At 44.6% G+C, this 46,071-nt stretch carries 29 protein-coding genes, 1 tRNA gene and 1 pseudogene; 17 read left to right on the forward strand and 14 right to left on the reverse strand.

What is annotated here, in order from left to right:
* Positions 1-109 precede the first annotated feature (109 nt).
* Complete coding sequence (gene yidC, locus E5342_RS11175; RefSeq protein WP_121735031.1) at positions 110-2,011, reverse strand: membrane protein insertase YidC; 1,902 nt, start codon at positions 2,009-2,011, stop codon at positions 110-112.
* A 10-nt stretch (positions 2,012-2,021) separates the two neighbouring features.
* A complete protein-coding gene (locus E5342_RS11180; protein ID WP_135959386.1) occupies positions 2,022-3,629 on the reverse strand; it encodes a CTP synthase in 1,608 nt (535 codons plus the stop codon).
* Between the two features lie 428 nt (positions 3,630-4,057).
* Here E5342_RS11180 and E5342_RS11185 point away from each other — a divergent pair, with 428 nt between their 5' ends.
* The 12 genes from E5342_RS11185 to E5342_RS11240 all read left to right on the forward strand — a co-directional run bounded on the left by E5342_RS11185 (position 4,058) and on the right by E5342_RS11240 (position 14,051).
* Positions 4,058-5,602, forward strand: coding sequence for a DUF3078 domain-containing protein (locus E5342_RS11185; RefSeq protein WP_135959387.1), 1,545 nt, complete (start codon positions 4,058-4,060; stop codon positions 5,600-5,602).
* Positions 5,603-5,703: 101 nt separating this feature from the next.
* On the forward strand, positions 5,704-6,120 hold the full coding sequence (locus tag E5342_RS11190; RefSeq protein ID WP_121735034.1) for a SoxR reducing system RseC family protein: 417 nt from the start codon (positions 5,704-5,706) through the stop codon (positions 6,118-6,120).
* Positions 6,121-6,129: 9 nt separating this feature from the next.
* Positions 6,130-6,999: a Fe-S cluster domain-containing protein gene (locus E5342_RS11195; protein WP_121735035.1), complete on the forward strand. Its 870-nt coding sequence runs from the start codon at positions 6,130-6,132 to the stop codon at positions 6,997-6,999.
* 11 nt (positions 7,000-7,010) lie between these two features.
* On the forward strand, positions 7,011-8,342 hold the full coding sequence (rsxC, locus tag E5342_RS11200) for an electron transport complex subunit RsxC (protein WP_121735036.1): 1,332 nt from the start codon (positions 7,011-7,013) through the stop codon (positions 8,340-8,342).
* A gap of 12 nt (positions 8,343-8,354) precedes the next feature.
* Complete coding sequence (locus tag E5342_RS11205; RefSeq protein ID WP_005855664.1) at positions 8,355-9,323, forward strand: RnfABCDGE type electron transport complex subunit D; 969 nt, start codon at positions 8,355-8,357, stop codon at positions 9,321-9,323.
* A 2-nt stretch (positions 9,324-9,325) separates the two neighbouring features.
* Entirely contained in the window at positions 9,326-9,940 is a 615-nt protein-coding gene (locus tag E5342_RS11210; RefSeq protein ID WP_121735037.1) for an RnfABCDGE type electron transport complex subunit G, read from the forward strand.
* 17 nt (positions 9,941-9,957) lie between these two features.
* Positions 9,958-10,542: an RnfABCDGE type electron transport complex subunit E gene (locus E5342_RS11215; protein WP_005865370.1), complete on the forward strand. Its 585-nt coding sequence runs from the start codon at positions 9,958-9,960 to the stop codon at positions 10,540-10,542.
* Positions 10,543-10,554: 12 nt separating this feature from the next.
* Positions 10,555-11,127, forward strand: coding sequence for an electron transport complex subunit RsxA (gene rsxA / locus E5342_RS11220; RefSeq protein WP_005855659.1), 573 nt, complete (start codon positions 10,555-10,557; stop codon positions 11,125-11,127).
* 25 nt (positions 11,128-11,152) lie between these two features.
* A complete protein-coding gene (gene galE, locus E5342_RS11225; RefSeq protein ID WP_121735038.1) occupies positions 11,153-12,193 on the forward strand; it encodes a UDP-glucose 4-epimerase GalE in 1,041 nt (346 codons plus the stop codon).
* Between the two features lie 285 nt (positions 12,194-12,478).
* Positions 12,479-12,877, forward strand: coding sequence for a hypothetical protein (locus E5342_RS11230; protein WP_135959388.1), 399 nt, complete (start codon positions 12,479-12,481; stop codon positions 12,875-12,877).
* 97 nt (positions 12,878-12,974) lie between these two features.
* Positions 12,975-13,607 carry a C10 family peptidase gene (locus E5342_RS11235; RefSeq protein WP_160217481.1) on the forward strand — a complete coding sequence of 211 codons (633 nt, stop codon included), beginning with the start codon at positions 12,975-12,977 and terminating at the stop codon, positions 13,605-13,607.
* 24 nt (positions 13,608-13,631) lie between these two features.
* A complete protein-coding gene (locus E5342_RS11240; protein WP_135959389.1) occupies positions 13,632-14,051 on the forward strand; it encodes a hypothetical protein in 420 nt (139 codons plus the stop codon).
* Between the two features lie 141 nt (positions 14,052-14,192).
* On the opposite strand, the gene E5342_RS11245 is transcribed toward E5342_RS11240, so the two are convergent.
* The 6 genes and pseudogenes from E5342_RS11245 to E5342_RS11270 form a co-directional block, all read right to left on the reverse strand.
* Positions 14,193-15,440, reverse strand: a complete 1,248-nt coding sequence (locus E5342_RS11245; protein ID WP_121735042.1) for a DUF1015 domain-containing protein — start codon at positions 15,438-15,440, stop codon at positions 14,193-14,195.
* Between the two features lie 72 nt (positions 15,441-15,512).
* On the reverse strand, positions 15,513-16,436 hold the full coding sequence (locus E5342_RS11250; RefSeq protein ID WP_005855649.1) for an NAD(P)-dependent oxidoreductase: 924 nt from the start codon (positions 16,434-16,436) through the stop codon (positions 15,513-15,515).
* Between the two features lie 17 nt (positions 16,437-16,453).
* A complete protein-coding gene (gene serC / locus E5342_RS11255; protein WP_121735043.1) occupies positions 16,454-17,521 on the reverse strand; it encodes a 3-phosphoserine/phosphohydroxythreonine transaminase in 1,068 nt (355 codons plus the stop codon).
* A 132-nt stretch (positions 17,522-17,653) separates the two neighbouring features.
* Positions 17,654-18,925 carry a replication-associated recombination protein A gene (locus E5342_RS11260; protein ID WP_135959390.1) on the reverse strand — a complete coding sequence of 424 codons (1,272 nt, stop codon included), beginning with the start codon at positions 18,923-18,925 and terminating at the stop codon, positions 17,654-17,656.
* Between the two features lie 481 nt (positions 18,926-19,406).
* Positions 19,407-20,975 carry a SusD/RagB family nutrient-binding outer membrane lipoprotein gene (locus tag E5342_RS11265; protein WP_135959391.1) on the reverse strand — a complete coding sequence of 523 codons (1,569 nt, stop codon included), beginning with the start codon at positions 20,973-20,975 and terminating at the stop codon, positions 19,407-19,409.
* Positions 20,976-20,997: 22 nt separating this feature from the next.
* Positions 20,998-24,194 (reverse strand): annotated as a pseudogene (locus E5342_RS11270) (SusC/RagA family TonB-linked outer membrane protein).
* Positions 24,195-24,885: 691 nt separating this feature from the next.
* Here E5342_RS11270 and E5342_RS11280 point away from each other — a divergent pair.
* Both E5342_RS11280 and E5342_RS11285 read left to right on the forward strand, forming a co-directional pair.
* A complete protein-coding gene (locus tag E5342_RS11280) occupies positions 24,886-28,059 on the forward strand; it encodes a SusC/RagA family TonB-linked outer membrane protein (RefSeq protein ID WP_044545143.1) in 3,174 nt (1,057 codons plus the stop codon).
* A gap of 15 nt (positions 28,060-28,074) precedes the next feature.
* On the forward strand, positions 28,075-29,604 hold the full coding sequence (locus tag E5342_RS11285; protein ID WP_048928381.1) for a SusD/RagB family nutrient-binding outer membrane lipoprotein: 1,530 nt from the start codon (positions 28,075-28,077) through the stop codon (positions 29,602-29,604).
* A gap of 90 nt (positions 29,605-29,694) precedes the next feature.
* Here the strand turns inward: E5342_RS11285 and E5342_RS11290 are convergent, their stop codons facing one another.
* The 6 genes from E5342_RS11290 to E5342_RS11315 all read right to left on the reverse strand — a co-directional run bounded on the left by E5342_RS11290 (position 29,695) and on the right by E5342_RS11315 (position 39,069).
* A complete protein-coding gene (locus E5342_RS11290; RefSeq protein ID WP_122144498.1) occupies positions 29,695-30,873 on the reverse strand; it encodes a site-specific integrase in 1,179 nt (392 codons plus the stop codon).
* Between the two features lie 182 nt (positions 30,874-31,055).
* Positions 31,056-32,534: an ATP-binding cassette domain-containing protein gene (locus E5342_RS11295; protein WP_135959392.1), complete on the reverse strand. Its 1,479-nt coding sequence runs from the start codon at positions 32,532-32,534 to the stop codon at positions 31,056-31,058.
* A 134-nt stretch (positions 32,535-32,668) separates the two neighbouring features.
* Entirely contained in the window at positions 32,669-34,189 is a 1,521-nt protein-coding gene (locus E5342_RS11300) for a SusD/RagB family nutrient-binding outer membrane lipoprotein (RefSeq protein WP_121735048.1), read from the reverse strand.
* Positions 34,190-34,219: 30 nt separating this feature from the next.
* Entirely contained in the window at positions 34,220-37,420 is a 3,201-nt protein-coding gene (locus E5342_RS11305; protein WP_121735049.1) for a SusC/RagA family TonB-linked outer membrane protein, read from the reverse strand.
* Positions 37,421-38,091: 671 nt separating this feature from the next.
* The gene (gene argB / locus E5342_RS11310) at positions 38,092-38,859 is read right to left on the reverse strand and encodes an acetylglutamate kinase (RefSeq protein WP_121735050.1); all 768 of its coding nucleotides are present in this window, start codon (positions 38,857-38,859) and stop codon (positions 38,092-38,094) included.
* A gap of 137 nt (positions 38,860-38,996) precedes the next feature.
* Positions 38,997-39,069 (reverse strand) — tRNA-Gly (locus E5342_RS11315).
* A 653-nt stretch (positions 39,070-39,722) separates the two neighbouring features.
* Here E5342_RS11315 and E5342_RS11320 point away from each other — a divergent pair.
* The 3 genes from E5342_RS11320 to secA all read left to right on the forward strand — a co-directional run bounded on the left by E5342_RS11320 (position 39,723) and on the right by secA (position 46,008).
* Positions 39,723-40,910, forward strand: coding sequence for an Lnb N-terminal periplasmic domain-containing protein (locus tag E5342_RS11320; RefSeq protein ID WP_121735081.1), 1,188 nt, complete (start codon positions 39,723-39,725; stop codon positions 40,908-40,910).
* Positions 40,907-42,493 (forward strand): alkaline phosphatase family protein, encoded by a 1,587-nt coding sequence (locus E5342_RS11325; protein WP_135959393.1) that lies wholly within the window; start codon positions 40,907-40,909, stop codon positions 42,491-42,493. The genes E5342_RS11320 and E5342_RS11325 overlap by 4 nt, the downstream gene beginning before the upstream one ends.
* A gap of 134 nt (positions 42,494-42,627) precedes the next feature.
* Positions 42,628-46,008: a preprotein translocase subunit SecA gene (secA, locus tag E5342_RS11330; protein WP_121735052.1), complete on the forward strand. Its 3,381-nt coding sequence runs from the start codon at positions 42,628-42,630 to the stop codon at positions 46,006-46,008.
* The last annotated feature ends 63 nt before the right edge of the window (positions 46,009-46,071 follow it).

Raw genomic sequence — 46,071 nt, forward strand, 5'->3', positions numbered from 1 at the left:
ACTCTTTCAATTACTGGATAATGTTTAACCCGTCCAACTTTTGGGGGTCACTTCACTACCAATAAGCAGATAAAGGGACCTTTTTTCAAGGAAAACAATTGCTATTATCCTATCGTTTTTTCTTAGCCTCTTGTTGTTTACGCAACGTCTCCTGCTGTGCTCGTTGAGCCTCTTCCAGACGTTTCATGAAACCGGATTTTTTCATCGGCTTACGCTTGTTTGCCTCCAACTTAGCTAACAATTTATCCTCATCGATCGTATAGCGGAAGATCAATGTCTGCGCAATCGTGATCAACGTAGAGATGAAATAGTAATAGGTCAGACCGGAAGCATACTGGTTGAAGAATACCAAGAACATCAACGGCATCATGTACATCATAGCCTTCATACCCGGCATCTGCTGCTGCCCGGTATTCGTCATCTCCATATTATACTTGGTATAAAAAATATTCGTGATCGTCATCAATAAACAGAACAAACTGATGTGATTTCCGAAATACGGAGTGACAATCGGAATATATTGATTCCAGCTAAAGATAGCGTCGTAAGTAGACAAGTCGTGCGCCCAAAGGAAACTTTGGTGACGTAACTCGATCGCCGACGGGAAGAACATGAATAAAGCGATCAAGATCGGCATCTGCAGCAACATCGGCAAGCAACCGCTCATCGGGCTCGCCCCCGCACGGCTATATAGCTCCATCGTCGCTTTTTGCCGTTCCATAGCCTTATCCTGTCCGGGATACTTAGCGTTGATCTCCTCCACTTGCGGACGCAATACACGCATCTTAGCGGACGAGATATAAGACTTATATGTCAACGGGAAAAGGATGGTCTTCACGATGATCGTCATCAGAAGAATCAAGATACCATAATTATGGATAAACTTACCCAAGAAGTCGAACAAAGGGATCACGAAATATTGGTTCACCCAACGGAAGATCCCCCAACCTAGCGGAACCAACTTCTCCAAATCCAGTTGCTGCTCGGCAACGACTCCTTTATCGAAGGATTTCAACAGGGCGAACTTATTCGGTCCGAAATAAAAGGACAGGTTCGTAGCCTCCTTACCCTGCAAGTCGAAAGGCACGGAAGTGGTCGTCTTAAATCGTTTCAATATGTCTCCTTCGGGAATCGCTTTCGAATCCAAGGTCGTGGCCTCAAAACCTTCTTGCGAGATCAATACGGAGGAGAAGAACATATCCTTATAACCGATCCATTTCAAGCGGTTCGGAATCTGCTTGCTATCGCTCTTCGACTCGCTCATATGTTCCACATCGTCCGCCATGAACTTATAGCTCAAGGTTACGTAACGGTCCTCAAACTTACGTCCTTTTTCCTGTTGGCGGATATCCTGCTCCCACAATAAATCCAAGGCATTCGTGCTCGGTGCCAAGACACCGTTCAATCCCGTACCCAGAATCTGGTATAGCACCATATAATCATCCGGTTTCAAGGTATAGGTAAAATCCAGATGACTACCCTCGCCGGTGTTCAAGCGCATGATCACGGAATTCGGATCATTGCCTTTAACCGGGGTAAAATACAAATCGCTCGTATTCACGACACGGTTCGTAGCCGTGACCAACGTAAAATTAAAATTAGACTCTTTCTCATCGAACAAAACGAGAGGCTCGTCATTATACGTATCATACTCCTTCAATCGTGCGTAACAAATACGTCCACCCTTATTGCTGATACGAAGCTCAACCACGTCATTTTGCAGGGTCGTGTAATCTTCCGTGCCCACCATAGCGTCGCCGAATACACCGAAGCTCTGCCGCAAACGTTGCGCCCGTACCGAATCCGGCAGGTTCTCCAACGAATCCTCCACTAAAGCACTTTTGTTCTCTTGTTTCTGCAATTCCAGTTGCTGGGCATACTCAATCTTCGCGATTGAATCTTGGTAACGACGTTGCGCCTCCAACTGCTCAGGCGTTGGCCGGTTGAACCAGCTAAACGCAAATAATACGACACCGATCAGCAGAAAACCTATTAATGTGTTTTTATCCATTTATCACCAATTATTTTTTATTTTCGATAGCAGCTTTCACGAAGCTGAGGAAAAGAGGATTCGGATTCACCACGGTACTGTTGTACTCCGGATGATATTGAACGCCCACGAACCATTTCAAGGCGGGGATCTCTACCACCTCTACCAGATTTGTCTCCGGATTCTTACCCGTGCACATCATACCGGCAGCCTCGTATTGCTTCTTATACTCGTTGTTGAACTCGAAACGATGGCGATGGCGCTCTTGGATATGCTCCTTGCCATACGCCTCTAATACCTTGGAGCCCTCTTTCAGCGTACAATCGTAAGCACCCAGACGCATGGAACCTCCCATATTGGTGACGTTCTTCTGCTCCTCCATCAAATCGATCACCTTATGTGTCGTGTTCGGCTCCATCTCCGTAGAGTTGGCATCCGCCAAACCTAATACGTCACGAGCAAACTCGATCACCATGCACTGCATACCCAAGCAGATACCCAAGCAAGGGACATCATGCTCACGAGCGTATTTGATAGCGGCAAACTTGCCCTCGATACCTCTCTGCCCGAACCCGGGAGCGATCAAGATACCGTCCATATCCTTCAATTGCTCGGCCGCGTTCTCGTTATTCAATCTCTCAGAATGGAACAAATGCAGATCCAGTTTATGATGATTGTAAATAGCGGCTTGCAACAAAGACTCGTCGATCGACTTATAAGCGTCCTGCAATTCCACGTATTTACCTACCAAACCGATCTTCACCGTATCCGTAGCCGTGCTCTTCAAGGCAAGGAATTCCTTCCAAGGCTTCAACTCGGGGGTCGGACCGACTTCCATACCGACCTTACGCAAGACCACCTCGTCCATCTTCTGGCGTTGCAATACCAAAGGAACCTCGTAGATCGTCGGCACGTCGATCGACTGGATCACGGAATCCTCGGCCACGTTACAGAACAACGCCACCTTACGTAATAAGTTCGCGTTCAACTCACGCTCCGTACGTAAAACCAACACGTCCGGCTGGATGCCTAACTCCTGCAATTGCTTCACGGAATGTTGCGTAGGCTTCGTCTTATACTCTTTCGCCGCTGCGATATAAGGCACGTAAGTAAGATGCACGCAAAGGCAGTTCTTACCCAGCTCCCATTTCAACTGACGAACGCTCTCTATGAAAGGCAGAGACTCGATATCACCCACCGTACCACCGATCTCGGTGATCACGAAGTCAAATTTATACTTGCTACCCAATAATTTCACGTTACGCTTGATCTCATCCGTGATATGAGGCACCACCTGTACCGTCTTACCCAGATAATCCCCTCTACGCTCCTTGTTGATCACGCTTTGATAGATACGTCCGGTAGTGATATTATTCGCACGGGTAGTCTGGACATTCAGGAAACGCTCGTAATGGCCCAAGTCCAAGTCAGCCTCATGTCCATCGACGGTCACGTAACATTCCCCATGCTCATAAGGGTTCAACGTACCCGGGTCGATGTTGATGTAAGGATCAAATTTTTGGATAGTAACCTTGTAACCTCTTGCTTGAAGGAGCTTACCTAAAGAAGCGGAAATAATTCCCTTACCTAAGGAAGAGACCACGCCGCCTGTAACGAAAATGTACTTTGTATCTGCCACGATAGTAATATTTTAGTTATCTTTTTAATTGCACACCTGCATTTCGAAATCGCGAAGTTAGCGATTTTCATCGAGACATGCCAAATTTAATGTTTTTATTTCTTGCGGAATATCTCCGGAACCTACTCGTTTTTTGACAGGACTATTCTGATTCCCGATTCGAAGCACGACATTAAAGGCAGTACTTCTACCAGAATTACTTCAATACTCTGCGGGAAGTACCGGAGTACTTCAAGGGAAATACCTCAGTACTTCCTATGGAGTACTGAGACAAGTCGTATAAGTCTTGCAAGACACACCTTCGGTCTTCGTTTCTTCACCTCGGTGATCGTAACTTTTACCCAGATAAATATCAAATCGTATGTTGTATATCATTCTTTTTAGCTAATTTTGCAACCACTACAATTAATAGATGTAAATAAGGTATTATGATGATGAAGAGGCATGGTGTGTATGCGCTATTATTACTTTCACTAATTGGCAGCTCGGCATACAGCCAAGAGAACCAATTAGTTACCGGAACGATAGTTCAACGTCCCGCACAGCAAGTCGTATTGGATGATACGATTCCTGCGATCAATCTTGACGAAGAGGAATTAGACAACATTGTAGACATTCGTAAGCAATTCGAGAAACAAAACAAGACTTACTCGGCGCCCTTGGCCCCAAGTACGAATTTACTGCGTTTCTTGAAAAAAGACGAACTGGAGATCTCGGACGAGGCAATGTATTGGGCCCGTCTGGTACGAGACGCTTCCACAGTCTTCGATAATACGATGACCTTCCGAGATACCGTGATCGTAAACCCTTTGTTCATGCCGATCGTTTTTCGGGGAGATTACCTACCCAAGAACCTGATATTCTACAACTTCGATTCATTGAAAGAGAGGACTCCCTATGACAACTTATACCAGACAGATTCCATTTTCAAAGATCTGGAACGAAACAAACAGTTCGAGGAGATGGCTTACAAACATGTGCAGAACAATTACCCGACTTATTTCCGCTACTCCGAGAGGGATCTGCCTAATGAGGTGATCAAACCCAAATTCATAAAGAAGAATATTTATGAGGACTTGCCGATCAAGGTAGAGGCTGATGCCAATTTTGAGGACGTAGACGCTCCCGCCCGTTTTATCCCGGAGCGGAGATACTGGATATCGGCCTTCGAGAGCGCCATCCAGTTCTCCCAAAACTATGTTTCGGAGAACTGGTACAAGGGTGGAAGTAGCAACTTGAACCTGTTCACCAAGAACAATTTAAAATACGATTATAAGAAAGACAAGGTACAAGTAACGAACGAACTGGAATTCAAAGCCAGCGTATATACGGCACCGAAGGATACCTTAAGGAACTATAAGATCGGTGACGACGTATTCCGTATACACAGCAACGTGGGTTACCAAGCGTTCAACAGATGGTACTATACGTTCGACGCCGAGTTCAGAACCCAGTTCTTCACCAATTACAAAGAGAATGAGAATATCAAACAGGCCGCATTCCTAGCCCCGTTCTCTATCAATTTCGGTCTCGGTATGAAATACGAGCTGGAGAAACAATTTACCAATAAGCATAAGAAGATTAAATTTAGTGCCAACTTGGCGCCAATCTCCTATACATATATGTATGCGACACAAGAGATCGATTATAGCCGTCACGGTTTCAAGAAAAACGAGGAAACCGGTGAGTTCAATAATAAGCTAAGCCAAATAGGTTCCACGATCCGTGCAGACCTCGCTTTTGATTTCAACCGTAACGTCAGCTGGCAATCCCGTCTTTATTTCTTTACCACTTATGGCGATCATACCATCGGGGAGTTCGAGAACACCTTGGTTCTAGCCATCAGTCGCTTTTTCTCCACACGTATCTATTTTCATCTTAGATATGATGATGGAGTGGAAAAAACAGACGATAACAAGAGTTATTTCCAACTTAATGAGTTGTTAAGTTTCGGTTTTAATTACAAATGGTAAGCTAGGTTTTAAGGTTTCGAATAATAAACTTTGTTAATCGTGACATAGTTTCTAAATTATACTTACTTTTGCCTTGATTTTGCAATGTCGAGATTACAAATATGAGCGAAAGTATAAATCATACAGGATTTGTAGAGAAGATCGATGGTGACACCGTCTTCGTCCGTATTACCCAACAATCCGCATGCTCGGGATGCCACGCACAGTCCATGTGCTCGGCTTCCGAGAAAAAGGATAAGATCATCGAGGTACCCGATCGTTCGGGACGGTTTCACGTAAACGAGGAAGTGATGATATGCGGACAAAATTCCATGGGGCTTCAGGCCGTGTTGCTGGCATTTGTCATTCCTTTGGTGATAATCGTGGGAGCCATCGTGATCGGAACGAATCTACAATGGGACGAGACCACGAGCGGGTTAACTGGTTTATCGCTTTTGCTGCCTTATTACTGTATACTATACTTAATGCGTGACAAACTTAAAAGACGATTTATATTTACTTTGAAAAAACTTAATTGATAATATATCATGATTTTAATTGCCGTTATTTCATTAGGAGCAATCGGGGCGGTCGGAGCGGTTTTCCTCTACGCTGCTTCCAAGAAATTTGAAGTCTACGAAGATCCTCGCATCGCACAAGTACAGGAAGTCCTTCCCGGGGCGAACTGTGGAGGTTGCGGTTATCCGGGTTGCGCCGGATTTGCGGGTGCTTGCGTAAAAGCCGACTCATTAGACGGGTTGCTCTGCCCCGTTGGCGGTGGCCCGGTCATGGCCAAGGTCGCTACGATACTGGGTAAAGAGGCGGGTACAGCCGAACCCATGGTAGCCGTTGTCCGTTGCAACGGAACTTGTCAGGCCCGCCCACGTACAAACTCTTATGATGGAACGAAAAGTTGCGCCATCGCCTCTACCCTTTACGGAGGCGAGACGAATTGTTCTTTCGGTTGCCTAGGTTATGGCGACTGTGTGAACGCCTGCGCTTTCGACGCTATCCACATCAACCCGGCTACGGGTATCGCCGAGGTGGATGAAGAAAAATGTACTTCCTGCGGCGCTTGCGTGAAGGCTTGCCCGAAGAGTATCATCGAGCTGAGAAAGAAAGGACCTAAATCACGCCGGATTTACGTGTCTTGCGTAAACAAGGACAAGGGAGCTGCCGCTCGCAAGGCTTGTGCCAACGCTTGTATCGGCTGTGGCAAATGTGCCAAGGAATGTCCGTTCGAGGCGATCACCGTAACAAATAACGTAGCTTATATCGATTATACGAAGTGCCGGATGTGCCGCAAATGCGTGGCTGTATGTCCGACAGGAGCTATTCATGAGCTGAATTTCCCTCCTCGAAAGGAAGCCGCTCCCGCTCCGAAAGCTACAAGTGAAGAAAAAACAAATCTAAATTAAAATCTAATAGTATGCTAAGGACATTTCGAATCGGAGGTATACATCCCCCCGAGAATAAACTGTCTGCCGGTAAGAAAATTACGGCTCTCGCTACGCCTAAACAGGTGATTATCCCCCTCAGCCAGCATATCGGCGCCCCAGCGCAGGCCGTGGTGAAGAAAGGGGATATGGTAAAGGTGGGTACATTGCTAGCCAAGGCGGGTGGTTTCGTATCAGCGAACATCCATTCTTCCGTATCCGGCAAAGTGAACAAGATAGATAACGCTCTCGACGCTAGCGGATACAAACGTCCCGCTATCTATATAGATGTGGAAGGTGATGAATGGGAAGAGACGATCGACCGCAGCGAGGCCTTAGTGAAGGAATGCTCGCTGTCTTCCAAGGAAATCGTGGATAAGATCGCCGCTTCCGGTATCGTGGGTCTGGGTGGAGCGACTTTCCCTACGCAGGTAAAATTGATGCCACCTCCCGGAAACAAGGCAGAGATCGTAATCATCAACGCCGTGGAGTGTGAGCCTTATCTTACTTCCGACCATTCATTGATGCTGGAGAAAGGCGAGCAAATCCTAGTCGGTGTCACGATCCTGATGAAAGCGGTCAACGTGAACAAGGCCGTGATCGGTATCGAGAATAACAAGCCGGACGCTATCGCCCATCTGCAAAAGTTGGCGGTAAATTATAAAGGTATAGAGATTATGCCGCTTAAGGTACAATATCCGCAAGGAGGCGAGAAACAATTGATCGACGCCGTTATTCGCCGTCAGGTAAAAAGTGGCGCGCTTCCTATCTCGGCGGGTGCTGTGGTACAGAACGTAGGAACCGCTTATGCCGTTTACGAGGCGGTACAAAAGAATAAACCGTTGTTCGAGCGTGTGGTGACGATCACGGGTAAGGCGGTAGCAACCCCTTCCAATTTCTTGGTTCGTATGGGAACACCGATCAGCTGCCTGATCGAGGCCGCAGGTGGCCTGCCCGAGAATACGGGTAAGATTATCGGTGGCGGACCGATGATGGGTAAAGCGTTGATCAGTGCCGAAGTGCCGGTTTGCAAAGGAAGTTCCGGCGTTTTATTACTGACGAAAGAGGAGTCTGTCCGCAAGCCGATCCGAGACTGCATCCGTTGCGCCAAATGCGTAGGTGTCTGCCCGATGGGATTAAACCCTACCCTATTGATGAACGCCACGGAATTCCAGAATTGGGAATTGGCGGAGAAGAACTATATCACCGACTGTATCGAGTGCGGGTCGTGTAGTTATACCTGTCCGGCCAATCGTCCGTTGCTGGATCAGATCCGGTTGGGTAAAGGAAAAGTTATGGGTATTATCCGGTCTAGAAAGTCATAAAACAAGAGCAACATGGAAAATAATTTATACGTATCGCCCTCGCCTCACATCCATGGTGGCGACAGCATAAGCAAAAATATGTATGGTGTACTGATTGCCCTTATCCCGGCTTTCTTGGTATCCCTTTATTTCTTCGGTCTGGGAGCGTTGATCGTTACGGTCGTATCGGTTCTGGCCTGTATGATATTCGAGTATTTGATCCAGCGATTCCTGATGAAAAAGGAACCGACCCTTTGCGATGGCTCCGCTATCCTGACAGGTGTATTGCTGGCCTTCAACCTACCTTCCAACCTTCCGGTCTGGATCATTATTATCGGAGCGTTGGCGGCGATCGGCATCGGCAAGATGTCTTTCGGTGGATTAGGTAATAATATTTTCAATCCGGCGTTAGTCGGACGTGTATTCTTATTGATCTCCTTCCCGGCACAGATGACGACTTGGCCGGTGGTAGATGCCTTGAACGTTTTCCCTATGACTTATACGGATGCCCAGACTGGCGCAACGGTATTGTCATTGATGAACGAAGGCGTGACCGAGCTTCCGTCTTACGGGAATATGCTTGTAGGAGCTATGGGAGGTAGTCTCGGTGAAGTGAGCGCCGTGGCCTTGATCCTCGGTCTTTTATTCATGCTATGGAAAAAGATTATCACTTGGCAGATCCCGGTATCCATCTTGGCTACCGTATTCGTGTTCACGGGCATCATGCACTTGGTGAATCCGGTACAATACGCCAGCCCGTTCGTTCACTTATTATCCGGCGGTTTGTTATTAGGCTCCATCTTTATGGCGACCGACTACGTAACCTCTCCGATGAGCAAGAACGGAATGCTTGTCTACGGCGTGGGAATCGGAATCCTTACCACGGTGATCCGTTTGTTCGGATCTTACCCGGAAGGTATGTCGTTCGCTATCCTGATCATGAACGCATTTACTCCGCTAATCAACAGCTATATCAAACCTAAACATTTCGGAGGAAAGTAAGCATGGCAAAATTAAAATCAACATTACCCAATATGCTCCTTTCGCTAACAGGTATTTGCTTGGTAGCAGGGGCGATCCTTGCCGGAGTGAACCAGTTTACCGCCGGCCCTATAGCGGTAGCCAAAGCGACCGCCTTGGAGGAAGCGATTAAAGCCGTTGCTCCCGAGTTCAACAACAAACCGACTGAGGACGTCTATATGGCCGTCTCCTCCGATGGTGATTCCCTCAAGATTTATCCTGCCAAGAAAGGCGGACAAGTCGTTGGCGGAGCCGTGGAGAGTAATACGAAAAAAGGCTTTAGCGGTGAGATACGGGTTATCGTAGGTTTCGATATGGATGGCAAGATCTTGAACTATTCCGTATTGCAACACGCCGAGACTCCGGGTTTGGGAGCCAAGATGCAAGAATGGTTCCGTGCGGACAAGAACAAGCAAAGTGTCTTGGGACGTACGATTCCGGACGGAGGCTTAAAAGTAACAAAAGATGGTGGCGACGTGGACGCTATCACGGCAGCGACAATCTCCAGCCGTGCGTTCCTCGATGCCGTGAACCGTGCGTATAGCGCATTCGCTGGCGTAGACGGACTAACGGGTGCCACTTCAACTGATAACAAATAAAAAGGGAGGACAGAACAATGAGTAATCTAAAAATATTGATGAATGGTATCATCACGGAGAACCCGACATTTGTATTACTGTTAGGTATGTGTCCGACCTTGGGAACGACCTCTTCGGCCATCAACGGCATGAGTATGGGATTGGCTACGATGTTCGTATTGATTTGCTCGAATATCGTGATCTCCGCCTTGAAAAACGTAATCCCCGACTTGGTGCGTATCCCGGGATATATCGTTGTGATCGCGACGTTCGTAACCGTCGTGCAGATGTGCATGGAAGCGTTCGTCCCGGCTTTATACGCTAGCTTGGGATTATTTATCCCGTTGATCGTGGTAAACTGTATCGTACTAGGACGTGCCGAGGCTTTCGCCGCAAAGAACGGCGTAATCCCATCCGCTTTCGACGGAATCGGTATCGGACTGGGCTTCACGATGGCTCTTACGCTGCTGGGCGCTTGCCGTGAGTTCTTGGGGACCGGTAAATTATTCAACGTAACCTTGATGCCCGAGGAATACGGTTCGCTGATCTTCGTATTGGCTCCGGGAGCGTTTATCGCCTTGGGTTATTTGGTAGCAATAGTAAACAAACTGCGTAAAGCTTAATAAACGGATCATATGGAATATATATTGATATTTATCGCCGCCGTATTCGTTAATAACGTTGTACTGGCACAGTTCTTGGGAATTTGTCCGTTCTTGGGGGTATCTAAGAAAGTGGAGACCGCCGCAGGTATGGGAGCCGCCGTTACGTTCGTGCTTACGATCGCAACGATTGTTACCTTCCTCGTGCAAAAATACATATTGGACGCTTTCGGATTAGGGTTCATGCAGACGATCAGTTTCATCTTGATCATCGCCGCCTTGGTTCAGATGGTGGAAATCATATTGAAGAAGGTCTCTCCCGCTCTTTATCAAGCGTTGGGTGTATTCCTTCCGTTGATCACCACGAACTGTTGTATCTTGGGTGTGGCTATCCTTGTAATCCAAAAAGAGTATAATTTATTAGAATCTGTGGTATATGCTATCTCGACCGCTATTGGATTTGCGCTAGCTTTGATTATCTTCGCGGGTATTCGGGAACAACTAGCCATGACACACGTTCCGGAAGGCATGAAGGGTACTCCGATCGCCTTGATCACGGCAGGTTTGCTAGCTATGGCTTTTATGGGATTCTCGGGTATCGTATAACAAACTTATCTAAATGAACACTAGAATGAAAAAGAAGATTTTAGTAGCGGGCGGAACCGGTTATATCGGCTCACACACCACAGTAGAATTGCAGAACGCCGGATATGAGGTAGTCATTATCGACGATTTGTCAAACTCGAATATCGAGGTACTCGATGGTATCGAGAAAATTACGGGCATCCGTCCAGAATTTATCCAATTGGATCTAAAGGATAAGGAAGGAACTCGCAAGGCATTGGAAGCTCACCCGGGTATCAAAGGTATTATCTTGTTTGCCGCCAGCAAGGCGGTAGGAGAATCCGTACAGCAACCATTGAAGTATTATCGCAATAATATTGTCACGTTGGTGAACTTGTTGGAGATGATGCCTGAATTCAATATCGAAGGTATCGTATTCTCTTCCTCTTGTACGGTATACGGACAACCGGACCCGGAAAACTTGCCGGTGACCGAGAACGCCCCGATCAAACCCGCTATGTCTCCTTATGGAAACACGAAGCAGATCAACGAGGAGATCATCCGGGATACGATCCATGCGGGAGCGCCTTTCAAGAGCATCATCTTGCGCTACTTCAACCCGATAGGCGCTCACCCGAGCGCAGAGATCGGAGAGTTACCAAATGGTGTTCCCCAGAACTTGATCCCGTACTTGACACAAACGGCTATGGGCATCCGTAAGAAACTAAGCGTATTTGGCGATGATTATGATACAGCAGACGGTTCTTGCATCCGTGATTATATCAATGTCGTAGACTTGGCGAAAGCACATGTAATCGCTATGGACCGTATGCTTGAGAACAAGTCCGATGAGCATATCGAGATATTCAACCTAGGTACCGGCAATGGTGTTTCTGTCCTTGAACTGATCAATACCTTCGAGCAGACAACCGGCGTTAAGGTTCCGCACAAGATCGTGGGCCGTCGTGAAGGTGATATCGAGAAGGTATGGGCCAATCCAGAGCATGCGAATAAGGTATTAGGCTGGACCGCTAAGGAGACTTTAGCCGACACCCTGCAATCCGCATGGAACTGGCAGAAACGTTTGCGGGAACGGGGCATCCAGTAAATCCGACGACGAGACGGGATACTTCCTAAGATAACGAGAGGTTGCGTGCCAAGGTTCATCCGGATGCGCAGCCTTTTTTTCGTCCGGGCCCCATGCAAGGAAGAATTGTTTTTTTCTGAAAAAAATCTCCACATTCTTTTACATTTTCATACGAATTCCATTACCTTTGGAACGCATCAACTTACATAAGTTTTTCAGATTTTTAGATTCCTTTGAGTCCCTCTCGCAATCAACTTAGTTGATATATGTTACATCTATTACTATTTTTTAATAAAAAACTTTATCATGAACACAAAACATTTAAAACTATCAGTTTTATTAGCAGTTTGTTTAATATCCTCTTGTACTAATGAGGATATGGGAATTCAATCTGTAAACGATCAGAAGCCAAAAAACACCAACATATTAAACATTGACGAGGCAAAAAACTTATTAGAAGATTTCGTTGCCGATGCTTTCACCAAGTCTAAATCATCCTTTGAAATCAAGGAGCACAAGACAAAGACTCTGTACATCGATAATACTGAAGCCTTGCCAGTATCAGTAAAGGATACGATCCCTGTTTATGAATTCACAACCGAAATGGATGGACAAAAAGGCTACTCTATTGTTGTAGGAGACAAAAGAATAGAAAAAGTTCATATCTGTACCCATAGGTTCTTTATCGGATACATCGTTCATTGAACCTTTGCGGTTATATATCCAAGATATACCAATGTTAATCCGACAAGACCTACAACAATATTACGCAGATATACAAGAGAAAGCAGTCCAAACAAAAATGACCGCAGAAACTTGCTATAAATTCACATCTACGACATGGGGACAAGGAAGCCCATATAATGCAAAATGCCCAATAAAGTGTGACGACAATGCTCCAGCTGGATGTGTTGCAATCGCAATTGCTCAAGTTTTAGCATATCACAAAGTTCCATCTACCCTCAATTGGAGTGCGATCTTAGCAAGCGACAAAACAACGTCTTCATCAAGTACTACCGTGAAAAATCAAGTAAGTACTCTTATCGCAGAGATAGGAACAAAAATAAATATGCAATATGATTGTACAGAAAGTGGTGCTAATACTGCAGATGCACCCAGTCTCCTACATTCTTATGGATTAAACTCAGGATCACTAATTCCTTTCTCTATTCTAGATTGTAAATATGCGCTTGAGAATGGAGGACCCACAATTATGAGAGGACAAAATAGCGGAAGTACTTCCGGACATGCATGGGTATGTGACGGATGGAAACGTCATATCTACGACGATGCCACCTATTATGACTATTTAAGCATGAATTGGGGATGGGATGGTTCATCCAATGGTTTCTATCTAGTGGAGAACCCTATTTCTTTTAGCGCAGGAGGCCATTTATTTAATGAAGGATTCAAGATAATCCATATATACAAATAATACTAACCTATAAATTAAAACATCATGAAGAGAAACATCTTATTCCTTACCTTGTCAGCCCTGTGCATCCTCTCCGCTTGCTCCAACGATGACGAGGAATGGAGATATGGCGAGGAGCAAGCGCTCAACGCCACGGAACGGATCCGCATAGGAGCGGTGTACGACGCAGCGGAGAGCTTCTCGCCGATCCGATTCCCGAAAGAACAAACGCTGAGCTTCGGGGAAAACGATTTCACGATGACTGCCCAAGGCAGCATCTATGATGAGAAATCGAACAGCATGTGCGACACCACCATCACCACCCACGGGAGCTACGAATACAAGCATCCCACGCTGCGAATGACACCGGAAGCGAGCCTTCCCGCCGTGGAGGCCTGGATATCGGCACAAAACAAGATCTGTTTTTACGATTCCGAGGATTTCTTCGAGTTCCAACGGAAATAGCCGGCTGAAACGGAAGCCTTCGGCACCCCTCCAAAGACTCTCAAAAATCCCATGTCCGGTAACGGCGTAGTCCTATAATATAAAGAGAGAGGCATGGTCTTCATTGATCATGCCTCTCTTTTTAATTTCCTACACGGATTGTCAATCCAGCTTATGAATCACCAGACCAGAGCGAAGTTTCGGTTCGAACCACGTCGTCTTCGGCGGCATGATATTACCCGTATCGGCGATATCCATCAATTGCTTCATCGTAACGGGATACAAAGCCAAGGCAACCTTCATCTCACCGCTATCCACACGGCGTTTCAATTCACCCAGGCCACGGATACCTCCCACGAAATCAATTCGCTTGTCTGAACGTAAATCCTTAATGCCTAAAATCTCATCCAGAATCAAGTTCGAAGAGATCGTGACATCCAATACGCCTATCGGGTCATTATCATCGTACGTACCGGGCTTAGCGGTCAAAGAATACCATTTCCCTCCTAAATACAGGGAGAAATTGTGCAAGGCACTCGGTTTGTAAATAGCAGAGCCCTTCTCCTCTACCACGAAGTTTTTCGTTAATCTCTCAACGAATTGTTCCTCGGTCAAGCCGTTCAAGTCTTTTACCACACGGTTGTAATCGATAATGGTCAATTGGTTGGCCGGGAAGCAAACAGCCATGAAATAGTTATACTCCTCGTCTCCCTTATGACCCGGGTTTTGCTTGGCCTTCTCCGCTCCTACCAAAGCAGCGGCGGCGGAACGATGATGTCCGTCGGCAATATACAACGCAGGCATCTCCCCGAATAACTCCGTGATGCGGGCGATGTCCTTATCCTCATCGATAATCCAGAACGTATGGCCGAAACCGTCTAATTTCGCCACGAAATTATATTCGGGCTCACGAGCCGTATATTTCATAACGATAGCATCTAGCTCTGAGTTGTCGGGATAAGCGAAGAATACCGGCTCGATATTAGCGTTGTTGACACGTACGTGTTTCATGCGATCCTCCTCCTTGTCACGGCGGGTCAGCTCATGTTTCTTGATCGTGCCATTCATATAATCGGGAACATAAGCCCCGACTACCAACCCATATTGAGTCTTGCCATTCATGGTTTGGGCATAAACATAATAGCATTCTTTCTGATCCTGAACCAACCAACCTTTTTCCTGAAAATTATTGAAATTGGCGGCGGCCTTCAGGTAAACAGCCGGATCATGCTCATCCGTCCCTTCTGGGAAATCGATTTCCGGTTTAATGATATGGTAAAGGGATTTCTCGTTTCCTTCCGCTTCCGCACGAGCTTCTTGCGAGTTCAATACGTCATAGGGACGGGAAGCCACCTCCTCTATAAATTCTTTTGGCGGACGGACTCCCTTGAAAGGTTTTATTTTTGCCATGGTAATTAAATCTAATTGGTTTATGTATCAATGTAAAGACGGGGCGTGCCCCGTCTCTACAACCGGATATTCTTATTTATTAACCCGATACTTTTCATTGCCATTCACCAAGAAATCAACGATCTGCTTGGCGGCGGCGATACCAGCGTTGATATTAGCCTCGGCGGTCTGGGCACCCATCTTTTTCGGGGTGCTGAAATAACGACCGGCATATTTCTCGGCCAATTCCGCATGGATAGCGGGCATAATATCTGTCAAGTACTTGAAGTCCGGACGCTCTTCCAACATCTTAGCGAGGCCAGCCTCATCCATCACCTCCTTACGAGCCGTATTCACTACTATAGCTCCCTTCGGCATGGAATTCATCAACTCGAAATTGATAGAACCCTTCGTCTCAGCTGTAGCCGGAATATGCAAAGAGACGATTTGGCAAGCCTTGAACAAGTCCGCCGTAGAAGCCACAGCCTTCACACCATCGGCCTCAATCACGGAAGCCGGACAGAACGCGTCGTAAGCGTAAACCTCCATTCCGAAGCCTTTAGCGATACGAGCCACGTTACGACCCACGTTTCCATAAGCCAAGATACCCAATTTCTTTCCTTTCAACTCTGTTCCGGAAGTTCCGTTATAGAAATTACGAACCCCATACACCAACATACCGAATACCAATTCGGCGACTGCGTTAGAGTTTTGTCCCGGCGTATTCATCACGCATACCTTATGGGCAGTAGCCGCATCCAAGTCCACGTTATCATACCCCGCACCGGCACGAACCACGATCTTCAGGTTCTTAGCGGCATCCAATACCTCAGCGTCCACCTTATCGCTACGGATAATCACGGCATCGGCATCCTTAACCGCATCCAGCAATTGCGCCTTCTCTGTATATTTCTCCAAAAGAGCCAGTTCCATACCAGCGCCTTCCACTACCTCTCGGATGCCTTTCACAGCGACAGCGGCGAAAGGTTTCTCTGTAGCAACTAATATCTTTGCCATGTCTGAATCCTCCTTGATTAATGTTGTTTCTCGAACTCTTTCATGCAAGCAACCAAAGCCTCCACGCTGCTCTTCGGCATTGCGTTATAAAGAGAGGCACGGAAACCACCTACAGAACGGTGTCCCTTGATACCTGCCATACCAGCGGCAGTAGCATATTTACAGAACTCATCCTCCAACTCCTTATACTCATCATTCATCACGAAACAAACATTCATGATCGAACGATCTTCCTCTGCTACCGTACCACGGAACAACTTATTGCGATCGATCTCATCGTATAAGATCGCTGCGTTCTCAAGATCCTTCTTCTCCATAGCGGCGATACCTCCTTGTTCCTTATACCATTTCAAGGTCTGTAAAGCCGCGTAAATAGGCAATACAGGAGGTGTATTGAACATGGAATCCTTTTTAATATGGGTAGCATAGTTCAACATGGTCGGGATCGGACGGTCTACATGCCCTAAAGCGTCCACACGAACGATAGCCAAAGTCACGCCGGCAGGAGCCAAGTTCTTTTGAGCACCCGCATAGATAATATCATATTTGGAAATATCGATCGGACGAGAGAAAATATCGGAAGACATATCGCAAACCAAACGTTGCTTCACATCCGGATCCTTACGCATCTCTGTTCCGTAAATCGTATTATTAGAAGTAAAATGGAAATAATCCGAGTCATCAGCGATCGCATAACCCTTCGGGATGTAAGTATAGTTCTTGTCTTTGGAAGAAGCGACAACATCTACCTCCCCAAACAACTTAGCTTCCTTGATAGCGTTCGAAGCCCATGTGCCGGTATCCAAATAAGAGGCTTTCTTATTCAACAGATTGTAAGGAACCATACAGAACTGCATGCTGGCGCCACCACCCATGAATACAACCTCATAGCCTGCCGGAACATCCAGTAATTCCTTGATCAACGCACGTGCTTCGTCGTTTACGGCTACAAACTCCTTACTTCTATGAGAGATCTCAAGAAGTGATAACCCCATACCCGCAAAATTTTCTACCGCAGCGGCTGTATTCTTAATTGTATACTCGCTCAAGATAGAAGGACCTGCATAAAAATTGTGCTTCTTCATACCAATGTCTTTTTAGAATGTTATTATAAATAAAGTAACTATTTTTTCAAAAACAGGCGGCTAATGTAACTATTTTTCCTCATTTGCCGACACTTTTCGAGCATTTTTTAATTTACAATCAGAATATGTCAATTAAAAACGATTTCCCCAAAGACGCCTCATTTGCTCAATTAGTTTGTGTTCGGCCGGATTTTCCTGTCCCTTCCACAAACGTTCGCCCAAAATTTCCTTCGGAAGATATTCTTGCTTTACAAAATGATTTTCGTAGTCGTGCGCATATTTATATTCCTTGCCATACTCCAATTCAGCCATTAATTTGGTAGGCGCATTGCGTAAATGAAGCGGTACGGGTAAATTCCCAGTCCGGTTAACAAGTGCCAAAGCGTCGTTGATCGCCATATAGGCCGAATTACTTTTCGGGCTGCAAGCCAGATAAACGGTCGTCTCGGCCAGAATGATCCGGCCCTCCGGCCAGCCGATCTTCTTCAAGGCATCGAAACATGCGTTCGCCAGCAAAAGCGCATTCGGATTCGCCAATCCGATATCCTCAGAAGCGGAGATCACCAACCGCCGTGCGATAAACTCAGGGTCTTCTCCCCCGGCCACCATACGGGCGAGCCAGTAAATGGCGCCATCGGGATCGCTACCCCGGATCGACTTGATAAAAGCGGAGATTATATCGTAATGCATCTCCCCTCCCTTATCATACGCCGCAGGGTTCTCCTGCAACCTCTCCACTACCTTCTCATCCAGAATCTCAATATTGTCACTCTCCTCGGCAGACACCACCAGTTCCAGAATATTCAGCAACTTCCGGGCATCTCCTCCCGAGTAACGTAACATGGCATCCGTTTCCGTCAGCCTTATGTTTTTATCCTTCAGAACGACATCCTCGGCGATCGCCTTATGCAATAGCGTAAGCAAGTCATTCTTGTCCAGCGATTTCAACACGTACACCTGACAACGGGATAACAAAGGACGGATTACCTCGAACGAGGGATTCTCCGTGGTTGCCCCAATCAGCGTCACCACGCCCGTCTCCACGGCGTTCAGCAATGAGTCTTGCTGCGACTTACTGAATCGGTGTATCTCATCAATAAACAATATCGGCGATACCGTATTGAAGAAGCGGTTGCTCTTGGCCTTCTCTATCACCTCCCGCACGTCCTTCACTCCCGAACTGATCGCGCTTAACGTATAAAAAGGCGCATCCAACTTATTCGCTATGATCTGCGCTAAGGTAGTCTTCCCGACTCCCGGCGGCCCCCACAATATAAAAGAGGGAACCCGTCCCGCATCAATCATCTTCCTCAACACGGCTCCCTGGCCTACCAGGTGCTTCTGTCCGATATAATCATCCAACGTCTTCGGACGTAATCTCTCTGCTAATGGTTGACTCATCATGGAAGCAAAAGTCGGACATTTTATTTACTTTTCAAAGGATAAGTCAAGAAATTTATCGTATAAAAAGAATGTTAAACAACAGGAAATAGTAACATAATGAAAGAGCAATCATCACAAACACACTTTTACCCATATAATATACTAACATTATGACAATAAAAATTTAACATTCCCTTAGTTCCCTATCCTTTTTATCCCGTACTTTTAGCGATATCTTCTTAACACATTATACCTTTTTTCTTGAAGCATTAAATATCTATCAGCTGGTGCATGATCGTCCAACAGTTGGTGCATGATCATGCAACGACTGTTAGATGATCATGCACCAATTGTTAGATGATCTATATTTCCATATAAAACCAATAAGCCTTCCAAGGAAATGGGATAAGGGAAGCTATCAAAACATGTAAGATATATAACAAAAAAAGATGCCCCTCCATAATCGGAGAGGCACCCTATACATTATATTATATATGTTAGATTAGCGAGTTCCGCCAGCCCACCATACAGGCTCTGAATATACGTATTGACCGTCGCCATAAGCGGCTTTTACTTCCGGATTTGATACCACGTCACTATTACCATAAGGCATACGAAGAGGGAATTTTTTCGCATTCGCCAATGTCACGAAATTCTCTCCTAATCCTTTCATTCTACGGATATCATTAAAAGTCTCGGTAGCCTCTCCCGATGCTCCCCACAAAGCCAGATATTTCTGGATCATGGTCTCTTTCAAAGGATTTACAGCAAACAGCGGTTTAACTTGGTTATCGAAATATGTATTGGCCGTCTCCTCTGTCATTTTTTCTGAATTCACGACCATTTTGCTACCCATATAAGTGATAGCAGAAGAGACACTTCTTTCAGCATTTGCGATTCCGGCAGCTACCGCCTCTTTCAACGCTTTCTCGGCGTCAGACGTACGGTTTAAGCGACATAACGCCTCAGCTTGCAAGAATTTCAACTCATGATAACTCATCAACATCGTAGGAGCCGTGTTTGAGTATACAAAGGCGGAAACACCATATTTCTGCATATTCTGCTCAGGAGTACCATTCGGGGCCGGAACTAAGTTCTTATCAGCAGAGCCTGTAACCTGTACGCGTTTCTTGTCAGCCGTAGTAGGAGAAAGCATCACTCTTTCCAATCGAGGATCTTTACGCTCAATCAACTTGTCCGTCAAGCTCTGGCTATTGGCAAAACCAGCGCGAGAATCGAAGTAACCAAAGAATGGGTTGATATTATTCGCATCATAGACAGCGTATGCAGCCTCGTCATCCGCAGAAGTAAAAGATTTTGATACATAGTCCAAAACCTTATTCAAGTCAGCTTGCTTATCCGTGGAACGATTGATCAGACGCATCGTATAACGAGCCTTCAAACCATAAGCGAATTTAATCCATTTCTTGGCATCTCCATTATACAAATAATCATACGTACCAACCGGTGAACGATCAGACTGATTCAAATCCTCGATCGCCTTGTCCAAGGAGGCCATTATAGAGACATAAATCTCCTCTTGCTTATCTATTTTAGGATTCATATTCACCGGTGAGCCATTCTCATCCAATAAAGAAGCTTCACTATAAGGTGTATCTCCAAATATATCCGCCAATAGAGCGCCATTGTAAGCTTCCATGACCTCAGCGATACCTCTCGTCACTAAATTTCCCTCATCACGCTTACCTTCTTGACATTGACCGATAATAACACGAGCGTTCTTCAAGCTTGTATAAACATTTCCCCACGCATTCTCAAACGTAGAAGAGGCAGAAGGCTCATTCAAACGAATTTCCGCGTTATATAACTGGTTTTCGATACCCACTTCATATTCCACGTAGGAAGATGAATAGGTATTGAAGTCTCCGCTAACGTTGGAAAATGCAGTAGAAGTAATCAAGTCGGCCAAGATAAATTTGCCATCCACGCTATTTGTATGGCTCGTATCTTGGTTAATCCGATCCATTACATCCTCGGAACATCCAGCCAATGCCAAGGATACGGCCGACATAACAGCCAACCCTTTAAATGATTTTATTATTGTATTCATATATATCTGTCTTCTTTATAAATTAGAAATTTACGTTGACACCAAAACCGTAGCTAGATGTACCCGGTAAGGAGAAACGCTCGAAAGCGCCAGCCATATTGTTATTTCCTTGAGTAGCCTCCGGATCGAAGCCTTTTATCTCAGACCATACAATGATATTACGGGCGAAAACATTCACGTTTACATTCAAGTTATCTTTCTTATATACAGGATATGACAATGAAAGTTCACGCAATTTCAAGAACGAGTTGTCATAGACATAGGCTTCGTCAATGCCCCTCACGCTTTTGAAATACTCCTCTGCATCTGATCCTTTCACTCCACCCGTATAGGGAACATAGACAGGTTTACCATCCGCATCTACGCCCTTCTGTTCAACAGCAGCATAGTCAAAATGATATTTATCACTCTTACGAACCTCTCCAGATAACTTACTTGTACCGTAGAAGTTCGTCTCACCAGCCGTACCACTATACATTTGTCCACCTTGCTTCCAGTCAAATACAGCAGCCAAACGGAATTTATACAACTCGATATTCGTATTGAAACCCAAACGGAAATCAGGAGAAACCTTACCGATTACTTGGGTCTCACCAGCCTCTGGTATACCTTTTTCGTTTACGACAATTCGTCCTTCGCCATCACGTTTGTAACCAACACCATAGATTACCGGGAATTTATCGCCGATACCTGCACGTACTTGAGGAGTCACGAAACCACCCAACATAATGCTCTCTACGCCCGGAGCCAACTCGTCTACATAATTGTCGATCTTTGAGAAGTTAAAAGCGAAGTCCAGCTTGAAATTCTTCGTATCAACCGGAGAGATACCTAATGTAATCTCATGTACGTTTGAGTGCATCTTTCCACCATTCATCATCATACTGGAAGCACCTGTGGAGCCAGCCAAAGGCACCTCGAAGATTTGGTCTTTCACGTTCTGACGAGAATACGTATAATTCAATGAAACTAAACCATTCAAGAAAGTCAAGTCAGCACCAAGCTCATAAGACTTCGTGTTCTGAGGCTTCAAGTTCGGATCATAAACCACGAAATAAGGAATATACGCCATATTTCCATTAATCGGATACATAATAGGTGTTCCCTGGAAGAAACCACCACCATAACCTGGCGTATAATAATAAGACGGCACATATTCTCCTGCCATACCTACCTCTGCGTAAGAGCCACGGATCTTACCAAATGTCAAGATATCATTCTTCAAGGCTTCCACTTCCGTGAATACCCATCCAAGGGATACGGAAGGATAAAAGAACGAACGGTTATCTCTCGGCATAGAAGACACGATATCGTTACGTCCCGTAACATTCAAATAAAGCATATTCTTCCAAGCCAAAGATAAGCTAGCGAAGTTACCTACCGTACGTTTTCTCTTATACTCATGAGAGCTGTTAAATACAGAAGCGTTGTTCAAATGGTTCCAGCCCGGGAAGTTGAAGCTATATCCCACGGCTTGAGTATTACTGATTCGCTTATCTACAAGCTCATTACCCAACAAAGCATCGAATACGAAGTCCTCATTGATATTCCAGTTATACGTAAACGTCAACAATGAGTTCATCTCATTTACCGTAAAACCGTATTCGCTAGCATAACCATTCGTATAACCAGTTGTACCGTAGCCGTAAATATCAGAGTAATTGGTCGTATAAGCGTCATCACCAATTTGGTATTTCACATCCAATTTATGATTGTCCGTACCAAATTTAGTAGAATACTTCAAGAACGCATTCCCGAAGAAACGTTGAGATCTCTCCGTAAAGCTATTATTGTCGCACGCCCAGTTTCCATCATCGATCCAGTTCTCACGGAACGTATTCTGAGTATAAGGATCACCTTCGATATGGGAAGGTATGCCCGCCATAGTATAACTGATAGGAGCCGTATAAACCGTAGCGGTAACACCGTCATTAGCGGTTCCTTGCTCTTGATCTTTGATGTCACGAAGTTTCCGTTAAAACCAGTCGTCCAGTTATCATGCAATTGTGCCTCACCCGACAGCTTCACGTTATAACGATCCATTCCCGTAGAACGAACGATACCATCAGAAGTCGTATTACCCAAAGAGAATGAATAGTTTCCTTTATCGAAAGACTGAGCTACATTCACGGAGTTACTCCAAGTAACGCCAGTCTGGAAGAAATCCTTCGCATTATTATAAGCTTGGGGAGTAGCCCATGGATCCAATCCTGCCGCAGCACGCTGAGGCACATAGTATTGTCCATTATGCAATCCACCTTTCGTATATTCATTTTGTACATTACCGCCATATACAGGATCATTCGCCAAGTCAGAGATAGACGGTCCCCAGCTAAATCCCGAATATGGGTTATAAGCACCTTCATTACCTTGTCCATATTCAGTTTGTAACTCAGGTAATGTAGAAACCTTATCAAACGCAAGATTCGTGTTGAATGAGATCTGAGGTTTTCCTTTACGAGCACCTTTTCCGCTCTTTGTAGTAATAACGATCACTCCATTAGAAGCACGCATACCATACAACGCAGAAGCGGCTTGTCCTTTCAAAATGTTGATACTCTCGATATCGTTCGGATCTAAGTCTACGGCACGGTTCGCATAGTCAGCTCCACTAACGCTACCATTATTCATCGTATCCGTATTAACATCCGCCGTAGATGCGATCGGCATACCATCGATCACATACAAAGGAGAGTTATCCCCTGTAAATGAACGGGCTCCACGGATCATGATCTTGGAAGATGCGCCTGGCATACCCGATGAGGAAGCGATATCGATACCGGATACTTTACCTTGCAAAGCCCCAGACAAACTAGTGTTAGCACCTTGTGTTAACTCATCCGATTTTACATCTTGCACGGCATAACCTAAAGCTTTCTTTTCCTTTGAGATACCCATAGCCGTAACCACGACCTCATCCAAGTTTTGGGTATCAGACATCAATGTTACATTTACATTGGGAGACACAACTACCTCCTTGGATTTCATACCGATGTATGAAATAACTAATTGCTTACCATCACTAGGAACATCCAAAGTAAAATTACCGTCAAAATCCGTAACTGTTCCCACAGTCGTTCCTTTTACGATAATGGACGCACCGATCACCGGCTCACCATCTTCTCCGACTACCTTACCGGTAACCTTCGAGGTCTGTGCCGAAACTACTCCTACGCTCATCGCAAGAAATAGTAGCACAGAAGTCAACTTTTTCTTCATAGACACATTCTTTTTATTTAAACTAAACTAGAAATTCAATTAAGCTTTCGTGGACTATAGTTCATACAGAACTACCAATTTTCAATATTTTATTTAGTGTAGTCATATGAAAAAAAATTATCATATAAGTTTAGATCTATTAAAATTCTGTAATAAATATATTGGATTTGAGAGATATTGTTTATCAGCCATATTGGGAGGATAAGAAAAGCCAGCCGTTTTTCACAAATATCTACATAAAATAAAGTTGTAAATATTTTTAGTGATAAGCTATATGCTATAAAATATCCAGAATAAGTTGATATCAAGTCCAATATCATGCCTATAAAGAGTAAGCTCACTATTTGTTACGATAAAATTAAGATAAAAATAATTTTTTTATTTGTCAAAAAGAAACTATCGGCAGCGATAACTCATTGATTTGTGATACGATCATGTCACCTGAGTCGATTTAGACAGTGGTTATATTGCAAATTGACAGATTTAACAATTAAGAAAACAAAGGAAATATATCACAATAATAATAATTTGTTGTTTTTTTCAGGTATAATTTATAGTTTTGCAACCGTTTTTCATTTAATAGGTATGTCGTAAAACATAAAATGGAGTAGTTCTGTATGAACTTAGTTAATCAACCATTAAAATGCAGAGAAAACATTTTTAAGTATATAGTTAATAAATAAGTGTGTTTATGAAGAAAAAGTTGACTTCTGTGCTACTATTTCTTGCATTGAGTGCAGGTGTGGTTTCAGCACAGACCTCGAAGGTTACCGGTAAGGTAATTGGGGAAGATGGAGAGCCGGTGATCGGTGCCTCTATTATCGTAAAAGGGACAACCGTGGGAACAGTCACGGATTTTGATGGAAACTTTGAACTAGAAGTACCTGCGAATGGTAAACAATTGGTTATTTCATACATCGGTATGAAATCTCAAGAAGTTGCGGCCACTTCTAATGTAAATGTAAAACTATTAGCCGATACCCAGAACTTGGATGAAGTCGTGGTTACGGCTATGGGTATCTCAAAGGAAAAGAAAGCTTTAGGTTATGCGGTTCAAGATGTGAAAGCGGATGAGTTGACGAAAGGAGCTAATACTAGTTTGTCTGGCGCATTACAAGGTAAGGTTTCTGGAGTGGAGATCTCTCCTTCTTCCGGTATGCCGGGTGCCTCTTCTAAGATCACGATTCGTGGTTCCAGATCTTTTACAGGGGATAATACTCCTTTGTATGTGATTGACGGTATGCCTGTCGCTTCAACGGCTGATGTGGACACCGGTAGTTCTGTTTCCGGTACGGACTTTGCATCTCGTGCGGTGGATATCGATCCAAACGATATTGAAAGCATTAATATATTAAAGGGACAGGCCGCATCTGCCTTGTATGGTATGCGTGCAACAAATGGAGTAATTGTCATTACGACCAAAAGTGGAAAGGGAGCCCGTAAAGGTAAACCTCAGGTCGCTTTTAATACCAGCTTATCTTTTGATAAGGTTTCAACGATGCCTGAATACCAAAAAGTGTATGCGCAGGGTACAAATGGCAAGTATAGCCCGTATGCTTCAACTTCTTGGGGACCACTAATCAGCGAATTGCCTAACGATCCGACTTATGGAGGAAATACGGATAATGAGTTTACCAAGCAATATGGTAAGCATGAAGGTATGTATTATGTACCTCAGCGGGCCGCTGCGGGATTAGACCCTTGGGCTCAACCACAAGCTTACGACAATATCAAGGATTTCTTCAACGTGGGTACGACATGGAGTAACTCCGTGAATGTAGCTCAAGCTTTTGATAAAGGTAACTATTCCTTCTCGATCGGTAATACTACGCAAGATGGTATTATTCCAAATACAGGCATGGACCGATACAACGCAAAAATGAGTGCCGAAGCTCAATTACACAAGAACTGGTCTACTGGATTTAACGGTACCTATGTAAATTCGAAGATCAGCAAGCAGTCTAGTGCCAATAATGGAATCTTAGCTACTGTTTACGGAGCTCCTTCTAGCTACGATTTAGCCGGTATCCCAAGTCATGTTGAGGGTGACCCGTATACACAAAATACATTCCGTAGCACATCAGGTTTTGACGGAGCTTATTGGGCGGTAGATAACAACGAGTTCTTGGAACGTTCACAACGTTTCTTTGGAAATACTTATTTGAAATATTCTACGAAGTTCAATACCGATAATCACAAATTGGATGTCAAGTATCAATTGGGTGTGGACTCTTATACGACTAATTATACGGATTCTTGGGGTTATGGACATGCAAATGGTTATGGAGAGATTGATCACTATGGATATTCAATCACGGAGTTGAACTCTTTGTTGACCGCTGCATATACTTGGAATATCAATGAAGATTGGTTGTTCGATGCCCTTGTTGGTAATGAATTGGTAGAGAATCAGCGGAAATTTTACGAGTCTTATGGAGCGAACTATAACTTCCCGGGTTGGAATCATATAGATAATGCTACAACTATGGTAGCATCCGAGTCATTACGCCGGAAACGCACAGTTGGTAACTTTGCTAGCATTTCATTGTCTTACGCTAACATGGTTTACTTCAACGCAACTGTTCGTAACGATATCGTATCTAATATGCCTCGTAACAACCGCTCATTCACTTATCCATCTGTTTCCTTGGGCTGGATTTTCACAGAATTAGAACCATTGAAGAATAATGTCTTGACTTATGGTAAATTACGTGCTTCTTACGCCGAAGTAGGACAGGCTGGAGATTATTATGATTCTTATTATACTACACCTGTTTACGGTGGTGGTTTTTATGGTTCTACGCCTATACAATATCCTATGAGTGGAATTACGGCGTTCACTCCATATGCTCGTGTGTATGATCCGAATTTGAAACCTCAGAACACGAAGTCTTATGAGTTAGGTGTGGATTTGACCTTCTTGAATGGTCTGTTCTCATTGAACTATACCTTCTCTCGGCAGAATGTGAAAGATCAGATATTTGAGGTTCCTTTGGCTGGTTCTACAGGCTCTGCAGAATTAGTAACCAATGGTGGCGCTATCCATACGAACGCTCATGAGATTACGTTGGGAATCAATCCGATCAATACGAAGAATTTTAAATGGGATATGGCATTTAACTTCTCTAAGATCGATAACTACGTAGATGAGCTGGCTCCGGGTGTAGAGAGTATTTTCTTGGGAGGTTTCGTTGATCCGCAGGTACGTGCGAATATTGGCGATAAATTCCCTGTAATCTATGGTACGACTTTCTTGCGTAATGACAACGGTGACATTGTCGTAGACGAAGATGGCTTGCCTCAGATCGGTAGTGAGGGTGTGATCGGTAAGGTTTCCCCGGATTTCCTCTTGGGTTTCAATACTAATTTTGAGATCTACAAATTCCGTATCGGTGCTACGTTCGATTGGAAATGTGGTGGACAGATGTATAGCGGTACATTGAACACGTTGAACTATTATGGTACAAGTATGGAGTCTGTTGAAAGTCGTACGGCCGAGACTTTCCGTTTTAGTCATCCGGCTGTAAAGCAGTTGGAAGATGGTTCCTATGTAGCTAATGACATAGATATCAAAGGCGAAGACGCTTTATCATATTATGACCGCATGACGCTTATTTCCGAAGCTGGTATCTATGACAGTGGTTTCTTGAAACTACGTGAGTTGTCCGTTAGTTATCCAATATGGGATAAGAATGGAATCAACGTGAACTTAAATGTTTTTGCCAGAAATATCATTCTTTGGTCTGAGTTGAAAGGTTTGGATCCTGAGGCTTCTCAAGGTAATAATAATATGGGCGGTGGCTTCGAGCGCTTTTCTATGCCGGGTGCTTCGAGCTATGGCTTCGGTTTAAATGTGAAATTCTAATAAAGGAAACAAAAGATGAAACTTCAAAATATCTCAAAAAAATTATTGACGGGAGTTGTTTTCACCGCAGCCTTGGTCTCTTGCTCTGAGGATAAGATGGATGAGATCAACAAAGATCATAATCATACCACAGCAGTTCCCGCAAAGATGATCCTTACGGATGTCATGACTTCGACTGCGTTTAGCGTGGTTAGCGGCGATTTCAATTTATATGGTGGTATGTATGTGGAACATGAGACAGGTTCGCATAATCAATTCTACTATGCGGAAACCCGTTCTTCTTGTACATCGGCTTCTACCTTTAATAACTCATGGGGGGGAACCTATTCGACACTGAAAGATGCTTTGACCTCAGTCAAAATCGCAGAAGAAGAGCAGAACTTCATAACAAAAGGCATTGCGGAACTTTTCGTAGCTTACAATTTGGCGATCTTGACAGATATGTATGGTGATACACCTTGGAAAGAGGCTTGTGACTATACAGTATCTATGACTCCCGCTATCGATAAACAAGAGGAGATTTATAAGGATATCATGGCCTATGTGGATGCCGCAATTGAAGATCTTCAGAAATCAGATCTGACGAGCCTGTCTAATCAAGATTTGATTTATAAAGGTGACGCTTCGGCTTGGCTAAAGACAGCTTATGGCTTGAAGGCTCGTTATACAATGCGCTTGATGGGACGTAGCGCTGATGTTAAGAGCGATATGGAAAAGGTGTTGGATTATGTTTCCAAGTCGTACACCTCGGCAGCCGAGCAATGTAGCTATGCTATGTATGGTGTGGGTGTTAATATCAACCCATTTTTCGGAGTATTCTATTCTCGTTTAGGTGAGGTAGCCAGCCGAAGTATGTTTGATAAATTGAATGAGCGTAATGATCCACGTATCAGACGTTGCTATGTAGAGGCTAACAGCCAAACGATGATTGCTTCTAAGGATGATCCATTATTGAATCTTGCTCATAATGGTGATTTAGTGCAAAGTCAGTTAGAATATACTGTTTCCATGTTCTGTGCAGCTCAAACCGCTCCGACTCACATCTTAAGTTATCATGAGGTATTGTTCTTGAAGGCAGAGGCTTTGTGTCGTTTAAATCGTAAGGATGAGGCAAAAGCAGTGTTGAAAGAGGCTGTTGTCGCAGGTATGGCTAATATGGAGGTTAATATCAAGTCTGCCCTCGCTTCTGATTATTGGGGAGGTTTCTTGAATGTAACAAACGAGGTGACACCGGAGGAGGCCGCTTCTTACTTTGATGAGAATGTCGCTCCCTTATTCGATGCTAATCCTTTGAAAGAGACGATGATTCAGAAATATATTTCTTTCTGGAACGCAGATGGAGAGTCTACCGAGTGCTATAATGACGTACGTCGTTTGAAGAGCTTGGGTGAGGATATTTATGGCTTGCAAAATCCGGGTAAGTTCCCGTTAAGATGTCCGTATGGTAATGATGATACTACGACTAATCCTAATATACAAGCTGCTTATGGTGATGGTCAGTATGTGTTTACCGAAAACGTATGGTGGGCTGGCGGAACTCGCTAATCAATATATAAAAGCATAACGAGTGACAACATTCAAAAAAGGGGAAGAATATCTTAATGATATTTTTCTCCTTTCTTATAAATCCACATTCTAGCCGAACTTCAATCGTGTCTCAATCTTCTCAAGATCGCGGACAATCGTCATATCCATGATATTGCTATAGATCTCGGTAGTACGAACACTTTTATGCCCTAACAACTTTTGTACCGTAGTTATATTCGCTCCATTATATAATAATAAGGTAGCATTTGTATGCCGAGCCGTATGAAAAGATACCTTCTTATCAATACTTGCCAATTGGCTGATTCGGCGTAATTGCTTATTCACGTTTGAATTAGAGGATAAGGGAACACCAAACAGGGTTCTCGGCGCATTCTTATATCGCTCATAGATAGGTAAAGATTTACCCTCGAACAAGAGGAATAGCGGCAAACGGACACTCACATCTGTCTTCACCGATGAATAAACCAGCCAAACCTTATCATCAATAATCAAAAAGTTCTCTTTCGTTATACTTACTATGTCTGAGAAACGTAATCCCGTGTAGCAACTAAATAAAAACATATCCAGACACCGGCGCAATGTACGCTGCCCATCCAGCTTTAAGTTTTCCAAACGACCTAACTCCTCAGGCGTTAAATGAGTACGCTTACTCTCTTGATATTTAATCTTATATTTCCGAAATGGATATTTGTGCAACTCGAACAACTCCTTATTAATCGCCAAGTTGATATATCGTTTCAAATGCTTCATATGTTTAGCGATCGTATTTCGATGATACTCCTGCTTCAATAAAAAATATTCAAAATCGCATAAGAAATTGAAATTAATATCCTTAAACAGAACGTCCTTCTTGTATAAGGATAGAACATGCAAAGTGGACAAATGGTTTTTTAACGTCGATTCTTTTAAATTACTATGTAAAATCTCCTCACGCATGAAAACAAGAAAAGAGGAAGACGTAGATGTCGAAGAGGTCTCCTCACGCAGATCCTTCAACGAAAAACCGTTATTCGCTTGTCTCTTCTCCAGCTCATCTCTCTCCAACTCCATAACATAGTTCTGAAGATACAGGTTTAACGCATCCATATTCGGATGATTCTTTATGGAACGTCTTTTGTTGTCCCATTGACAAGGTTTCACATAAACCTTCGTTGAAAAATACCTCTTTTGCCTATTCAGATAGGCCTCTACTTGAATCAAAGCTTTTCCTTCCGCATTCAGTTGCTTTTTTCGATTAAACACTAAGTTATAAATTACTTTTTCCATGGTACTGATACATTTATTATTATCTGATTGTAAACACGAAGGAACAATAATAAGTTCTTTGTAGCACAAACTACAAACTAAAAGTTTGTTATCACGGGTACCAACTAATAAAAAAACATGTATCCAAGAAAAAAAGAATCTTCCAAATACATGGCAAACCCAATTTTTCTATCAGATTTCCACTAAAAATCAATAATCTTCACTAGCTCGAACCGCTTGTCTACGCAAGCGGGTAATTCATGCGGGTAATGGGTTACGTAAATCAAGGTTTTCCCCGGACGATCGCAGAATTGCTCGATAATAGCAGCCGCCTTTTTCTTATTGCTCACATCCAGACCGTGGAGAGGCTCATCTAATATAATTAAATCGGGGTCTTTCACGAAAGCTCTCACTAATAAAGCCAAACGTTGTTCTCCCGATGATAAGGTCAAGAATAAACGATCTTTCAAATGTTTGATACCAAAAACTTTCATCCACTCCAAGGCAACCGTTTCTTGTTCGGTATTACACTTACGAAACAAGCCGATCGAATCGAAAAATCCGGAACCTACAATATTCAAGGTAGGAACATTCTCTTTATAATATAAGTGCATCTCCGGCGATACATATCCGATACGCTTCTTGATATCCCAAATACTTTCTCCGGAACCTCTCTTTCTATCAAACAAATACAACGTATTCGCATATGATTGAGGATTATCCGCATAAACCAAACTCAGCAAGGTAGATTTACCAGCACCATTCGGACCAAATAACGCCCACTTCTCTCCGTTCTTGATTTCCCAATCCAAGTCTTTTAAGATCGTGCGGCTACCATAGCGTATCCTTACACGTTCCATGCGTAAAGTCACCTCATGGGAAGAGGCTATTTTGTTCATATCCACAGGTAAACAAACCTTACCAACTTCCTCGCACGCATGAATGCCTTCCGTTGGAAAAAGACGGGTGATTAATTCCGTATCCGTCATAAACTCCTCTCGAGTCAGCGGAGGCAAGCAAGTACGATCATGGATAGGCAATACATGCGTGATCACAGCCGGTATGTCCTTGGGATTGGATAATAATAAAACGACCTGCACTCCATTCAAATTCGTCATCTGCCCCAACATTTCTACCAATAAATCCCGGGATGGAGCGTCTAAGCCGATAAAAGGATTATCTAAAATCAAAACACGAGGACGACTAAGCAACGCCCGGACAATCAATAATTTTCGCAATTCACCACTTGATAAGAATATCAACCGCTTAGGTAATAAATCCTCTATACCGAAAAGAGTCAATATCTTCGCTAAATTATCAGAGCCAGCATATTCCTTCAACAATTCCTCGACTGTAGGCATCTCATCCGTCTCTGTCGAATGCCAACGTTGTTGGTAATAAGAATTCCGGCAATCTGCTAATGAATATATATCTTTAAACGCTATACTTTTGATAAAATCACAGACATTCCCGTCTCCTGCGAATACAACCTCCCCTTTCTTAAAAGCGAATTTCCGTTGCATAATGTCTGCTATCAAAGTTTTTCCAGCGCCATTCGGACCTATCACGGTCCATTGTTGTCCTTCATCAATCCGCCAATTCACGGGTGCCGTAAAACGTAATTCCGGTAAACGGGTAACGATATTCTTGATATTGATGACCATCTTTCCTTCTTTTTCCATACTTTCTAAATAAACGGAGCAAAGGTACATAGTTTATTTAAGAATGACAGCATAATGGCAAAAAAGGGGACTACTCGTCACGAGCAGTCCCCCTATAGTATACAGGCACTTGGTCTGTCTATGTTTACTAGTAGTTAATGAACGCCTGTACGTGTATCCCACCACATTTGTTTACCCCAAAAATTATCTACAACCTCAGCGTTAAACGGCGCATTATTTGTTTTGTTCAACGAAAGCTCCGTATTCGGATAAGGAGAACGGAAAGGAGGCACATTATGATTCGCATATTTAGTGGCACGTCCCGGAGCGATATAATGAGTCTCGGGAACACCCGTACGACGATACAAAGACCATCCTTCCATGGCTTGCTTGAACATCGCCACCCACTCCTCGTACCAGATTTGCCTCATGTCGTTCTTAAACTTCCCGGCACCTGCCATATAAACCTCTATAGCGTCTTCCGCTACTCCATTTTCCTCCAAAGAAAAGCGAACCGCCTTATTATAGGCCTCCTCCGCAGTCATACCCTTCGTGTTATATCCCAGTTTCGCTGCCTCTGCAATATGGAAATAAACCTCAGCTACACGCATGTAAGGAGAGAAACCACCTAAATCAACACCATACCGATACCCCCATACGGAATAAAGGCGAGAAGGAGGATTGGATGCCGCCCCGATCGTATAACCGCGATAAACCGGGGTTCCATCCGTATAATCGCTCTCCGTATCCCCCTCGGAAGGAGGAGTTTGGCTAGACGGTGTCGGCATACAATAAATCGAGATACGCGGGTCTTTATTCTCCAACAAATAATTCACCATCACGTCGGAACAACAGAACTCAGACTTACGCGTACGGTATGCGTCAGCTATCGGCTCGTAGTAATTGCCATCGCCTCCCAACCACCAGAAGAACGCATTGTCATCGTTATCCTTCATGACCGGGTAACTAACAGGATCAGCCAGCACCTCTTCCACAGTCTGCTGGGCCAAAACTGGACTTACCTCAGAGATACGGATCGCTAAACGCAAACGCAAGGAGTTGCAATACTTCTGCCACTTCAGCATATCGCCATGAAACAATAAGTCGCCACTACTAATATCATCGTCGCCACCGGCTGCGAACCCATCAGCCGCCTCTTTCAATTTCGCCAGCAAAGCCGGATAAATATCCTCTTGCTTGTCATACTTCGGAGTCAACACGCCAGCGGCCATCTTGACTGCGTCAGAATAGGGAACATCGCGCCAACGATCCGTAGCGATCTGGATCACGTGCGCCTCCAACACCTTGGCCACGTTCAACATATTCGGGGAAGCTTCCGAACGTCTTTGGATATCCATCACATTGTTAAGCACACGGTAAATATGCTCCCAGTTCGTATCTTGCACACCCGGACGGAACAGATAACGGGCCTCATCTATATAACTCATCTTGGCTACATATCCACCAAACGACATAGGCTCATCCATAGCGAACCAACGATCATAAAAACGATAGGAAGTGTTATATAAGGAATATGCCAACAAATTCTCGGTCGGCACATTTTCCGCATTATCAGGATCTGTATTCACTTCCTCGAAGGAATCCGTACATCCTACCATGAACAATGAAGACAAGGCCACACACGCCGTACTTATATTTTTAATATATTTTTTCATCTTTCTATACTATGACTATAAATGATACTTTTAGAATGTCACACCCACTTTCAGTCCAAAACTGCGAGAAGGGGGATAAGAGTTGGACTCAAAACCGACATTTGCATTCGCCGCACCCGTCGTAGACTCCGGATCCAAATGGATTTGGTTTGATTTATGCACCCAAAGCAACGCAAGGTTCGTTCCTACCAACGACACATGGGCCGCCTTCAAATATTTCGTCTTTTTCAAGATAGACTGCGGGAAATTATACGTCAAATGAGCCTCACGCAATTTCAGGAAAGAACCATCAACCACGGCCATCTCGCAGATCGTATAATAGTTACCAAAGAAGTCCTCAGCGCTAACCGCCGTATTATTGATAGAGCCATCCTCATTCTTGAACACCTTGTCGGTCATCACGTTCTGTCCGGCAACAACACCTTTCTCACGAAGATCTCCCTCTGCTGTGAAGTCATAGATACCGGTATAAGTACCAAACGCTTGAGAGATTGAATATACATCCCCCCCCTTACGGAAGTCCAACAAGAAACCAAAACTCCAGTTCTTATAAGAGAACTCATTGTTGAAGCCCATTAACCAATCCGGGGCCACATCACCGATCTCCTTATTCTCCTCGTACATCGGCATACCATCTCTAACCAAGATAGCACCATCCTCATCATACACAAAACCCGTACCCACCAAAGTACCCCAACTCTTGCCAGGTTTTGCGTAGTTATAGCAACTCCAACTAGAACCGATCTCATAAGCATCCAAAGACTCTCCAGTTATCGGATCCGTGTACAACTCCACAATCTTCGATTTATCCTTAGACCAGTTCAAAGTAGCAGTCCAGTTGAAACCATCCTTATTCTGGATGATATCACCACTCACTTGAAGCTCGACACCCTTATTACTGATCTCGCCAGCATTGATCATCATCGAACGATAACCGGTAGCTGTAGAAACACGTGCCTGCATGATCTGGTCTGTTGTTGTTTTCTGATAGTAAGCTACATCCAAGTGCAAACGGTTCCGCAAGAAATTAGCCTCCACGCCGACCTCCCAAGTCTTCACCATCTCCGGACGTAAATGAGTAGCAGGGAAAGTGATCGGATTATAATACAAGCTTGTTCCATTAAACGGAGCAGAAAGAACCGAATAATAAGCGTTCGACAAATATGGATCCGTAGCGGAACCAATCTTCGCCCAACCACCCCGCAACTTCAAGAAGTTCAACCAGCCGGATTCCGTCAAGGAAGGAAGAGTCTCAGTCATGATCCAGCTCGCACTGAACGACGGATAAAAGAACGCATCCTTAATCGTAGAATCCCAATCATTACGAACACTAATATCCACGTACGCTTGATTTCTCCAACCAATTGAAGCATTGGCGTAAACCGAGTTGGAACGGCGTGTCTCGTGATTCTCCGACGCATATACCGAACCTTTGGCATTCGCTACCGTATAAAGCCCTGGCACAGTCAGTTCATCCGCACCGATAGTTTTAATGAAGTAATCATAATCACGGTAATTAGCACCTGCCAACGCATTTACCTGAAAATCACCGAACTGTTTGTTAAAGTAAGCAATGAAATCCGCATTCACCTCCGTTGTTCTACGATCGTAATCACGGAAATAACCATCCGGGTAATCGATACTCCATTCGATGTTAGACAACTGACTGGAGAAATAGGTATCCAAACCGACACGTCCCTCGAACTTCAACCAATCCGTCGGCTTATACCACAAAGATGATTTACCGAACATACGATCGCGTTTATATTTGTTCAAGTTCTTATTCAACACCCAATAAGGATTAGTAGCATAAGATTTCTGCCAGTTATAATGCGTATAAGCACCGGTCTCATCTTTCTGATCCCAATTAGCCTTCAAGTCATTCATATCGATTTGGCGACCATGCCATTGCAACAAGGACTGCATAACATTGGCCCCATCATAACCGGTACCCGGAAGATTCCCGCTAGTCGTACGTACATAATTGGCGGAAAGATCAAACTCTATATATTTATTAAAGTTCATCTTCGTATTCAAAGAGGCCGCATAACGTTGCATATCCGTATTCGGAGTCGTACCCTCTTGACCTCGATAAGAGATAGAAGCACGAGTAGACGATTTTTCCGTAGCGGCAGTCAAGCTGATCGTATGGCTCGTCGAATAACCCGTTTGGAAGAAATCCTTAATGTTATTCGGCTGAGAAACCCACGGAGTAGCCTGCCGAACCCCATTCACCACCGGGCTATTAAATTGAGGCAATTGCAAACCGATATCCAAACGAGGTCCCCAAGACTCATCCGCATTATCATTAATACCGCTACCATTTCCATCTACATAAGAATATCCCATAGAAGAGGCGAAATCCTGATAAGAACCATCGAAACCGCTGGCCTTCCAATCAAACTCAGAACCATAGTAACCTTGTCCGTACTTATTCTGCAAACCCGGCAAATTATAAATACGATCCATCGTAATATCTCCATCATAACTTACCGAAATACCTTTGTCTTTTTTTCCCGACTTCGTAGTAATCAAAATAACACCGTTACCGGCACGCATACCATAAAGGGCAGCAGAACCTCCTTTCAAGACAGAGATAGACTCAATATCCTCCGTATTGATATCATTCAATCCCGATCCCAAGATAACTGCGCTACCCGTAGGGTTATCGTTCGTCATAGGCACACCGTCTACAACGATAAGAGGCTGGTTATTTCCGAAGGAAGAGTTTCCACGGATCACGATATTCTGCGAAGCGCCAATTTGTCCACCTTGAGCGGTGACTTGTACCCCGGCAATCTTTCCGGACAACGAATTGGCAACATTCATCTGTCCCGCTTTCGTTATATCCTCCGATTTTACTTCTTGCAGCGCATAGCCCAATGATTTTTTCTCGCGTGTCAACCCCATGGCTGTTACGACCACCTCATCCAACGCCTTGGAATCCGAGTCTAGCATAACATTCACTACCGGAGCTACCGCCACTTCCTTCGTTTTCAATCCTACGTAAGAGATAAAAATCGTCTTAGCGTCTCCTGGCACATCTAAAGTAAAGTTACCCTCAAAATCCGTAACCGTACCTATCGTAGTGCCTTTCACAACAACCGCCGCACCAATCACGGGTTGCTGATCTTCCGATGATATAACATTTCCTGTTATCTTCATCGTCTGTGCCGTTGCGACTCCTATGCCTATAAACAAGCATAATAATAAAAAAGTCAATCTTTTCATAAACACACTTTTTGTTTAACAATTAATATTTAAAAAAACACTTCATATATCATAGTTTATGAAGAACTATTTCCAATATCAAATAGATTATAGATGTATCATGTAAAATCACATCAAGGCAAACAGCCTTATTTTTACAAAATAAATACATAATCAGCATGATCTTCACTTTGCAAATATATGAAATATTTTTTATTAAAAACAAATAAATACACAATCTAATGTTATCATAACATCATTCATTGAAGCAAAAAGATATTTACAGAGATTAAAAACAAACATTTTATCATTGTAAAAATATCATAATATCACAAAACAAACCTTCCTATTGTTATTTTCAGTTCATCTTCCTCTCCAAAGCGAAGAATATACAGGTTTTTAATATCATTTTAACAGATTTATAGATATCAGTAAAAAAAGAGGGTTAATTTCTATAGTTCATTACTTTTATCACATTTTACCTGTGACTATAAAGGAAATAGTTCTTCATAAACTATGCTTCCTTCAAAATAAATGGATATCAATGTGTGGCAGGTAATAATAAATAAGGTATTAAGCTATGCCAAAATTTTTGACAATATATTCCAAAGACAGGTCTGTCTCATTTTGAACTGCCCCCAAAAGTTTTTTGTCTAACTTTTGGGGGCAGTTCAAAATGAGACAGCCACCTATTAAAAAACTCTTGTTCCTTTTCCTTGGTGAATCTCCGAGGCTTGCGTAATGATCACTTGCTTCACCCCGGCGTCTATCGCTTGGTAAGCGTTTTCCAGCTTCGGGATCATGCCCCCTTGAATAATTCCTTGTTCCACATATTCCCTAAACGCTATACGATCGATTTCCGGAATCACGCTCTCGTCATCCTTCTCGTCCCGCAAAACCCCTTTCTTCTCGAAACAGAACACCAATGTCACCTCAAAATGTTTCGCCAACGCTTTAGCGGCTTCTCCTGCTATCGTATCAGCGTTCGTATTCAACATATGACCTTGCTTATCATGAGTAAGAGGAGCCAGTACCGGCACGATACCTTGATGGATAAGAGAGGCTAGCAAATCGGCGTTCACCTCTTTCACGTCGCCTACGAAACCATAATCCACCTCTGCCACGGGACGTTTGTCGGAGCGCATCAAATTCATATCCGCCCCGGTCAAGCCTAAAGCGTTTACACCCAACGCTTGCAAGCCCGCTACGATGTTTTTGTTCACCAAGCCTCCATAGACCATTGTCACGACCTTCAAGGTCTCGGCATCCGTAATACGACGACCGTTCACCATTTTACTCTCGATCCCTAATTGGGCGGCAAGCTTTGTAGCCGAGCGTCCTCCCCCATGAACCAAGACCTTATATCCCTCGATTGCAGCGAAATCATTTAACAATTGACGAAGCGTTTCTTCTTCCTCAACGATCTTCCCTCCTACCTTTATCAAGATTAGTTTTTCCATTTCCTATACATTATTATATTATAAACGAATCCTTCCAACATTCCACGCCTCCTTTCCGATAAGCAAACGCAAGGGTGTCCGGATAACAAAAAAGCGACCGTATATATTTCTATACGGCCGCCTGATTATCAAGATAGAGCGGTAGGCGAGGCTCGAACTCGTGACCCTCAGCTTGGGAAGCTGATGCTCTACCAACTGAGCTACTACCGCATTGCGGACGCAAATATAGCTATTATTTTTCTCTAAGCAAGGTTTTCGAAAGAAAAATTAAGGTAATCGTACCCAAATTGTCATTTTGACACTTTGTAATCTAAACACCCGGAGAATCGATTATTTCGAGACAAGGTAGGGCTTGCTTCCAAATCCGAGAATATTTTTCCACAACAACCTATCAGACAGAACACTAAGTATTTTCGCCAATTTATTCTAGCAAAGGATCTCCTCTCTTGCTGGTCAAAAACAGACAAACAAGAGACTTTTCATCCGAATACAATAGGCTTTTCACCCGAATACATGCGGGTTTTCGGTCGAAAACAATAAGAATCATAGTCGAAAACAACTTGCAACGCCATCATAAACACCTTACTATTGGATCATAAACACCTTGCAATGCCTATTCATACATCCGAAAAACGGCAAAATACGCTATTTCCGCCTTCCCTTTCTCTCTATTTTAGCTTTCCCACAAAAAGCATCTGCCATCAAAAAGCCTTTATTCCAGTCAAAACAATAGAAAAAAAGGATTTTAGGTGACATCAAGGATCGGAAGACTTACATTTTGGCTCAGTTGCCCTAGGCCTATTCCAACTTTTATCTTTATAGAAAAGAAATGATTACCTTTGCGGCAAATAATCAAGAAGAAGATGAAAAAGATATTATTTCTATTCCTGCTGGGGATTCTTTCCCTATCGGCGATGGCGCAACCCAAACTGAGCGAGGAAGCCCGTATCAGTCTGATGACCAGCGCACCGTACGACGAGGAAGTATTCACCGTGTACGGGCATGCCGCTCTACGCATACACGATCCCAAGCAGAATATCGATTATATATTCAATTATGGTATATTTGATTTCTCCAAGCCTAATTTTATCTACCGATTCGCTAAAGGAGAGACGGATTATAAACTGGGAGTGGCTGATTTCCAAGACTACGTGATCGAGTACCAAATGCGGGGCAGCGATATCACGGAGCAAGTATTGAACCTCACCCAAGAAGAGAAAGAGCACATATGGGATGCCCTGCTTATTAATTACAGGCCGGAGAACAGGGTATATCGTTATAACTTCTTCTTCGATAATTGCGCTACCCGCCCTGCCGCGATCTTGGAAAAGGAGATCAACGGGAACGTCGATTATCAGTATCCCTTTCAATCCCAGACCTTCCGGGATCTTATTAATTATTGTACCCGAAACCATCCGTGGCTCACATTCGGATGCGACCTAGCGCTAGGCAGCCCTACCGACCGGAAGGCCACCCAGCACGAGATGCTCTTCCTCCCCCCTTATCTAAAAGAAGCGTCCGCTAAAGCCACCATCACGGGCCCGGACGGGACAATCCGCCCATTGGTGAGCGAGACCCACGTGATCGGAGCCGGGGAAGCCGACGAGCCGGAAAAAGACATCTGGGATTTATTCACTCCTTTAGTCTGCGCTTGGCTCCTGTTCGGAATCGTTTTAGGGCTTACTTGGACCGAATGGCGCAAAAAAAAATACTTCCTATGGGTGGATTGTGTCCTTTTCTCGGTAGCCGGAGCCGGAGGTGTCATCCTCTTCTTTCTTAGCTTCATATCCGTCCATCCCTGCACGTGGCCGAACTGGTCTTTGGTATGGTTACAGCCGCTCGATTTGATCGCTGTTATTTTGTTTTGCGTAAAAAAGCTGAAGAAGGCTGCATATTACTATCATTTTATTAACTTTGCGGCGCTTACGCTGATGTTACTGGGATGGCATTTCATTCCGCAACATCTAAACAGTGCCTTTATTCCGCTTGTAGCCTCGATTTGGGTTCGTTCGGGTTGGGGTGTTTACAGAAATATATGGAGAATCGGATGAGAAAAATTATAACGTCACTTATCGCTATCCTCGTGGTAACAAACCTCGAGGCGCAGCAACGTACCCCCAAATTGGTGGTATGTATTACTGTGGATCAGCTAAGGGGCGACTATATAGAATACTTTTATAATACATTTGGCGAACGGGGCTTCAAGCGTTTGATGAACGAAGGGTTGGTGTATAACAATATCCGCTTCGAGTTCTCGGACATAGACCAAGCCAGCGCGTTCGCTACTCTTTTTACCGGAAGCAACCCTTGCTTCAGCGGTATCGCCGGAGATAAGACGTTTGATTTCGAGAAAGAGAAAGAGGCCTCGATCTTAAACGATCCCGAATATCTGGGTAACTACACGAAAGAGAATTATTCGCCCAAGAATTTATTCAGTTCCACGATCGGCGACGAATTGAAAATCGCCTCTCAAGGAAGAAGCGACGTATATTCCATCGCCCCGGATGCCGAGGGCGCCATCCTTTCCGCCGGACATGCGGCGAACGGAGCTTTCTGGATGGATAACACCAACGGGAAATGGGCTACCACGACGTACTACAAGGGAATCCCTTGGTACGTAGACCGCTATAATAACGGCCCGGAATCCTTGGCGTCACGCTTAGAAACCATGGTATGGACTCCTACCCTTCCGATGGAGAAATACGATGCCTTTCCTTACGTATTGGATGATCTTCCTTTCCGCTATACGTTCAGCGAGAAGTTCGCGAACTGCTATCCGAACCTGAAGACCTCGCCGTTTATCAATAAGGAGATCAATCGCTTGGCCCTCCAGTTCCTAGAGTACGGAGGGTTTGGTACACGCAGTTGCCCGGATATGTTGTCTATCACGTACTATGCGGGCAATTACCGGGGTACGATGAGCAAGGAATACACCCGGGAGATTCAAGATACGTATTACCAACTCGATCAAGATATCGAGAAGCTACTGGATGCGATCGACAAGAAAGTGGGCTTGGCCAATACATTGGTAGTCTTTACAGGTTCCGGTTATTATAAAAGCGAGGAGTCTTATCCGGACGGCTTGATGGTGAACGGTGGCGAGTTCCACCCGAAACGTTGTCTGGCCCTGCTTAATATGTACTTGATGGCCATTTACGGCCAACATACCAGTTGGGTACAAGGATACTACGACAACCAGATCTACTTGAACCGCAAGGCGATAGAAGACGCCAAGCTGGATCTGACAACTTTACAAAACAAGGCCGCCGAATTCATACAGGAATTTAGTGGCATACAACTCGTCACCACAGGTAGAAGCTTGCTTATGGGCGACTGGAACGAGGGAACCGCCCAATTCCGTCAAGGTACGCACCATCTGAGACGGGGCGATCTGATCATCGAGTTGCAACCCGGTTGGAAAGTGAACCTCGACAATCCGAAAGAAAAAGTCAAGATTATACGCAATAATGCTGTTATCACCCCGCTGGTATTTATGGGCAACGGGTTGAAACCCCAACATATCTACCGCGAAGTCAAGGCCACTGAGGTAGCCCCCACGGTAACCCATGTGCTAAGAATCAGGCCACCAAACGCTACTCAAAGCTTGCCGCTCTGGGAGCTGACAACCAAATAATAGAGAATTGATCATTAAAAGTTGATAATTATCAAGGGTTGTGTGGCTCTTCCTTTATTTATTATTATCTAATTATTCAAACAACAAAGTAATAACAGACGATAGTTGCTCAACTATCCATTAACATAAGAATCATGGGATTTAATGAGTTTATGACGAAGCTGTTCGGCAATAAGTCGCAGCGTGACCTTAAAGAAATCACACCTTACGTAGATAAGGTAAAGGCCGTATATCCGTCAATCAAGGCACTCTCGAACGACGAGTTGCGTGCGAAAACAGATGAGATCAAACAGCGTATCCAAGACTACGTAGCCGAAGAGAAAGCCCAAGTGGAAGAGCTTCGTAAAGGCATCGAGGATAAGGAACTGGAAGAACGTGAGGCGATCTGGGCCGAGGTAGATAAAATTGAGAAAGCTATCACGGACAAGATGGAAGTGGTACTGGAGCAATCCTTACCCGAGGTATTCGCCATCATGAAAGATACGGCCCGCCGTTTCGCCGAGAATGAGGAAGTGGTAGTTACCGCTAACCAATTCGACCGGGATCTGGCCGCTCGTTTCGACTTTGTACGCATCGAGGACGATAAGGCGATTTACGCCAATCACTGGAAAGCCGGGGGAAACGAGATCACTTGGGATATGGTCCATTACGACGTTCAGCTATTCGGTGGCGTCGTTCTTCATAAAGGTAAGATCGCTGAGATGGCGACCGGTGAAGGTAAGACCTTGGTGGCTACCCTTCCGGTATTCTTGAACGCTTTGACACGTAACGGCGTACACGTGGTAACCGTGAATGATTACTTGTCAAAACGTGACTCCGAATGGATGGGCCCGCTTTATATGTTCCACGGACTTTCCGTAGACTGTATCGACAAACACCAGCCGAATTCCGAGGCTCGCCGTAAGGCTTACGAGGCGGATATCACGTTCGGTACGAACAACGAGTTCGGCTTCGACTACTTGCGAGACAATATGGCGATCAGCCCGAAAGACTTGGTACAACGCAAACACAACTATGCCATCGTCGATGAGGTGGACTCCGTATTGATCGATGACGCTCGTACGCCGTTGATCATCTCCGGACCGATCCCTCGCGGAGAGGAACAATTATTCGAGCAGTTCCGCCCGAACGTGGAGGTTGTCGTGAATGCGCAGCGTAACCTTTGCTCACAATTGCTGATCGAGGCCAAGAAGAAAATGACTAGCAGCGACCCGAAAGAGGTAGAGGAAGGTACCATCCAATTGTATCGCTCTTTCAAGGGATTCCCTCGCAACAAGGCTTTGATCAAGTTCCTAAGCGAGGAGGGCATAAAATCACAGATGTTGAAGACTGAGGAATATTTCATGTCCGAGAACATGCGCCATATGCACGAGGCAACCGATGAGCTGTATTTCGTGATCGATGAAAAGAACAATAGTATCGAATTAACGGATAAAGGTCTCGACTTATTAACCGGCAAGATGGACGACCCGACATTCTTCGTACTTCCCGATATTACTTCCCAATTATCCCAATTGGAGAATATGACAGGAACCGAGGAAGAGAAACAGGCCCAAAAGGACGAGATATTGGCGAACTATTCCGTCAAGAGCGAACGTGTACATACCATCAACCAGCTGTTGAAGGCATACGCTTTGTTCGAGAAGGATATCCAATACGTAGTTATGGACAACAAGGTCATGATCGTCGACGAGCAGACGGGTCGTATCATGGACGGACGCCGTTATTCCGATGGCCTGCACCAAGCGATCGAGGCTAAGGAACGTGTAAAGGTAGAAGCCGCTACACAAACATTCGCCACGATCACCTTGCAGAACTACTTCCGTATGTACCATAAGCTGTCCGGTATGACCGGTACGGCGGAGACGGAAGCAGGCGAGTTTTGGGACATCTACAAATTGGACGTAGTAGTGATCCCGACCAATCGCCCGATCGCCCGTAACGATATGAACGATCGTATCTATAAGACAAAACGTGAAAAATATAATGCCGTCATCGAGGAAGTCGTACAGCTGACAGAGGCAGGTCGTCCGGTATTGGTGGGTACAACATCCGTAGAGATCTCCGAATTATTGAGTCGCATGCTTACGATGCGTAAGATCCAGCACAATGTATTGAACGCTAAGTTGCACCAGAAAGAGGCCGAGATCGTGGCCTTGGCAGGTCTGAAAAGTACGGTTACGATCGCTACCAACATGGCCGGTCGTGGTACCGATATCAAACTATCTAAAGAAGTTAAGGATGCCGGCGGTTTGGCGATCATCGGTACGGAACGTCACGAGAGCCGTCGTGTAGACCGTCAGTTACGTGGTCGTGCCGGACGTCAGGGAGACCCGGGCTCATCCGTATTCTTCGTATCTTTGGAAGACGACTTGATGCGTTTGTTCGCCTCCGAGAAGATCGCCGGCTTGATGGATAAGCTTGGTTTCAAGGAAGGCGAGGTTCTGGAGCACAATATGTTGAGCAAGTCCGTAGAACGTGCCCAGAAGAAAGTAGAGGAAAACAACTTCGGTATCCGTAAACGTCTGTTGGAATACGACGACGTGATGAACTCACAACGTAACGTAATCTACACCCGTCGTCGCCACGCCTTGATGGGAGAGCGTATCGGTCTGGACGTATTGAACACGATTTACGATACTTCTACAGCAATCGCCGATCAACATGCCGAGGACTTCGAAGGCTTCAAGTTGGAATTGTTCAAGACATTCGCCATGGAAAGCCCGTTCACGGAAGACGAATTCAAGAGCATGAAACCGGAGCAACTCGTAGAGAAATTGTTCGAGGAGGCATTGAAGACTTATAAACGTCGTATGGAACGCATGACGCAAGTCGCTCATCCGGTTATCAAGCAAGTATACGAGAATCAAGGAGCGATGTACGAGAACATCATGATCCCTATCACGGACGGCAAGCGCATGTACAATGTATCTTGTAACCTGAAAGAGGCTTACGACACAGAATGTAAGGCTATCGTTAAATCCTTCCAGAAATCAATCGTATTGCATATGATTGACGAGGGATGGAAAGAGCATCTACGTGAGATGGACGAGCTGCGCCACTCCGTACAGAACGCTAGCTACGAGAACAAGGATCCATTGTTGATCTACAAACTTGAATCTTACAACCTGTTCAAGACGATGGTGGACAACATGAACCGTAAGACAGCCGCCATCTTGATGCGTGGACAGATCCCGGTACGTGAGGAGCCGACCGAGGAACAACGCCAAGCCATGCAAGCCCGTCAAGCGGCCGTAGCCCAGCAAGCCGCCCAAGCGATCGCCGAGGAAAGAGCCCGTCAACGTATCGCCGTACAAGAGGCCGCCCCGGAGAAGCACGAGGATATGAGCCGTTACCGCACGGAGAAAACAGACTTGAGCGGAAACAACTCACAAGCCGAGGCACCTCAACCGAAGCAAGCTCCGGTTCGTGCCGAGAAACGAGTAGGACGTAATGATCCATGTCCTTGCGGAAGTGGCAAGAAATACAAAAACTGCCACGGACAAGGTTTATAAGGAACTAGAAACATAAAAAGGGGGAGTACGCCGGAATTCCGGCGTACTCCCCCTTTTTATGTT

This window comes from Parabacteroides distasonis (genome assembly GCF_004793765.1).
Taxonomy (GTDB): domain Bacteria; phylum Bacteroidota; class Bacteroidia; order Bacteroidales; family Tannerellaceae; genus Parabacteroides; species Parabacteroides distasonis_A.

What these genes read in the sequence shown, in the direction of transcription:
- yidC (WP_121735031.1), bottom strand. Translation starts at nt 2,011, where the DNA reads ATGGATAAAAACACATTAATAGGTTTTCTGCTGATCGGTGTCGTATTA.
- E5342_RS11185 (WP_135959387.1), top strand. Translation starts at nt 4,058, where the DNA reads ATGATGATGAAGAGGCATGGTGTGTATGCGCTATTATTACTTTCACTA.
- E5342_RS11190 (WP_121735034.1), top strand. Translation starts at nt 5,704, where the DNA reads ATGAGCGAAAGTATAAATCATACAGGATTTGTAGAGAAGATCGATGGT.
- E5342_RS11195 (WP_121735035.1), top strand. Translation starts at nt 6,130, where the DNA reads ATGATTTTAATTGCCGTTATTTCATTAGGAGCAATCGGGGCGGTCGGA.
- rsxC (WP_121735036.1), top strand. Translation starts at nt 7,011, where the DNA reads ATGCTAAGGACATTTCGAATCGGAGGTATACATCCCCCCGAGAATAAA.
- E5342_RS11205 (WP_005855664.1), top strand. Translation starts at nt 8,355, where the DNA reads ATGGAAAATAATTTATACGTATCGCCCTCGCCTCACATCCATGGTGGC.
- E5342_RS11210 (WP_121735037.1), top strand. Translation starts at nt 9,326, where the DNA reads ATGGCAAAATTAAAATCAACATTACCCAATATGCTCCTTTCGCTAACA.
- E5342_RS11215 (WP_005865370.1), top strand. Translation starts at nt 9,958, where the DNA reads ATGAGTAATCTAAAAATATTGATGAATGGTATCATCACGGAGAACCCG.
- rsxA (WP_005855659.1), top strand. Translation starts at nt 10,555, where the DNA reads ATGGAATATATATTGATATTTATCGCCGCCGTATTCGTTAATAACGTT.
- galE (WP_121735038.1), top strand. Translation starts at nt 11,153, where the DNA reads ATGAAAAAGAAGATTTTAGTAGCGGGCGGAACCGGTTATATCGGCTCA.
- E5342_RS11230 (WP_135959388.1), top strand. Translation starts at nt 12,479, where the DNA reads ATGAACACAAAACATTTAAAACTATCAGTTTTATTAGCAGTTTGTTTA.
- E5342_RS11235 (WP_160217481.1), top strand. Translation starts at nt 12,975, where the DNA reads ATGACCGCAGAAACTTGCTATAAATTCACATCTACGACATGGGGACAA.
- E5342_RS11240 (WP_135959389.1), top strand. Translation starts at nt 13,632, where the DNA reads ATGAAGAGAAACATCTTATTCCTTACCTTGTCAGCCCTGTGCATCCTC.
- E5342_RS11245 (WP_121735042.1), bottom strand. Translation starts at nt 15,440, where the DNA reads ATGGCAAAAATAAAACCTTTCAAGGGAGTCCGTCCGCCAAAAGAATTT.
- E5342_RS11250 (WP_005855649.1), bottom strand. Translation starts at nt 16,436, where the DNA reads ATGGCAAAGATATTAGTTGCTACAGAGAAACCTTTCGCCGCTGTCGCT.
- serC (WP_121735043.1), bottom strand. Translation starts at nt 17,521, where the DNA reads ATGAAGAAGCACAATTTTTATGCAGGTCCTTCTATCTTGAGCGAGTAT.
- E5342_RS11260 (WP_135959390.1), bottom strand. Translation starts at nt 18,925, where the DNA reads ATGATGAGTCAACCATTAGCAGAGAGATTACGTCCGAAGACGTTGGAT.
- E5342_RS11265 (WP_135959391.1), bottom strand. Translation starts at nt 20,975, where the DNA reads ATGAATACAATAATAAAATCATTTAAAGGGTTGGCTGTTATGTCGGCC.
- E5342_RS11280 (WP_044545143.1), top strand. Translation starts at nt 24,886, where the DNA reads ATGAAGAAAAAGTTGACTTCTGTGCTACTATTTCTTGCATTGAGTGCA.
- E5342_RS11285 (WP_048928381.1), top strand. Translation starts at nt 28,075, where the DNA reads ATGAAACTTCAAAATATCTCAAAAAAATTATTGACGGGAGTTGTTTTC.
- E5342_RS11290 (WP_122144498.1), bottom strand. Translation starts at nt 30,873, where the DNA reads ATGGAAAAAGTAATTTATAACTTAGTGTTTAATCGAAAAAAGCAACTG.
- E5342_RS11295 (WP_135959392.1), bottom strand. Translation starts at nt 32,534, where the DNA reads ATGGAAAAAGAAGGAAAGATGGTCATCAATATCAAGAATATCGTTACC.
- E5342_RS11300 (WP_121735048.1), bottom strand. Translation starts at nt 34,189, where the DNA reads ATGAAAAAATATATTAAAAATATAAGTACGGCGTGTGTGGCCTTGTCT.
- E5342_RS11305 (WP_121735049.1), bottom strand. Translation starts at nt 37,420, where the DNA reads ATGAAAAGATTGACTTTTTTATTATTATGCTTGTTTATAGGCATAGGA.
- argB (WP_121735050.1), bottom strand. Translation starts at nt 38,859, where the DNA reads ATGGAAAAACTAATCTTGATAAAGGTAGGAGGGAAGATCGTTGAGGAA.
- E5342_RS11320 (WP_121735081.1), top strand. Translation starts at nt 39,723, where the DNA reads ATGAAAAAGATATTATTTCTATTCCTGCTGGGGATTCTTTCCCTATCG.
- E5342_RS11325 (WP_135959393.1), top strand. Translation starts at nt 40,907, where the DNA reads ATGAGAAAAATTATAACGTCACTTATCGCTATCCTCGTGGTAACAAAC.
- secA (WP_121735052.1), top strand. Translation starts at nt 42,628, where the DNA reads ATGGGATTTAATGAGTTTATGACGAAGCTGTTCGGCAATAAGTCGCAG.